This window comes from Actinomycetota bacterium, from assembly GCA_030684515.1.
In the GTDB taxonomy this organism is placed as follows: domain Bacteria; phylum Actinomycetota; class Actinomycetes; order S36-B12; family S36-B12; genus UBA11398.
In genome coordinates this window covers 230,687-286,992 of the sequence record JAUXVJ010000009.1, presented here as the reverse complement: position 1 = coordinate 286,992, position 56,306 = coordinate 230,687, and the positions used below count along the sequence as shown (strand labels likewise).

The 56,306-nt window shown below is 60.3% G+C and carries 58 protein-coding genes, 5 tRNA genes and 1 other RNA gene (2 of these 64 running past the window's edge); 31 read left to right on the top strand and 33 right to left on the bottom strand.

The annotated features are described in order from the left end of the window. Positions 1-176, top strand: the end of a protein-coding gene (locus tag Q8M73_03150; GenBank protein MDP2287544.1) for an ABC transporter ATP-binding protein. The gene continues 853 nt to the left of window position 1, outside the view; the window shows 176 of its 1,029 coding nt (coding positions 854-1,029); its start codon lies off the left edge, out of view; its stop codon occupies positions 174-176. 77 nt (positions 177-253) lie between these two features. Here Q8M73_03150 and Q8M73_03145 read toward each other — a convergent pair whose 3' ends face one another. Together Q8M73_03145 and Q8M73_03140 are read right to left on the bottom strand one after the other, a co-directional pair. Next, positions 254-1,303 carry an aspartate-semialdehyde dehydrogenase gene (locus tag Q8M73_03145; GenBank protein MDP2287543.1) on the bottom strand — a complete coding sequence of 350 codons (1,050 nt, stop codon included), beginning with the start codon at positions 1,301-1,303 and terminating at the stop codon, positions 254-256. Next, the gene (locus Q8M73_03140) at positions 1,300-2,586 is read right to left on the bottom strand and encodes an aspartate kinase (protein ID MDP2287542.1); all 1,287 of its coding nucleotides are present in this window, start codon (positions 2,584-2,586) and stop codon (positions 1,300-1,302) included. The genes Q8M73_03145 and Q8M73_03140 overlap by 4 nt, the downstream gene beginning before the upstream one ends. Before the next feature lie 120 nt (positions 2,587-2,706). On the opposite strand from Q8M73_03140, the gene Q8M73_03135 reads away from it, so the two are divergent. Next, positions 2,707-4,158, top strand: coding sequence for a serine protease (locus Q8M73_03135; protein ID MDP2287541.1), 1,452 nt, complete (start codon positions 2,707-2,709; stop codon positions 4,156-4,158). Between the two features lie 11 nt (positions 4,159-4,169). On the opposite strand, the gene recR is transcribed toward Q8M73_03135, so the two are convergent. From recR to ffs, 3 genes are all read right to left on the bottom strand, one after another. Next, positions 4,170-4,763: a recombination mediator RecR gene (recR, locus tag Q8M73_03130; protein ID MDP2287540.1), complete on the bottom strand. Its 594-nt coding sequence runs from the start codon at positions 4,761-4,763 to the stop codon at positions 4,170-4,172. Beyond that, positions 4,763-6,622, bottom strand: coding sequence for a DNA polymerase III subunit gamma and tau (locus Q8M73_03125; GenBank protein ID MDP2287539.1), 1,860 nt, complete (start codon positions 6,620-6,622; stop codon positions 4,763-4,765). The genes recR and Q8M73_03125 overlap by 1 nt, the downstream gene beginning before the upstream one ends. Before the next feature lie 27 nt (positions 6,623-6,649). Further along, positions 6,650-6,746, bottom strand: an RNA gene (gene ffs / locus Q8M73_03120) — signal recognition particle sRNA small type. 58 nt (positions 6,747-6,804) lie between these two features. Between ffs and Q8M73_03115 the strand changes: the two genes are divergently transcribed. The 6 genes from Q8M73_03115 (at position 6,805) to Q8M73_03090 (ending at position 11,748) form a co-directional block, all read left to right on the top strand. After that, positions 6,805-6,892, top strand: a tRNA-Ser gene (locus tag Q8M73_03115). A 53-nt stretch (positions 6,893-6,945) separates the two neighbouring features. Next, positions 6,946-7,035: transfer RNA gene (locus Q8M73_03110), tRNA-Ser, on the top strand. 76 nt (positions 7,036-7,111) lie between these two features. After that, positions 7,112-8,584: a glycosyltransferase family 2 protein gene (locus Q8M73_03105; protein MDP2287538.1), complete on the top strand. Its 1,473-nt coding sequence runs from the start codon at positions 7,112-7,114 to the stop codon at positions 8,582-8,584. Next, positions 8,581-9,843, top strand: coding sequence for a GGDEF domain-containing protein (locus Q8M73_03100; protein MDP2287537.1), 1,263 nt, complete (start codon positions 8,581-8,583; stop codon positions 9,841-9,843). Before Q8M73_03105 ends, Q8M73_03100 begins: the two co-directional genes overlap by 4 nt. Before the next feature lie 281 nt (positions 9,844-10,124). Then, complete coding sequence (efeU, locus tag Q8M73_03095; protein ID MDP2287536.1) at positions 10,125-10,976, top strand: iron uptake transporter permease EfeU; 852 nt, start codon at positions 10,125-10,127, stop codon at positions 10,974-10,976. A 58-nt stretch (positions 10,977-11,034) separates the two neighbouring features. Further along, entirely contained in the window at positions 11,035-11,748 is a 714-nt protein-coding gene (locus Q8M73_03090; GenBank protein ID MDP2287535.1) for a cupredoxin domain-containing protein, read from the top strand. Here Q8M73_03090 and Q8M73_03085 read toward each other — a convergent pair. Genes Q8M73_03085 through Q8M73_03070 form a run of 4 tightly spaced genes read right to left on the bottom strand, consistent with a single transcriptional unit; the run spans position 11,741 to position 13,712 of the window. Next, positions 11,741-12,352 carry a LytR C-terminal domain-containing protein gene (locus Q8M73_03085; protein MDP2287534.1) on the bottom strand — a complete coding sequence of 204 codons (612 nt, stop codon included), beginning with the start codon at positions 12,350-12,352 and terminating at the stop codon, positions 11,741-11,743. The two genes, Q8M73_03090 and Q8M73_03085, sit on opposite strands and share 8 nt — an antisense overlap. After that, positions 12,349-12,828 carry a nucleoside deaminase gene (locus Q8M73_03080; protein ID MDP2287533.1) on the bottom strand — a complete coding sequence of 160 codons (480 nt, stop codon included), beginning with the start codon at positions 12,826-12,828 and terminating at the stop codon, positions 12,349-12,351. The genes Q8M73_03085 and Q8M73_03080 overlap by 4 nt, the downstream gene beginning before the upstream one ends. A 28-nt stretch (positions 12,829-12,856) precedes the next feature. Continuing rightward, on the bottom strand, positions 12,857-13,525 hold the full coding sequence (locus tag Q8M73_03075) for a disulfide bond formation protein B (protein MDP2287532.1): 669 nt from the start codon (positions 13,523-13,525) through the stop codon (positions 12,857-12,859). A gap of 34 nt (positions 13,526-13,559) precedes the next feature. Beyond that, positions 13,560-13,712, bottom strand: a complete 153-nt coding sequence (locus Q8M73_03070; protein ID MDP2287531.1) for a hypothetical protein — start codon at positions 13,710-13,712, stop codon at positions 13,560-13,562. A gap of 151 nt (positions 13,713-13,863) precedes the next feature. On the opposite strand from Q8M73_03070, the gene Q8M73_03065 reads away from it, so the two are divergent. From Q8M73_03065 to Q8M73_03055, 3 genes are read left to right on the top strand one after another with little or no spacing between them, the layout of a single operon-like run. After that, positions 13,864-15,435, top strand: coding sequence for a circularly permuted type 2 ATP-grasp protein (locus tag Q8M73_03065; protein ID MDP2287530.1), 1,572 nt, complete (start codon positions 13,864-13,866; stop codon positions 15,433-15,435). Continuing rightward, on the top strand, positions 15,429-16,334 hold the full coding sequence (locus Q8M73_03060; GenBank protein ID MDP2287529.1) for an alpha-E domain-containing protein: 906 nt from the start codon (positions 15,429-15,431) through the stop codon (positions 16,332-16,334). Before Q8M73_03065 ends, Q8M73_03060 begins: the two co-directional genes overlap by 7 nt. Then, positions 16,334-17,218, top strand: a complete 885-nt coding sequence (locus Q8M73_03055) for a transglutaminase family protein (GenBank protein MDP2287528.1) — start codon at positions 16,334-16,336, stop codon at positions 17,216-17,218. The genes Q8M73_03060 and Q8M73_03055 overlap by 1 nt, the downstream gene beginning before the upstream one ends. Positions 17,219-17,227: 9 nt before the next feature. Here the strand turns inward: Q8M73_03055 and Q8M73_03050 are convergent, their stop codons facing one another. Genes Q8M73_03050 through Q8M73_03040 form a run of 3 tightly spaced genes read right to left on the bottom strand, consistent with a single transcriptional unit; the run spans position 17,228 to position 21,172 of the window. Next, the gene (locus Q8M73_03050) at positions 17,228-18,457 is read right to left on the bottom strand and encodes an NAD(P)/FAD-dependent oxidoreductase (protein MDP2287527.1); all 1,230 of its coding nucleotides are present in this window, start codon (positions 18,455-18,457) and stop codon (positions 17,228-17,230) included. 26 nt (positions 18,458-18,483) lie between these two features. Next, positions 18,484-19,374, bottom strand: a complete 891-nt coding sequence (locus Q8M73_03045) for an aldo/keto reductase (GenBank protein MDP2287526.1) — start codon at positions 19,372-19,374, stop codon at positions 18,484-18,486. Between the two features lie 28 nt (positions 19,375-19,402). Then, positions 19,403-21,172, bottom strand: a complete 1,770-nt coding sequence (locus Q8M73_03040) for an ABC-F family ATP-binding cassette domain-containing protein (GenBank protein MDP2287525.1) — start codon at positions 21,170-21,172, stop codon at positions 19,403-19,405. A 66-nt stretch (positions 21,173-21,238) separates the two neighbouring features. Between Q8M73_03040 and Q8M73_03035 the strand changes: the two genes are divergently transcribed. Next, a complete protein-coding gene (locus tag Q8M73_03035) occupies positions 21,239-22,288 on the top strand; it encodes an FkbM family methyltransferase (GenBank protein ID MDP2287524.1) in 1,050 nt (349 codons plus the stop codon). A gap of 75 nt (positions 22,289-22,363) precedes the next feature. After that, positions 22,364-22,702, top strand: coding sequence for a P-II family nitrogen regulator (locus tag Q8M73_03030; GenBank protein MDP2287523.1), 339 nt, complete (start codon positions 22,364-22,366; stop codon positions 22,700-22,702). Between the two features lie 54 nt (positions 22,703-22,756). On the opposite strand, the gene Q8M73_03025 is transcribed toward Q8M73_03030, so the two are convergent. Beyond that, complete coding sequence (locus Q8M73_03025) at positions 22,757-22,888, bottom strand: hypothetical protein (GenBank protein MDP2287522.1); 132 nt, start codon at positions 22,886-22,888, stop codon at positions 22,757-22,759. A 234-nt stretch (positions 22,889-23,122) separates the two neighbouring features. Beyond that, complete coding sequence (locus Q8M73_03020) at positions 23,123-23,521, bottom strand: hypothetical protein (protein ID MDP2287521.1); 399 nt, start codon at positions 23,519-23,521, stop codon at positions 23,123-23,125. Between the two features lie 161 nt (positions 23,522-23,682). Here Q8M73_03020 and Q8M73_03015 point away from each other — a divergent pair, with 161 nt between their 5' ends. The 4 genes from Q8M73_03015 (at position 23,683) to Q8M73_03000 (ending at position 28,029) form a co-directional block, all read left to right on the top strand. Then, complete coding sequence (locus Q8M73_03015; GenBank protein MDP2287520.1) at positions 23,683-24,366, top strand: response regulator transcription factor; 684 nt, start codon at positions 23,683-23,685, stop codon at positions 24,364-24,366. After that, positions 24,366-25,613, top strand: a complete 1,248-nt coding sequence (locus tag Q8M73_03010) for a histidine kinase dimerization/phospho-acceptor domain-containing protein (GenBank protein ID MDP2287519.1) — start codon at positions 24,366-24,368, stop codon at positions 25,611-25,613. The genes Q8M73_03015 and Q8M73_03010 overlap by 1 nt, the downstream gene beginning before the upstream one ends. A 59-nt stretch (positions 25,614-25,672) precedes the next feature. Next, positions 25,673-26,326: a calcium-binding protein gene (locus Q8M73_03005; GenBank protein ID MDP2287518.1), complete on the top strand. Its 654-nt coding sequence runs from the start codon at positions 25,673-25,675 to the stop codon at positions 26,324-26,326. Positions 26,327-26,553: 227 nt separating this feature from the next. Beyond that, entirely contained in the window at positions 26,554-28,029 is a 1,476-nt protein-coding gene (locus Q8M73_03000) for a hypothetical protein (protein ID MDP2287517.1), read from the top strand. A 74-nt stretch (positions 28,030-28,103) separates the two neighbouring features. Here Q8M73_03000 and Q8M73_02995 read toward each other — a convergent pair whose 3' ends face one another. The 3 genes from Q8M73_02995 to Q8M73_02985 all read right to left on the bottom strand — a co-directional run bounded on the left by Q8M73_02995 (position 28,104) and on the right by Q8M73_02985 (position 29,956). After that, on the bottom strand, positions 28,104-29,648 hold the full coding sequence (locus tag Q8M73_02995; protein ID MDP2287516.1) for a fused MFS/spermidine synthase: 1,545 nt from the start codon (positions 29,646-29,648) through the stop codon (positions 28,104-28,106). 37 nt (positions 29,649-29,685) lie between these two features. Further along, positions 29,686-29,758, bottom strand: a tRNA-Arg gene (locus tag Q8M73_02990). 104 nt (positions 29,759-29,862) lie between these two features. Next, positions 29,863-29,956: transfer RNA gene (locus tag Q8M73_02985), tRNA-Ser, on the bottom strand. A 44-nt stretch (positions 29,957-30,000) separates the two neighbouring features. On the opposite strand from Q8M73_02985, the gene Q8M73_02980 reads away from it, so the two are divergent. The 3 genes from Q8M73_02980 to Q8M73_02970 all read left to right on the top strand — a co-directional run bounded on the left by Q8M73_02980 (position 30,001) and on the right by Q8M73_02970 (position 32,674). Further along, on the top strand, positions 30,001-30,753 hold the full coding sequence (locus tag Q8M73_02980; GenBank protein MDP2287515.1) for an ROK family protein: 753 nt from the start codon (positions 30,001-30,003) through the stop codon (positions 30,751-30,753). A 26-nt stretch (positions 30,754-30,779) separates the two neighbouring features. Then, positions 30,780-31,544 (top strand): SDR family NAD(P)-dependent oxidoreductase, encoded by a 765-nt coding sequence (locus Q8M73_02975; GenBank protein MDP2287514.1) that lies wholly within the window; start codon positions 30,780-30,782, stop codon positions 31,542-31,544. 83 nt (positions 31,545-31,627) lie between these two features. Then, the gene (locus Q8M73_02970) at positions 31,628-32,674 is read left to right on the top strand and encodes an NAD(P)-dependent alcohol dehydrogenase (protein ID MDP2287513.1); all 1,047 of its coding nucleotides are present in this window, start codon (positions 31,628-31,630) and stop codon (positions 32,672-32,674) included. Between the two features lie 2 nt (positions 32,675-32,676). Here Q8M73_02970 and Q8M73_02965 read toward each other — a convergent pair whose 3' ends face one another. The 3 genes from Q8M73_02965 to Q8M73_02955 all read right to left on the bottom strand — a co-directional run bounded on the left by Q8M73_02965 (position 32,677) and on the right by Q8M73_02955 (position 34,365). Further along, positions 32,677-33,135, bottom strand: coding sequence for a hypothetical protein (locus Q8M73_02965; GenBank protein MDP2287512.1), 459 nt, complete (start codon positions 33,133-33,135; stop codon positions 32,677-32,679). 17 nt (positions 33,136-33,152) lie between these two features. Continuing rightward, a tRNA-Ser gene (locus Q8M73_02960) sits at positions 33,153-33,237 on the bottom strand. A gap of 33 nt (positions 33,238-33,270) precedes the next feature. Next, a complete protein-coding gene (locus Q8M73_02955; protein MDP2287511.1) occupies positions 33,271-34,365 on the bottom strand; it encodes a hypothetical protein in 1,095 nt (364 codons plus the stop codon). 49 nt (positions 34,366-34,414) lie between these two features. Here Q8M73_02955 and Q8M73_02950 point away from each other — a divergent pair, with 49 nt between their 5' ends. Next, positions 34,415-34,987 (top strand): nucleosidase, encoded by a 573-nt coding sequence (locus tag Q8M73_02950; GenBank protein MDP2287510.1) that lies wholly within the window; start codon positions 34,415-34,417, stop codon positions 34,985-34,987. A gap of 15 nt (positions 34,988-35,002) precedes the next feature. Here Q8M73_02950 and Q8M73_02945 read toward each other — a convergent pair whose 3' ends face one another. Further along, on the bottom strand, positions 35,003-36,235 hold the full coding sequence (locus tag Q8M73_02945) for a hypothetical protein (protein ID MDP2287509.1): 1,233 nt from the start codon (positions 36,233-36,235) through the stop codon (positions 35,003-35,005). 376 nt (positions 36,236-36,611) lie between these two features. Between Q8M73_02945 and Q8M73_02940 the strand changes: the two genes are divergently transcribed. Continuing rightward, entirely contained in the window at positions 36,612-37,190 is a 579-nt protein-coding gene (locus Q8M73_02940) for an NlpC/P60 family protein (GenBank protein MDP2287508.1), read from the top strand. A 106-nt stretch (positions 37,191-37,296) separates the two neighbouring features. Further along, entirely contained in the window at positions 37,297-38,169 is an 873-nt protein-coding gene (locus Q8M73_02935) for a glucosyl-3-phosphoglycerate synthase (GenBank protein ID MDP2287507.1), read from the top strand. Here the strand turns inward: Q8M73_02935 and lhgO are convergent. From lhgO to Q8M73_02920, 3 genes are read right to left on the bottom strand one after another with little or no spacing between them, the layout of a single operon-like run. Continuing rightward, positions 38,142-39,338: an L-2-hydroxyglutarate oxidase gene (lhgO, locus tag Q8M73_02930; GenBank protein MDP2287506.1), complete on the bottom strand. Its 1,197-nt coding sequence runs from the start codon at positions 39,336-39,338 to the stop codon at positions 38,142-38,144. The genes Q8M73_02935 and lhgO overlap by 28 nt on opposite strands. Before the next feature lie 9 nt (positions 39,339-39,347). Next, positions 39,348-40,700 carry an ATP-binding protein gene (locus Q8M73_02925; GenBank protein MDP2287505.1) on the bottom strand — a complete coding sequence of 451 codons (1,353 nt, stop codon included), beginning with the start codon at positions 40,698-40,700 and terminating at the stop codon, positions 39,348-39,350. Next, a complete protein-coding gene (locus Q8M73_02920) occupies positions 40,697-41,359 on the bottom strand; it encodes a response regulator transcription factor (protein MDP2287504.1) in 663 nt (220 codons plus the stop codon). Before Q8M73_02920 ends, Q8M73_02925 begins: the two co-directional genes overlap by 4 nt. Before the next feature lie 137 nt (positions 41,360-41,496). Here Q8M73_02920 and Q8M73_02915 point away from each other — a divergent pair, with 137 nt between their 5' ends. Further along, positions 41,497-42,120 carry a hypothetical protein gene (locus tag Q8M73_02915; GenBank protein ID MDP2287503.1) on the top strand — a complete coding sequence of 208 codons (624 nt, stop codon included), beginning with the start codon at positions 41,497-41,499 and terminating at the stop codon, positions 42,118-42,120. 58 nt (positions 42,121-42,178) lie between these two features. After that, complete coding sequence (locus tag Q8M73_02910; protein MDP2287502.1) at positions 42,179-43,384, top strand: hypothetical protein; 1,206 nt, start codon at positions 42,179-42,181, stop codon at positions 43,382-43,384. Here Q8M73_02910 and Q8M73_02905 read toward each other — a convergent pair. From Q8M73_02905 to Q8M73_02885, 5 genes are all read right to left on the bottom strand, one after another. Continuing rightward, positions 43,381-43,980 carry a ferric reductase-like transmembrane domain-containing protein gene (locus tag Q8M73_02905; GenBank protein MDP2287501.1) on the bottom strand — a complete coding sequence of 200 codons (600 nt, stop codon included), beginning with the start codon at positions 43,978-43,980 and terminating at the stop codon, positions 43,381-43,383. The two genes, Q8M73_02910 and Q8M73_02905, sit on opposite strands and share 4 nt — an antisense overlap. Continuing rightward, positions 43,973-44,914 carry an FAD:protein FMN transferase gene (locus tag Q8M73_02900; protein MDP2287500.1) on the bottom strand — a complete coding sequence of 314 codons (942 nt, stop codon included), beginning with the start codon at positions 44,912-44,914 and terminating at the stop codon, positions 43,973-43,975. Before Q8M73_02900 ends, Q8M73_02905 begins: the two co-directional genes overlap by 8 nt. After that, entirely contained in the window at positions 44,911-45,468 is a 558-nt protein-coding gene (locus Q8M73_02895) for a hypothetical protein (protein ID MDP2287499.1), read from the bottom strand. Before Q8M73_02895 ends, Q8M73_02900 begins: the two co-directional genes overlap by 4 nt. A 103-nt stretch (positions 45,469-45,571) precedes the next feature. Then, entirely contained in the window at positions 45,572-45,796 is a 225-nt protein-coding gene (locus Q8M73_02890) for a ferredoxin (protein MDP2287498.1), read from the bottom strand. Further along, a complete protein-coding gene (locus Q8M73_02885) occupies positions 45,793-47,124 on the bottom strand; it encodes an NADH-ubiquinone oxidoreductase-F iron-sulfur binding region domain-containing protein (protein ID MDP2287497.1) in 1,332 nt (443 codons plus the stop codon). Before Q8M73_02885 ends, Q8M73_02890 begins: the two co-directional genes overlap by 4 nt. Before the next feature lie 107 nt (positions 47,125-47,231). On the opposite strand from Q8M73_02885, the gene Q8M73_02880 reads away from it, so the two are divergent. The 6 genes from Q8M73_02880 (at position 47,232) to Q8M73_02855 (ending at position 53,308) form a co-directional block, all read left to right on the top strand. Continuing rightward, positions 47,232-48,155 carry a sulfite exporter TauE/SafE family protein gene (locus tag Q8M73_02880; GenBank protein ID MDP2287496.1) on the top strand — a complete coding sequence of 308 codons (924 nt, stop codon included), beginning with the start codon at positions 47,232-47,234 and terminating at the stop codon, positions 48,153-48,155. A gap of 7 nt (positions 48,156-48,162) precedes the next feature. Next, on the top strand, positions 48,163-49,155 hold the full coding sequence (locus tag Q8M73_02875) for an NAD(P)H-quinone oxidoreductase (protein MDP2287495.1): 993 nt from the start codon (positions 48,163-48,165) through the stop codon (positions 49,153-49,155). A 146-nt stretch (positions 49,156-49,301) separates the two neighbouring features. Then, positions 49,302-50,525 (top strand): glycoside hydrolase family 88 protein, encoded by a 1,224-nt coding sequence (locus Q8M73_02870; protein ID MDP2287494.1) that lies wholly within the window; start codon positions 49,302-49,304, stop codon positions 50,523-50,525. A gap of 101 nt (positions 50,526-50,626) precedes the next feature. After that, complete coding sequence (locus tag Q8M73_02865; GenBank protein MDP2287493.1) at positions 50,627-51,106, top strand: bacterial proteasome activator family protein; 480 nt, start codon at positions 50,627-50,629, stop codon at positions 51,104-51,106. A gap of 27 nt (positions 51,107-51,133) precedes the next feature. Next, complete coding sequence (gene serS, locus Q8M73_02860) at positions 51,134-52,450, top strand: serine--tRNA ligase (GenBank protein ID MDP2287492.1); 1,317 nt, start codon at positions 51,134-51,136, stop codon at positions 52,448-52,450. A gap of 12 nt (positions 52,451-52,462) precedes the next feature. Next, positions 52,463-53,308 carry an HAD family hydrolase gene (locus Q8M73_02855; protein ID MDP2287491.1) on the top strand — a complete coding sequence of 282 codons (846 nt, stop codon included), beginning with the start codon at positions 52,463-52,465 and terminating at the stop codon, positions 53,306-53,308. On the opposite strand, the gene rfbD is transcribed toward Q8M73_02855, so the two are convergent. The 4 genes in view from rfbD to Q8M73_02835 are tightly spaced (at most 1 nt apart) and all read right to left on the bottom strand, a layout consistent with a single transcriptional unit that may run on beyond the window. Further along, positions 53,298-54,155 carry a dTDP-4-dehydrorhamnose reductase gene (gene rfbD, locus Q8M73_02850; GenBank protein ID MDP2287490.1) on the bottom strand — a complete coding sequence of 286 codons (858 nt, stop codon included), beginning with the start codon at positions 54,153-54,155 and terminating at the stop codon, positions 53,298-53,300. The two genes, Q8M73_02855 and rfbD, sit on opposite strands and share 11 nt — an antisense overlap. Beyond that, a complete protein-coding gene (gene rfbB, locus Q8M73_02845; protein MDP2287489.1) occupies positions 54,155-55,135 on the bottom strand; it encodes a dTDP-glucose 4,6-dehydratase in 981 nt (326 codons plus the stop codon). Before rfbB ends, rfbD begins: the two co-directional genes overlap by 1 nt. Before the next feature lies 1 nt (position 55,136). Then, a complete protein-coding gene (gene pheA / locus Q8M73_02840) occupies positions 55,137-56,060 on the bottom strand; it encodes a prephenate dehydratase (GenBank protein ID MDP2287488.1) in 924 nt (307 codons plus the stop codon). Continuing rightward, positions 56,057-56,306: the 3' portion of a DUF4446 family protein gene (locus tag Q8M73_02835; protein MDP2287487.1), read on the bottom strand. Its footprint extends 242 nt past the window's final position; the window shows 250 of its 492 coding nt (coding positions 243-492); its start codon lies off the right edge, out of view; it ends in the stop codon at positions 56,057-56,059. The genes pheA and Q8M73_02835 overlap by 4 nt, the downstream gene beginning before the upstream one ends.

The window sequence follows — 56,306 nt, the reverse complement described above, 5'->3', positions numbered from 1 at the left end:
CGCCACCCAGTGGTTGTAGGTTCCGCACGCGCTGCCCCAAGGTGCAGGACAAGTGCGCCGCAGAGGAACCGATCATGCAAGAGGTATCGCCCGGACAATTCGTCGCATGCCACTTCCCGCTTCTGCCTAGCCCCAACTCGTTGGTCGAGATCGCGGCGCCCCAAGGTGACCTATAAGTGACAGACCGGCTTTCGTGCCTTACGTCATATGTGTCACCGATGACATCTCGGACCACTTTCACCGATGAGAGACGCTACTGCGAGAGACCTGCAGCAACCAGTTCAGCGATCTGAACAGCATTCAGCGCGGCTCCCTTGCGAAGATTGTCGTTGCTGACAAACATCACCAAGCCTCGACCGCCGGATACCGACTGGTCTTGGCGGATGCGACCGACCAGCGATGGATCGGTGCCCGCAGCTGCCAAGGGAGTCGGCACATCAACCACTGATACGCCAGGTGCACTGCTCAGCAATGCAGTTGCCTCATCGACAGTGATCGCTCGATCAAACTCGGCATTGATCGAAAGTGAGTGACCGGTGAACACTGGTACCCGCACGCATGTGCCTGCAACGAGCAACTCCGGAATGCCGAGAATCTTGCGACTCTCGTTGCGGAGCTTCTGCTCTTCATCGGTCTCATAGGAACCGTCTGCCACCAGACTGCCAGCGAAGGCAATGACGTCAAAGGCAATCGGCGCGACGTACTTCTGAGGGTCGGCAAACTTCACAGCGCCACCATCATGAGTCAGCCCTTCAAAATCCTGATCGACTGCGTCACGTACCTGCGAGGCGAGTTCTGCAACACCAGCAAGGCCACTGCCCGACACGGCTTGATAAGTGCTGACGACCAGACGTCGCAATCCTGCTGCCGCATGCAGCGGCTGCAACACTGGCATCGCGGCCATAGTGGTGCAGTTTGGGTTGGCGATGATGCCTTTACGCATCTCCTTGATTGCCTGCGGATTGACCTCGCTGACAACCAATGGCACGTCTGGATCCATCCGCCAGGCGGATGAGTTGTCAATGACAACCGCGCCGGCAGCGGCAAACTTCGGCGCCATCTCCTTGGAGGTTGATCCTCCGGCTGAGAACAGCGCGATGTCGATGCCGCTCAGATCAGCAGTCTGTGAGTCTTCCACCACAATCTCCTGGCCTCGCCAGAAAAGGGTGGTGCCGGCCGAACGCGCAGAAGACATGAATCGAATTCGATCGATGGGAAATTCGCGCTCCTCAATCAAACGGCGCATTACTGCGCCAACTTGGCCGGTGGCGCCAACCACAGCAACGTGCAGACCGCGACTCATCGCCCGGTCCCCCCGTACACCACTGCCTCGCCGTCAGCATCAAGACCGAATGCGGTGTGCAAGGCCTGCACTGCGCGAGTGGCATCCGCAACGGTGGTCACAACAGAGATGCGAATCTCGGAAGTGGAGATCATCTGTACGTTGATATTGGCATCGGCCAAGGCAGTGAAGAAGGTGGCAGAGACACCGGCGTTGGACCGCATGCCAGCACCCACAAGTGAGACCTTTGCAATCTGCTCGTCAACGAGCAGTTCTTCGTATCCGATGGACCCGCGCTGAGCTTCCAGTGCCTTCTTGGCCAACTCGGACGAACCTTGAGCGCACGTGAAGGTCACATCGGTACGACCGGTCGCGGCGGCGGAGACGTTCTGGACGATCATGTCCACGTTGACGCTTGCATCAGCAAGAGCGCGGAAGATTGCCGCGGCCTCGCCCGGCTTGTCCGGCACTCCGATCACTGTGATCTTCGCGTCGTTCACGTCTGCTGCGGCTCCGGAGATGATCGGCTGTTCCATGGCTCTTCCTTCTGCAATAGCGGTCGCGATAGCTTCTGGCGAAAGCACATAGGTGCCTTCATGGGAGGAGAATGACGAACGCACATGAATTGGCAGATTGCCTCGGCGCGCGTATTCAACACAGCGCACATGCAGCACTTTCGCACCCACTGCAGCGAGCTCAAGCATCTCTTCGTAGGTAATGAACGGCACCTTGCGAGCCGCTGGGACGATGCGAGGATCGGCGCTGAACACGCCGTCGACATCGGTATAGATCTCGCACACCGACGCATTCAACGCCACTGCCAAGGCGACTGCCGTGGTGTCGGAGCCTCCGCGACCAAGTGTGGTGACGTCCTTGGTGTCATGCGAGACACCTTGGAATCCGGCAACAATCGGAATGGCGCCATCGGCGATTGCCTCCTGAAGGCGCCCAGGCGTCACTCCAACGATTCGCGCCGCTCCATGCGCCGCATCAGTGATGAGCCCGGCCTGCGAGCCAGTGTAGGAGCGGGCATCGGCACCAAGATCGGCAATGGCCATGGCAAGGAGCGACATTGAGATGCGCTCACCAGCGGTCAGGAGCATGTCCAGTTCACGGCCGGGAGGGCCATCGGAGACTTGATTGGCCAGTTCCAGGAGTTCGTCAGTGGTATCGCCCATGGCCGAAACCACCACGACCACATCATTGCCAGCGCGCTTGGCATGCACGATGCGGCGAGCCACTCGCTTGATGCTTGCGGCATCAGCAACGCTCGAACCACCGAATTTCTGAACGATCAAGGACACGATGGGAAAGTCTACCGTCGCGCGAGCAGCCCCTTGGCCTTGGTGATTCTGGCTCCACCGGCGCTAGCAGCCACGGGTAGATTCACACGGGCCACCCTGGCGAGTCGTTGAAAGGTGCCGATGCCCAGTCGTCTCGTCCGAATCGTCATCGCCTTCATTTGCGCTGGCTTCACTTCGGTCGTCGTCGCTTCGGCTGCACCCATGGGCCTGGCTCAACAGCCTCGGATCATTCATGGGGATCCGGCAACGGGCGACTTCAGATTTCTCGTGGCCCTCCTGAGCTCTGATGCTCTGAACGGCGCACTGCCCTTTGACTCGCAGTTCTGCGGTGGCACATTGACCTCGCCCACCACTGTCGTCACGGCCGCCCACTGCGTAGTTGCAGAGGGAGCCCGAACAGCAGCGGGGCCCAGCGAACTGGTCATCGGCTTCGGCCGCGATCTCAAAGCGCCAATGCGCTTGGTGCGCGTGTCGGCCGTGGCGGTCAACCCCGCATATTTGAAGAACGATTCAGCAGCCGACGTTGCCGTGCTGACTCTTGCTGCGCCAATCACAGATGTGCCACCGCTCTTGGCGGTGTCCCCACTTGAAGCGGCGGCGCTCACCGCAGCAGGCATTCACGTGACCACTGCCGGCTGGGGAAATACCTCAGCCTCAGCAGACAAGTACCCAACCCTGCTGCGCCAAGCCGAGATGGTCGTCTTTCCGGTGTCCAACTGCGGAAATGGCTACAACTTCACCGTCTCTGGATTGACCTTCGAGGGCTGGGGCCGCCAGGACGTGGATCCCAAAGTGATGCTCTGCGCAGCAGGTGTATCCAGGGGCTTGCAGGTGGATACCTGCGAAGGTGATTCCGGCGGTCCACTGATCGCCGGAAATGGTGCCGCAGCGCGCTTGGTCGGCATCGTCTCGTGGGGCGCCGACTGCGACTCCGGCACATCCGGTGTGTACACCCGAGTTTCGGCGACGTACGACTTTCTGCTCGCGCACGGCGCGATTGCGCCGATAGCGCCGCCGACAGGCTCCCCAACAGTGTCTGTGGCTGCACTGAACAACGCCTTGCTCATTACATTCTCGGCAGGCTCGGTCTCGCTGCCGGTGACCGGAGCTGCGGCATCTGTCATCAATCCTGCGACCGGACAGGCGGTGAGTTGTGTCGCACCAGTTGCCACTCTGCAATGTCGTGTGGAGGGGTTGAGCAACGGCACCAAGTACAACGTCACGGCCGTGGCAGGCACTCTCGGGGGAAATTCGGCAGTGTCATCGCCAATCACGGCATCGCCCCTCTCTGTACCTGATCCGGGCACGGTCGTGCGAGCAGTGCAAGTGGATTCGCACGAGGTCTATTTCCGCGTTTCAGCAGCACACGGAAACGGACCTGCAGTCACGCAGTGGAATGTGGTCTGCATTTCTCCAGCCGGCACTTCGTACGCAGGTGGGATCGAGATTGCGGGCGTGGGAGGTGATGCGTGGGTTGAGGAGTTGCCCCGCGGCACCTACAGATGCGCTGCATCAGCAACCACGGCAGTTGGCACAGGCACCTCGCTGTCAGTGCCAGTACGAGTGAAGTAGAACAGGTGTGACTAGACGCGGCGGCGGCCTTCAAAGGCCCGCCCAAGAGTGACTTCATCGGCGTACTCAAGATCGCCACCTACGGGCAGTCCGCTGGCAAGCCTGGAGACCGCCACCCCAAGAGGGGCGATGAGCCGAGCCAAATAAGTAGCCGTGGCTTCGCCTTCAAGATTGGGGTCAGTGGCAAGAATGACTTCGACGATGGCTCCGTCAGCAAGACGGATCATCAGCTCGCGAATGCGCAGATCATCTGGTCCGATGCCATCGATTGGGCTGATGGCTCCGCCGAGCACGTGATAACGACCCTTGAACTCGCGAGTCTTCTCGATCGCCACGACATCCTTGGGCTCCTCGACCACGCACAAGGCGGTGTGATCACGTCGAGGATCGCGACAGATACGGCACTCAGTCTCTTCGGCCACGTTGCCACAGATTGAGCAGAAGCGAACCTTCTCTTTGACTTCGCGCAGTGCATCGGCCAAGCGAAAGACGTCAGTGGGCTCAGCAGCCAGGATATGAAAGGCGATGCGCTGAGCACTCTTGGGGCCAACACCGGGCAACCGACCTAGTTCGTCGATGAGATCTTGAATGATTCCCTCGTACATCAGTGCTCAATCTCTCCGATTTGTGTGGCACCCAAAGCGCGAATGGCCAAGTCGACACCTGTCTCCTCGGTTTGATTCTCGTCATCCATGCTCGGGCTGTCAGGCTCGGCGGGTTTTGCTGGGCTTGCTTCGTTGGCCTTGCCAGTTGGCGCAACTGCATTGGGATCCAGCACGACATCGATGCGGACATCAACACGCATGACATCCAAGATGGCCTGCCGCATGCGCTCGTCATGTCCGCTGGCTCTCGCGTTGTTCACCTGCCCGGCATTGGTAACGCCGATAGCCAGGGTTCCATCACTGATGGACAAGGGCTGCGAAGCACTGAAGAGCATCCAGGCAACTCGTGAATACGACTTCGTCGCGTCAAGGACTGCGGGCCACATCGTGGCGAAGTCGGCAATCGACGGCATATCCCCCGCTGCGCTTTCAACTGGCGCTTCGACTGGTGCTGTCGGCTTGGTGGCTCCGGCAGGCTTTGCCTGCGGCACTGCTCGCGGTGGACGCGTGGCTGTGGGTGCGGCGGCTTTGGACTCAGGTATAGAAGCTTCAGGACTTGGCTCCGGAGTCTTGTCCGCCACAACCTCATCTACCTCTGCGGCTTCTGCGGTAGACGGAGCGATGTCAGACAGTCGACGCGCGGCCGGAGGCCCGGTGGGGGCGGCAGTCGCCTTGATCTGAACTGCCGCAGCATCAGCCGGAGCACTTGCGAGCCGGCGCTCGAGTTGATCAAGACGCGTTGCAAGTCCTCGCTCATCAGCATCGATGGCCGGAAGCAGAAGCCGAGCACACATCAGCTCCAATTGCAGTCGAGGCGCGGTGGCCCCCTTCAACTCACTCAAGGCCTCATTGACAACATCGGCAGCCCGTGAAAGCTCAGTCGGACCAATGATCTTCGACTGCTCAATCTCCCGAGCAATCTGCTGATCAGGTCCATCGATCAAGGCCGTTTCCGCGGCATCGGGCACATGCTGCAAGACGATGAGATCGCGCAAGCGTTCGAGTAGATCACTGACGAAACGACGTGGCTCATGTCCGGCGTCCATCACGCGTTCAATGACACCGAAGAGTTGCGCACCATCACGCGCGATCAAGGCGTCAACAGTCTCGTCGAGCAGAGTCATGTCAGTCATACCCAGCTGCATCACTGTGTCGGCGTACGTCACTCCGTCATCGCCGGCCCCCGCAATGACCTGACCCAAGATGGACAGACTGTCGCGAACACTGCCTGCACCTGCACGCGCAATCAACGCCAATGCATTGGCATCAGCGGACACCCCTTCAGTCGCACAGATTTTCGCCAAGTGGGTCTGCAGTTCGCGCGTGGACACCAAACGAAATGTGTAGTTGTGCGTGCGCGAACGAATAGTCGGCAGCACTTTGTCGACCTCAGTCGTGGCGAAGATGAAGCGAACATGCGGTGGCGGTTCTTCGACAAGTTTCAACAGGGCATTGAAACCAGCAGACGTGACCATGTGGGCCTCGTCGATGATGTAGACCTTGTAGCGCGAAGAGGCTGGCGCGAACATCGCGCGCTCGCGCAGATCGCGAGTGTCCTCCACTCCACCATGACTCGCCGCATCCAACTCGATCACATCGATGGATCCCGGTCCGTTGGGAGCAAGATCCATACAGCTGTTGCAGACCCCGCACGGATCAGGCGTGGGACCCTGCTCGCAGTTCAAGGAACGAGCCATGATCCGAGCCGTTGATGTCTTGCCGCAGCCACGAGGGCCAGCGAACAGATAGGCGTGGTGGGTGCGATTGTGCTCAAGGGCCCGGCGCAAGGGGCCGGTCACATGCTCTTGCCCGACTACCTCATCCAGGCTGGCCGGACGGTAGGTGCGATACAGGGCCATGGACACGCTGGCCACCCTAATGTGCGCACAAGGGACCCCTCGCACACCCGATAGAGCCCACCTGCCCTTGCTGCCTTCCGGCCCTGGGGGGGTTAAGCGGGATACCGCCGCACGAGGGGTCGCACCAACTCTAGAGGCAGGTGGCGGCTTCGGCGAATGTGGTGGCAAGTACGCTCGCCCGCGGAGGATTCGCCTAGTGGCCTATGGCGCTCGCTTGGAAAGCGGGTTGGGGGAAACCCCTCAGGGGTTCAAATCCCCTATCCTCCGCCACTTGAAAGAGGGCACGTTTCTGTGCCCTCTTTTGTGCTTGTACCCTCGTCCGCGGTGGCGTGTCCGAGCGGCCAAAGGAGCACGCCTCGAAAGCGTGTGTGGGGGTAACCTCACCGTGGGTTCAAATCCCACCGCCACCGCCATCTTCTTTTCAAGCAGTCATGTCATGCAGGACTCCCAGATTTCTAGCGCTGCTATGCGATCATCTCGAAGGTGAGCGTGAGCCCGGAGGCTGGAAAGACATTCGTCAATACGCCGTTGCCGCAGCTTCAGGCCAGCAATAACGCCACCTTCTACGGACGAGTCGTCGTCCTGCTCGTGTTCGCCTCGATCCTCATCGTTTCCGCAATCGCCATCGCCGTCGGCAGGTACTTCGACGGGCAGCAGGCCTACCTGCCGCCGGAGGAGCGCACTGTCGGCAACCGCGAGATCCTCGTCTCGCAGCAACTGCCTCCCAGTGGGCTGGTGATCGTCGCACTCGTGGCGATCGCCGTCATCGCGATCGTGGCCGTCAGCTTCGAGGTCATTGCAGCACTCATGAGCGTCAGCCCGAGGCGCCGAGTACTGAACGAGCTCCGCGGGCAGGACCTGATGACTGCGGAGGCCGGAGCCCGAGTGCGCGTCACGGTGCTCGTGCCCGCCCACAACGAGGAGTTCTCACTGCCGACGACATTGGCGGCGCTGGCCAAGCAGACCAGACCACCGGATCGGGTCATCGTCGTCGCGGACAACTGCACCGACAGAACGGTGGCGATCGCGAACGAGATGGGCCACGAGGCCTTCGAGAGCGTGAACAACGTGCATAAGAAGGGCGGCGCCCTCAACCAGGTGCTCGCCGCAGTGCTCCCGGTCGCGGGGCCGCAGGACGTCATCCTCGTGATGGATGCCGACACCAGCCTCGGGCCGCGCTATCTCGAAGTGGCAACGCAGTGGATGGAGGCAGACCCCGAACTGGCAGCCGTGGGAGGCGTCTTCTTCGGCGAGGAGGGGCACGGGCTGATCGGGCAGTTCCAGCGCAATGAGTACACGCGCTACAGCCTGCAGATCAAGTCGCGTCGTGGCCGTGTCTTCGTGCTCACGGGTACAGCGACGATGTTCCGGGCGTCCGCGCTCATCGACGTGGCCGCCGCGCGCGGCGTGTTCATCCCCGGCGAGCCCGGCAACGTGTACGACACGGCGGCGCTCACCGAGGACAACGAGCTGACCATCGCGCTGAAGTCCCTCGGCGCCACGATGGTGTCGCCACCTGAGTGCTACGTCATCACCGAGCTCATGCCGGCGTGGAGGAACCTGTGGGTCCAGCGCCAACGATGGCAGCGCGGCGCCCTGGAGAACCTCGCCGCGTACGGCATGACACGCGCGACCATCCGCTACTGGGGCCAGCAACTGGGCATCGGCTACGGCACTGTCGCCCTCAATGCATCGTTGCTGCTCCTGTTCATCACAATCATCTCCCTCGACCGATGGATCTGGTTCCCGTTCTGGATCATCATCGGTGGCATCTTCTGGCTCGAGCGGGTTATCACTGCCTGGCGGGGTGGTTGGCGTGCCCGGCTGCTCGCCGCGGCGCTGCTGCCCGAGCTCGGCTACGACGTCTACCTCCAGGCTGTCTTCGCCTCGTGCCTGTTCGACATCAGTGTCGGTCGTCAGGCGACCTGGGGACATGTGCAGCATCCGGCGGGGTCGACATGATCGGTATCCAAGCGGGGCTCCTCCTCCCGCAGAGCACGCTCAGCCAGCCCTGGTTTCTGGTGTTCGCACTCGTCGTGGGCTTCAACACGCTCATCTACTTGGGGCTGACCGTCTCCAAGCTCGTGCCATGGCCGCCACAGATCCACCCGAGCCGTGTCCGCGCGATCCTTCCATTCGCCTCAGCACAGGAGCCAGCCGTGACCAGGAAGACCAGGGCGTCGCTGCATGAGCTGCACGAGCCATTCGTCCAGCTGCGCCACGATGCCGCACGCCAGACGATCCCGCAGGCCATGGTGCTCATAGGTGCACTGATGCTGGTGATCGCACTGCTGAATCTCCTTGCCTACGACGAGCCCTCGCCGCGGAACAGCATCGGCGCGATGGTCACCGCATTCGTGCTGATCGCGACCTCACAGGTGCTCGTGCGAACCAGCATCTCGGCATCGGGAATTATCGCCGTGTGGACAGTGATGATCACCGTGGTCATCATCGAGGTCTCCTACTTCGCGGCTGTGAGAAACGAGCCCGTTGTCCTTGTCAATGCTGTCGTCCTGCTGGTGATGCTCCCGCCGATGTCGATGTCCTGGCGCGCCGGGCTCGTCGGCGGTGCGCTGAGTGCCACAGCGGTGCTGGTGTCCGGCTCGGTCATCGACTCCCTTGCGACCCTGCCATGGGTGGTCGCAAGCCTTGCCGCTCTTGTGGCCGGACTCGTGCTCCTGCAGATACGCATGACGATCATCGACCGGCTCAGCCTGTCCCAGATGCGGGCGAATGCCCTGGCCAGCACAGACCCCCTCACCGGGCTGTTCTCTCGGACCGGCCTGCTTGCCCTCGCCGAGACCATCGCGAGCACCGCAGCAGCAAACGGCCAGCAGGTGCATGTGCTCCTGTGCGACATCCGCGGCCTGGACGCCATCAACCGCGCCTACGGCATCGAGTTCGGTGACGAAGTGGTCCAGGTGACTGGGCGGGCGGTCAAGGCCACGCTCCCCGCCGCAGACCTCGTCTCGCGATGGGACGGCAACTCGTTCCTCACCTTGGGCGTCGGCGCCATCGGCGACCCTGCCGAACTGCGTGCGCAGATCGAGCAGGCCATCGCGCGCAGCGGCGTGATGCTGGGCAAGCGTGCGATCGCCGTGACCCTCGGCAGTGCCGTCGCCTCGCCCGGTCAGTCGACCTTCGAGGAACTGGTCGAGACCGCAACTCAGGAAATAACCGCGCACCGAGCTGCCCTGAGCCAGCCGGTGGATCCCGAGTAGCGAGGGGTCAGCGCAGTACGCGCCAGCTGCGGCTCCAGTCCTTTGGCTACACAGCTCACGTGGCGTGTAGCCAAAGGACTGGAGCGGTTGTTGCCTGCGGGACGAATTCGACCGAGGGGCTCTTGGATCTGGCTCAGTATCTCGGGGCGTCTGCTTGGCCCGAATACGTGAAGGCACGAGCGGCGATAGCGTGAGAACTCACGGCAGGCACCACGAGATGGCACGGATGACTTGCCACGAAGATTAGGTAACCCTAACCTTGCCCCGACAAGGGAGGCTTGATGTTCGCCAACTACCTCATCGGGTTGAGGGAAGGTATTGAGGCTGCCCTCGTCGTGAGCATCCTGATCGCCTATCTCGTCAAGACCGAACGGCGCGATGCCCTCACGCCAGTGTGGATCGGCGTTGGCCTGGCCTTGGCCCTGAGCCTGGGCTTTGGAGCTGCTCTCACCTTCAGCTCGGCCAATATGTCCTTCAAGATGCAGGAGGCCTTTGGCGGCTTCATGAGCATCATCGCGGTCGGTTTCGTCACGTGGATGGTCTTTTGGATGAAGAAGACCGCCCGCAATATCCGCGGCGAACTTCACGGTCGACTGGACAACGCTCTGAGCATCGGCCCCTATGCGATCGCTGTCGTTGCCTTCATCGCAGTCGCGCGCGAGGGCTTGGAAACGTCCCTGTTCATCTGGGCCGCTGTGCAGTCAACGGGATCTGGTTTCTCCCCGATCGTCGGCGCGACTCTGGGCCTGGCCACGGCTGTGGTCCTTGGCTATCTGTTCTACCGCGGGGCCTTGAAGATCAACCTGGCTAAGTTCTTCACCTACACCGGCGCCGCCTTGGTTGTGGTGGCGGCAGGTGTCCTTGCCTACGCCGTGCACGATCTCCAGGAAGCAGGCATCCTGCCTGGACTGGACAACTTGGCCTTCGACGCCACGGGGGCGCTGCCGCCAGCGAGCTGGTACGGAACCTTGGTCAAGGGAATCTTCAATCTGTCTGCCGCACCATCTGTGCTTGAGCTTGTCGCATGGTTCGCCTACTTGATCCCGGTGATGTACCTGTTCTTTCGCAAGCCTCGAATCAAGCCGGGGGCCGCGCCTCAGATCGCCTCGGCGTCGGCGGCCGCTGGCCGCTGACCGCCCAGCACAACTGGCAATTCAATCGGACCCACCCACGATCACGCCCGGAGGAAGAATGCTCGTCAGCTGGAAGTCCACTGCAATTCTTGCTCTCGCCGCTCCAGCTCTGCTCCTGGCCGCATGCAGCTCCAGTAGTGAAGAGGGTTCAACCTCTGCTGCCGTCACGACCATCGCAGTGAACGCAACAGATACCGAGTGCACCCTCGATCAGGCAACGATTGCTTCCGGGCCGGTCAATTTTGCAGTCACCAATTCCGGGAGTCAGGTCACTGAGGTGTACGTCTACGGCCAGAGTGGCGATGCATTCACCACAGTGGTCTCGGAGGTCGAGAACATCGGACCGGGCATCCGGCGAGATATGAGTGTCGAACTGGCTCCTGGAACGTATGAGATCGCATGCAAGCCCGGGCAGACTGGTGACGGAATCCGCGCCTCACTCACGGTGACAGGTAATGCGAGCCAGAATCCGGCGGCCTCCACCGCAGCACTGCGAGCCATAGCACTCGGCATCAACGACGCCGACACCCTTACCGGACTGCAGGGTCAATCAGCGAACATCGAAGAGAAGATCGAGTTTGAAGTGACGAACTCAGCAGTCGCCCAGCGGATCTTCGAGGTCAAGCGTCCAGATGGTTCAGTGGCAGGAGAGATTGAGATTGAGTCCGGAAAGACTGGCGATCTCACTTTGGACCTTGATGTGGCCGGAACGTGGAGTCTGATTGTCGAAGGCGGAGCAACGGAGACGGCAGCAGACTTCTCGGTCAGCTAGTCGCCGCGGGAGTCGTTGCCCGCACGGGGGCGCAGCCTGGTCCCGATGGGCTCGGGGTTGGCGAAGCCTTTGTGGCTGCAACGGTCGCATCGTCCAGAACTGCTGTGAACTGCTCTCCGAGCAGGACGTCGACTACTCGCTTGCTTCGGCCATCGGGAATCAGCGTTACTCCGGGAAAGTAGTAGGCCAGCAATTCTGCAGAGGGTTTGCCCTTGGGCCCGTAACGGATCTCACCGATGCTGGCTACCTGCCGCTTGCCGACCGCATTGCCGACATCACGCACTGTGAAGCCACGTGCACGCAGCACCTCAGCAGTGCCGCCGGCCAAGCCGGGTGTCTGAGTGGCGTTGTAGACATTGACGCGCACTCGTGAGACGGCGGGCAGCGACTCAGCGGGCGACACCATCACCGTGACACAAGGCGATGGGTTGGGTGTGGCTGCCGCGTCTGGCTCTGAGCTTCCGCTGAACATTTGGACGATCAGGAAGAGCAGGGCCAGGATCACCAGCGCAGCGAGCACGAACCCAGCGACGATCTGCCAGAGAGGTCGACGGCGACGGCGACGGGGTGCAATCCGAATCGCACCCTCACGCATTCCGCTCATGAATCCTCCTGGATTCGAATCTCCGCCATGAAATCGCGCACCAGATTGCCACATTCGGTGGCGAGTACTCCACTGACCACTTCTGGACGGTGGTTCAGGCGACGATCTCTGGGCAGATCCCAGTGCGAACCGCACGCGCCATATTCCTCATTCCAGGCTCCAAAGACGATGCGATCCACTCGAGAGAGCACTGCCGCGCCTGCACACATCGGGCACGGCTCCAAGGTGACCACCAGCGTGCAGCCATCCAGATGCCAGTCGCCCCTGCCTTGTGCTGCCGCCCGCAAGGCGAGAACTTCGGCATGGGCGGTGGGATCGGCCGTTGCCTCCCGCTGATTGCCGGCTCGGGAGATGACAGCACCTGAGGCGTCCAGCACCACCGCCCCGATGGGCAAGTCACCCGAAATCGTCGCCTGCTTGGCCTCGGCAATCGCCAACTCCATCGACTCGCGGTAGCGCTCCTGCCTGTGGTCCACGCTAGGAGGATAGGACCAGCCGCGCCCGTCAGGCCGGCGAAGGCCGCCGCCGGTCCAGCAGCACGGCAGCGGCAAGAGAGAGCAGGCCCATGCCTGCGATGAGCACCCAGCCGGCGGCGTCGCCTAGCCCGGAGATGTTCGCAGGGTCGTCCGGGCACATGCCAAGTCCACACTCGGGAATCACTGAAACTGCGATCAGGACTGCGTCCAATATCACCCACACGATGGCCGTGTAGGCCGCGATCCGCATCACGCCCGGCGTGCCGCGCAGCCCGAGATCACCGCTGGTCAGTGGCGTCTCCCACAGCAGCAAGATCGCACAGCCCACAATGCCGACCGCGAAGGTTACGAAGGCCCAGGTATAGAGGTGGAGACCCAGGAATTCTGGGCCATAGCCCGGGTTAGTGGCATCGGCGATGTGCAAGAAGATCTGTCGGACACTGCCGGCTGCGCCCACGGCAGCAGCCAGGATGCTCAACGCGTAGTGGCGGGCGCGGATGCCCCACAGCAGGTTCATCATCGGCCCCACGGCCAATCCGATCATCCCCGAACGCTGGATCAGGCACAGCGGGCACGGCTGCTCGCCAACGCCCAACTGCAGGTGCAAAGAGCCAGCGAGCACGCCAATGAGTGCGAAGAGTGCTGCGATGTTGACGAGCCGGGCCAACTCGATCTGGCGCTGGGCAGACAAACTCATGAGTTCCGTTCTCAGATCGGCTTGAGCGTGGGCGCTAGAAGTTCAGTGGGATCGGGTCGTTGATATGCATCCTCAGTAGCACGGCGGTCAGGATCAGCGTCAGGATGACCAGTCCGGGCGTCCAACGCCACCGGAGCACGATCCCAGCGAAGACGATCAGCCACAGCACAAACATCGAGAGCATCACGGGAGCACGCTAGCGAAAGACGATCATCTGGCTGTACAAGAGCGGAAACATTCCCGTAGCGAACGAAGCAACCTTGCTGAAACACCGGTCACCTAGTGTGTTGGGTGAACCCGGCGCGACCGGGCTCGAGGCGTGAGCGGCGGGAGGTGTGATGTCAGTGGCAACAGTCTCGGCCCCATTCGACGAGATGCTCGAGGGTGGAAAACCGCGCTCAACTCACCGAGCACTGTTCAACACCCTGGAGGAACTCGGACCGCAGGGGCTGGCAGAACGTGCCCGTCAGCGCGACTCCTATCTGGACCGCCACGGCATCACCTTCACTTTGGGCGAGCGCGAGCGACCACTGCCCATGGACCTGGTGCCCCGCATCATCACGCCGACCGAATGGCAAAGCATCGAGGCCGGAGTCATCCAACGGCTGCGCACCCTCGAGCTCTTCCTAGCCGACGTCTACGGCGAGGGCCAGGTTCTCCACGACCACGTCATTCCCCGGACCTTGGTCACCAGCTCAAACCACTTTCACCGGCAGGCATGGGGCGTCAAGCCAGCAAACAATGTGCGCATCCATGTCTCGGGCATTGACCTCATCCGCGATGAGCACGGCATCTTCCGAGTGCTTGAGGACAATCTGCGCAACCCCTCAGGCGTGTCGTACGTGCTTGAGAACCGACGCACCTTGGCGCACGTGCTGCCAGAAGTCTTTGCCAAGCATCGGGTGCGTTCGATCAATGAATACCCCGAGCGGCTGCTCGAAGCACTCCGCGCCTCCGCGCATGAAGATGTCATTGATCCCAACGTCGTGGTGTTGACACCCGGTGTGCACAACTCTGCGCATTACGAGCACGCATTCCTTGCTCGACACATGGGTGTGGAACTTGTTGAAGGACGGGATCTCTACTGCCGCGATGGTCGCGTCTGGATGCGCACAACTGCTGGTCCGCAGGTCGTTGACGTGGTGTACCGCCGTATCGACGACGACTACCTGGACCCAGTTCACCTTCGACCTGACAGCGTGTTGGGTGTGCCGGGACTCATCAACGTTGCCCGCGCGGGACATGTCGGCATCGCCAACGCGATCGGCAATGGCGTCGCTGATGACAAGGCCGTGTATCCATACGTCCCAGCGCTGATGCGCTACTACTTGAACGAAGAACCCATCCTTCCCAACGTCGACACCTACGACCTCAGTGATCCTGATCAACGCGAGCACGTCATCCACAACATCGAGAGCATGGTCGTGAAGCCGGCGGACGGCTCCGGGGGCTACGGACTCGTCATGGGCCCGTCCGCAACGGAGAAAGAACTCGTGGGCGCTATTGCGGCCATCAAGGAGGATCCGCGTTCATGGATCGCGCAGCCAGTGGTGCGTTTCTCCACGTATCCCACTGTTGTTGAGGATGGCGTGATCAAGCCACGTCACGTTGACCTGCGTCCGTTTGCTGTCAACGACGGGACCAACGTCTACGTACTGCCCGGAGGGTTGAGCCGCGTTGCGCTGCCTGAAGGAAGCCTTGTTGTGAACTCCAGCCAAGGCGGAGGATCCAAGGACACGTGGGTGCTCGAAGACACGCAGACTGTCGATCGACCTATCCCTCGTGAAGTGCCGCGCGCTGCAATGGTCGACATGGACATTCCGGATCGCGTTGATGCTCCCGTGGCGCATGACGAGCGAATGCTGCAGCAGGAACGTCAGCAACAGCAGCAAGGAGGCCAACCATGCTGAGCCGCATCGCCGAATCCTTCTTCTGGCTTGGCCGCTACATCGAACGAGCCGAAGGCACAACGCGCATTCTGAGTGAGCACTACCAACTCATTGTTGAGGACCAGTCAGTCTCTGAGCCGATGGCCTGCGCGATCCTGCTCGATGCGCTGTCCATGCCACATATCGGTGTCGAGGACGGCCTGCTTCTGGTGCGCAGCGTCGTGGGTGAGACCGGACTACCCGCGACCATCACCGGCGCAGTCAGTGCCGGACGCGACAATGCCAGAGCCATTCGCGATTCGCTTTCTGCCGACACTTTCGAAGCCCTCAACGCAGCACACCTGTTCTTATCGCGCGGACTCACGCATTCGTCGAGTCCCGGCGTTGGCCTTCACCGCGTGCTGGAACGCTTGTTCGTCGTCAACGGCGTCATCGATTGGACGATGTCACGCGATGAGGCCTACTACTTCATGATGCTTGGTCGTCAGATTGAGCGAATCGACATGATGGGACGCCTGTTGGCTATGCGCCACGAGCAGTTGTGGCCGAACTCGGGTCCTGTTGCAGTGTTAAGAGCAGCTGGAGCCCTGTCCGCCTTCCTGCGGACTCGCGCGCCGCTGCAGGGCACCGATGTTCGCAAGTTTCTCGTACTCGATGAAGCCTTCCCGCGTTCGATGCGAGTCTGTGCGGGCGATGCCGAGCTCGCAGTGCGCGAACTCGAACGACGAGGAGTGGGCGACGGCGGCACCTTGCTGCGCGAAGTAGGCATGCTGCGCTCAGCCTTGGAGTACACGACCAGTGATGACCCCAAGGAGATCGACCGCCTCATTTCCGAATCTCGACAAGCAGCAGTACGCGCATCCGATCAGGTCAATCGCGCCTTCTTCCGGCAGCACGGCACACTCGTCTGGAGCCACTAATGACTGCTGAGCCAATCGTCGCGAACTCTCGCGTTGGCCGACGTCTGCAGATCTCCCACCACACGGGGTACCAGTACTCAGCGCCGGTCGAAGCGTCGTTCAACGAAGTGCGCATGACGCCGATCACCGAGGGTGGACAGGTACTTCTCAGCCATAGCCTCCTGGTCGAGCCGGCCGCGAACATCCAGACCTACACCGACTACTGGGGGGCGCTTGTCGAGAACTTCGATGTGCACACCCCGCATCGCATGCTGCAGATCACTTCGCTGAGCACTGTTGACATTCCACCGATGAAAGAGCCAAAAGAGGGTGGCTCCTGGCACAGCGTGCAAAGCATGGAAACCCAGGAGCGCTGGGCAGAATTTCTGACAAATACCACCTTCGTCGACTCACCCGAAGAAGATCCTTCGCGCTCGGCGATCGTGCGCGAACTGCGGCACGTCGGCAGCCCGGCAATTGCAGTGCGCGGAGCCATGGAAGCAGTGCGCAATCAGATCGTGTACACGCCCGGGGCAACCAATGTGTCCACGACTGCAAGTCAGGCCTGGGCCACAGGGCGCGGTGTCTGTCAGGACTTCACGCACGCGATGCTCTCAATTCTGCGAGCGCTGCAAATACCAGCTCGATATGTCAGTGGTTACCTGCACACCGAGGAAGCTGCCCTTGGCATGACCGTCGTCGGAGAATCACATGCGTGGGTGGAGTACTGGGATCAGGGCTGGCACGCCGTTGACCCCACGAACAACCGAAGTGTCGGTGCAGCACATGTAGTGGTTGCTCGCGGACGCGACTACGGCGATCTGCCACCTCTCAAGGGCATCTACGCAGGTGGACGCAGCGGTGCGCTGGGCGTCACGGTGGAGATCACTCAGATCGCAAAGTAGTGCGGCGCGTCATTCAATAACGACAGGTCGCGCTCCCACGCCCCACACGACGTAGTTCCACATCCAGTTGGCAACCACGCTGATGCGGTTGCGACCACCTGCCAGATAGAACACGTGCAGACCTAGCCAGGCCAACCAGGCCACTGTGCCGTGCAAGCGCAGACCTTTGGCCTCAACAACTGCCCGACGTCGGCCGATCGTGGCCATCTGGCCCTTGTCCTTGTACTTGAAATCGGTCAAGGGCTCGCCGGCAATTTGCGCTTTGATCTGCTTGGCCACGTGTCGTCCCATCTGCATGGCCACAGGGGCGATCATTGGCAGGGGGCGACCCTCAGGGCCGTCAAGACAGGCTGCGTCACCAATGATCCACACATGGTCAACCAACTCAAGAGTGGGTTTCACCCGCAGACGATTCATGCGATCCGTGAGACCAAGTGATGCCCATTGTTCATGTGCAGCCACGCCCGCGGCCCACACGATCGTGCCAGCAGTCAGAACTTCGCCCGACTTCAAGTGGACGTCATTTGGATACATCCGGTCAACAGCAGCATCAACCATCACCCGAGCTCCGAGATCCTCAAGTTCTGATTTCGCGTGCGCGCTGGACTTCTCGGTGAATGGAGGCAGTAGCCGAGGGCCCGCTTCAACCAGAGTCACGCTCGCCGCATCTGCAAGATCCGGGAACTCGCGCTTGATCGAGCGCTGAAGCTCAGCCACTGCGCCAGTTACTTCAACGCCGGTAGGCCCGCCCCCAACGACAACGACGCGCAGGTGCTCCTTGGGTCGATGACCATTCTCGACTTCCTCATAAATAGACAGCAGCTGATTTCGAATGGCTCGTGCCTGATTCATCGTCTTCATCTGCAGTGCGTGTTCAGCTACGCCGGCAACGCCAAAGGTGGTGCCCGTGCTGCCGGTTGCAAGCACCAGGTCGTCAAAGGGCAGCACGGTGCCATCGTCAAGGCGAATGCTCTTGCGTTCGATATCGATGCGTACAACATCGCCTCGGCGAAAATCCACACCCGGGATGGCTCCACGAACTGAGTAGGCGATGTCGTCTTCAGACAGACCACCCGTTGCCACCTGATACAGCAGAGGTGCAAAGAGTTGATAGGGATTGCGATCAATCAGGGTGACGTGCACGTCGCGCGATTTACTGAGCTCGCGCGCGCACCGAAGACCGCCGAAGCCAGAACCGATGATCAGTACATTGCGAGGGCCGCCGGCGTTTGCACTCATGCCACTGCCCTTGGATTCAGAGGCCACTAGGCAGGCGTGGTCGTATCAAGGCGAGCTTGCTGCGCAGCGGACAGTTCAACTGTCGCGGACTTCACGATTGAATCAACGGTCGCGGGCCTGGTGGCACCTGGAATGGGGATCACTACAGGCGACATTGCCAAGAGCCAGGCCAAGGTGACCTCTTGCGCCGTAGCACCCACCTCTTGGCCGACTTCGGCAAAGTCCTTGTACTTGGATCCAACCTCACTGGCCTCATTGGATCCACCAAGAGGGGACCAGGGCAAGTAGGCGATACCCAGATCCGAGCAGTGGTCCAGGGCATCACGATGACGGCGGAATCGCGGGGAGTACTGATTCTGAACCGACACCACACCGTTGTCCTGTGGGCCACCGAGAATCCCGATGGCGATGTCGATCTGCTCCTTGCTTGCGTTGGAAAGGCCAATGCGAGCAACCAGCCCTGCATCCTTCAATGACAGGAGCGTGCGCATCTGATCTGCATAGTCGAGCTCAGGATCGGGGCGGTGGTGCTGGTAGAGCTGAATCTGCGAAACACCCAAGCACACCAAGCTCTTTTCGCAGGCCGCCCGCAGACCATCGGGGCTGGAATCCGAGCCGAACACTCCGCCGGATTCGCGCGTGATGCCTCCCTTGGAAGCCACCAGCACGGCGTTGAGATCGGCGGGGCCGGTGTAGGTGCGAAGCGCTTCAGCAACCAGCATCTCGTTGTGCCCGATGTCCTTGGCCGACGGGGCATAGATATTGGCCGTATCGATCAAGGTGACACCCAGATCAAGCGCCCGATGAAGAGTCGCGATGGTCTGCTCACGCTTGTCGACATTGCCCGGGAAGGACATTGGCATGCCGCCAACCCCGACGGAGGAGACAAGCAGGTCACCGATAGCGCGCTGAGGCAAAGTCACAGCCGGAGTCTAGCGGCGGTGATCAGTTCAACGCCTCGGCCGCGATGATCCACTCGGCTTCAAGTGAGTCACGCTTGGTGCTCATCTGCTGCAGTTTTCGATTCAGATCATCAAGTTGCTGATGATTGGTAGAGGTCTCGGCCATCTGCCCGTGGATGGTGGCTTCGTCGGTGTCCAAGCGAGCCAGTGAGCGCTCAATTCGGGCTAGGTCCTTCTCAAGAATTCGGCGCTCGGCCGCATTGGACTGAGCCTTCTTGGGCTGCGCCTGCTCTCCTTGACCCCGGGTAGCTCGGCGGCGCTCGATGAATTCATCGACACCACCGACCAAATGCGCCAGCGCGTGGTCGCCCAGCAGCGCGAAGGTGTCATCACATACTCGCTCAAGGAAGTAGCGGTCATGGGAGATCACGATCAGCGTGCCACCGAAGCTGTCAAGCAGATCTTCAAGCGCAGTAAGGGTTTCCACGTCGAAATCGTTCGTCGGTTCGTCGAGCACCAGCACATTTGGGCCACCCATGAGCAAGCGCGTGAGCTGTAGGCGACGACGTTCGCCGCCTGACAGATCACCCACTGGCGTCCACTGACCGTCGGCGCCAAAGCCGAGCCGTTCACACAACTGAGAGGCCGTCAGTTCGCGGCCCTTGCCGATCTCTACGCGGTTGGCCACCTTCTCGACGGCCTCCAGTACTCGCCAGGTCGGATTGAGTTCCTCCAGATGCTGAGAGAGGTAGGCGGGCTTCACGGTTACGCCTGTCACCAGCTTGCCCTTGACTGGCGGCAACTCGCCCAACAGCAGTCTGATGAGCGAAGTCTTGCCGGCACCATTGGCCCCGAGCAGCCCGATGCGGTCGCCAGGACCGATGTTCCACGTGACATGTTCAAGCAGAGTGCGGCCAGCCACATCCATGGTCACATCACGAATCTCAAACACCGACTTGCCCAGCCGAGCGCCCGCAAATGCCAGCAACTCAGTCGTATTGCGCGGTGGTGGCTCACCCTCGATCAGCTCGTTGGCGGCATCGATTCGAAACTTGGGCTTGGAAGTGCGGGCGGGTGCACCTCTGCGCAACCATGCCAACTCCTTGCGCAGCAGGTTCTGACGACGAGCCTCCGATGATGAGGCCTGGCGATCGCGTTCGGCCTTTGCCAGCACGTACGCCGAGTATCCGCCGTCATACTCCTCGACCTTGCCTTGCACAACTTCCCACGTGCGTTCGCACACTGCATCCAAGAACCAGCGATCATGAGTGACGACGACGACGGCGAGCTTGGGTCGAGACTTCAGATGATCAACGAGCCATGCAATGACATCGACATCAAGATGGTTGGTGGGTTCGTCCAGGAGCAGGAGATCGCATTCGGTGATCAGTGCTCGGGCCAGTTGCACTCGACGACGTTCGCCACCGGACATCGTGGCGATGCGCGCCTGCAGCAGTTCATCACTGAATCCTCCAAGCAGGCCATTGAGCACCTCGCGCACTCTGGCATCCGATGCCCACTCGTGCACCGGACGTCCGGGCACCACAACGCTTGCCACCGTGGCGTCCGGATCAGGAGAGTCCACCTGCAGGACCATCTCAACGTGCACATCTGACCCAACTGTCACACGACCGTCATCAACTGGCTCAAGACCGGTGAGGACGTGCAGAAGAGTGCTCTTGCCAGCTCCATTGCGCCCGACGACAGCGATCCGCTCGCCAGCGCTGACGCCAAGGGAGACCCCATCAAGTAGTGGGCGTTCTCCGAATGATTTGGCTACTGCTTCAATATTGACAAGATTGCGAGTGGCCACGAATCACATTCTCGCAAAGGTGCGTATTCACCATCACATCGCACATCAATCCACTAGCGTTCCGCCGTGCGCTGGCCGCGAGCCCAAGCAAAACCCCAGGAATTGGCGTCAGATCCGACGTCGATATCTCAAGTCATGCTTGGAAACGGGCTCCACGTGCCGATCCGTCCGGAATGGGTAGTTCCGATCCTGCAGAGACTCCGCGCGCACGACAAGCCAGAACACGAGCAGGACTTTCGCGTGGATTGGGCGGGAATCCGAACCCGCATCACGATGCTGCCGTGGGCGCCTTCGGATCTTGCGGGTACCACAAGTGATCGACTGCCAGTACCCACTGACGGCTACCGGTCAGAAGCTGAGGAATACGTGGGCCTTGCGCTGTCATTGACGAACGAGCGCGATAGCTATCGCGTTGTCGAAGTCGGTGCGGGTTGGGCACCTTGGGCTGTCATGGGTGTGACCTTGGCCAAGCGGCAGGGCAAAAGGGCAGTCGGTGTCGCGGTCGAGGCCGATGCCACCCGCGCGGGCTGGGCGATGCAACACGCGCTCGACAATGACATTCGGCCAGCTCTCATTGACGGCACCAGCACTGAGATTGCTGAGCGACTCGCGTTGAGTGATGCAGAGATCACCGTGGTCCAAGCCGCATGTTGGTTTGAGGAGACAACCCTGCGCTTCCCCGTGCTTACCGAAGATGACATGGGTGGGGCAGTAAGCACCGATGAGCAGGCCAATATGGACTACCGCGGTGCCTTCTTCGATCATGTCGAGGTCCCAACTGTGACTCTCCAGAGTCTGATCGGTGGCGACGAGCCCACCGATCTCCTGCACATCGATCTGCAGGGCCGTGAACTCGATGTGATTCTGCCCAATCTTGAACTGATCGCTCAGAAGGTCCGTTTCCTGGCAGTAGGCACCCACAACCGCTATGTCGAAGGCATCTTGCAAGACGAGCTCCTGAAGCGCGAGTGGGCCCTGCTGATGGAATCACCCTGCACCACATTCTTTGATGGAGTGCGGCCAAGCCTCACTGGATTCACGATCCAAGATGGCAACCAACTCTGGGCGAACTCACGTTTTCGCGACGCAGACCCCATCATCATCCGCGCTCGCTGAATCCACTTCTACTCTAGCGACGCAGCGACAATGTGCCCACGACTGCTGTCGATCGATCTGCAATGAGGAGATTCCATGAAACTCATCACCGCCATCGTCAAGCCATTTCGACTTGAAGAGGTCAAAGCGGATCTCAACAAGCTCGGCGTCAATGGCATGACCGTGTCTGAGGCAAGTGGGCACGGGCGTCAGCGCGGACATGTTGAGGTGTACCGGGGAGCCGAGTACCAAGTCGATCTCATTCCCAAAGTGCGCATCGAAGTGATCGTGGACGACGCCGACTCGGATCGAGTTGTCGACGTGATTGTGAAGGCTGCGCGAACGGACAACATCGGTGATGGCAAGGTCTGGGTCTCGCACCTGGACACAGTCGTACGTGTGCGCACGGGCGAGCGCGGCTCCGATGCGGTCTGAAGAATCTCAAGCAAAGAAGTAGCGGCCTGATTCTGCGGCAGGCCGCCACCACAACTACTTCTTGGTCGGGATAACCGTGATTGGGTTGTCGCCAGCCGCATGCGCGCGCTTGTCTGCACGCTTTTCCTTGATTGATTTGCCTGCTGGCTTTTGCTTCTCACTCTTCTGACGGGACTTGTCTCCCATGGGGATTCCCTTATTCGCAAAGTCCGAACGACTCCGTTCTTTCAACCCTACTCCCGAACGGCTGCGCAGAGAACAGGCTTGCCCTGCAAATGAATGAACCCCGGTCCGCAGCAGACCGGGGTTCATTCATTTAATTACGGGGTTCAGGCGCAGAACCCCTTGGAGGAAGCACTACCGCGTTGCAGTCGACTCGGCAGTTTGAAACATTTGTGGGTGAGGTGATCAGTCATGGCGCTATCGCTTCGTCCTATCTGGCTTGGCATTGCCCGCAGCTTGCGATGCCTTTTCAAGTGCAGTCAACGCGTTCTGGCGCGCAACAATGGCCGATGAAACTGAGAATCGACGTGCGGCCAAGGCAGTCGCCTTCGCCTCCGCGGTGGTGGCGATCTTCATCACGGCGTCGAACTCTGTCTTGGCTTTGAGCACGGCATCTTGAAAGGTCTGGTTGATGACGCGGCGGGCTTCAAGATCACGCGCGGCGGCGGCAAGGGCGACCAGTTCGGCCTTGCTCGCACTCACGCTGCTGCCTTGACCAGAGTTCTGGCCCGAATCGGCTGCGGACGCCCCGGTTGCCCCGCTGAATACGAGGGCTGAGCCCAGAACGGCGGCGGCAAAGGCGGCTGCTCGCTTCATGCGAAAACCTCCCTGCGCCTAGGACATTCCATTGACTTCCCTCAGGATCAGCCACCTTTCTGTGAATTTCCTGTGAGAAGCATGGAATTCCTGCAATTTCCCTGGCTTGGGCGGGAAATGGGAACCGGCGGGGACGAGATAGGTTCACGCTGGAGGTATTAGTGACTCAACCAACGATTCTCATCGTGGATGACGAAGCCGGAGTACGTGAGCTCTTGGCAGATGCTCTTGGCATGTCCGGCTACACCACTGTCGAAGCGGCCGATGGCATCGAGGCCCTGACCATTTTGCATAGGCAGACGGTCGATCTCCTGTTGATCGACATCAACATGCCCAAGATGGATGGCTTTCAACTTCTGGAGAAGCACCGGCACGATGGGCATCAGACTCCGGCGATCCTGCTCAGCGCTCGCGGAGATCGGTCCGATATCACCACCGGCCTCAAACTCGGAGCCGACGACTACGTCACCAAGCCCTTTGGCCTGGAAGAACTTGTGCTTCGGATAGCCGCGGTGCTGCGTCGCACAATGCCCACTCAGCAAACCGAGCGAGTTCTGCAATGTGGGCCCGTCTCCCTGGATCAAGCCCGACATGTGGTACGTGTTGAAGATGATGTCGTCGACCTCACCCAGACCGAGTTTCGACTCCTTGAAGAACTCATGCTGCGCGCCGGCTTTGTTGTAACCAAGGAAACGCTGTTGCGCGCGGTGTGGGACATCGAGTTCGACAGCAACACAACCGTGGTCGATACCTACATCTCGTACTTGCGCAAGAAGCTCCACAGAGAGGGATACGCCGGCATCAAGACCATTCGTGGAGCCGGCTTTCAACTCCTGGCGAAGTAGTGAAGCTCCGTACTCGGCTCACTATTGCCGTCACGTTCATCATCGCGTTCGTGGCTCTGGCCATCGGTGGATTTGCAATTGTGCGCGCGGAGTCCGTTGAACTGGAGCGCATTGATGCTGTGCTCAACGACGATGCTCTGCAACTTGCCACCACTGATGATGATCCGCTCATGCTGTCGCAATTTCTCGCGGAGGAAAGCTCGATTCCCGTCACCATCACCTATGTCGATGCTGAGGGCGGCGTCAGCCAATTGACGGAGAGTCCTGGTGGACTTGTCGACATTCCGCCGTCAGATGTGCTCGCCGAATCCCTTTCGAGCTCAATCTCCATCGACTCTCCGGATCCAGTTCGGCTGCGTTCCGTTGCACTTCCTGACGATGACTACCTGTTGATCTCCACCTCCTTGATGCCGGTCGTCGATGCCCGCGGGGATCAGATCAAGCTTCTGTCCGCCTTCACTCTCGTCACGATGCTGCTTGGCTTCCTCGTCACCTACGTCTTCTTCCGGCGCGACACCGAACTCAGCAATCTGGTCTCGTCCCTTGAGCAGCGTCAACAACTCATGCAGGAGTTTCTCGGTGACGCCTCGCATGAACTACGCACTCCACTGACCGTAATCAAGGGCTACGTCGAGCTCGTCACCCAACGGCGCAGCCTTGAACCAGAACAACTCGATCGCTACTACGCCCGGCTTGCCATCGAGATTGAGCGCATGGAGTCCCTCATCAACGATCTCCTGCTTATCGCCGAGCTTTCCGAGAACACCCCGCGCGAACGTGTAGACGTGGACATGACCAGCGCCGTTCGCCGATACGCCAGCGACCTAGTGCAACTGCAACCTCAACGCTCCGTCACTACCGACATCCCAGACCACATTGCCGTGATCTGCGTCCCCGAACACCTCGATCAACTGCTCGCCAACATATTCTCCAATATTCAGCGCCATACACCCGATGACTCTGCGGTTTCGGTTGGTCTACGCACCAAGGGTGAGGCCGTCATTTTGAACGTCGCTGATGCCGGACCGGGCATCCCCGACAGTGCACTGCGCGAAGGCATCCAGTTCTTCAAGCGATTTGACCCTTCACGCTCACGCACCTCGGGCGGATCAGGCTTGGGCATGAGCATCATGCAGGGCATCGCAGATAACTCAGACGGAAGCATTTCCTTGCGCAAGAGCCCGCTCGGCGGCCTGGAAATGATCATCACCTTGCCACGGGGAAGATTCAGATCTGAAGATCTGTAGCGACCGTGTATCCAAAGAAGTCACGACTCATCCGAAGCATCTGCGCACTGGCGACATTCATGCTGGTCACTTTGCAACTTGGCACAGCCTCTGCACTGACGCCCCGCATCGACGAGAACTTCACCGGCCACCCCGCAGGCAAGACTTTGGACGACAGTGAGAAATTCGGGCATTGGCGGGTGGTGTTCGACGGCGTCACCAATGGTCATGGCGTGCGCATCAGCAAAGCCGGCTTGCTGCTGACTCCACAAGCCGCCACCCAGCCGGACGCGACGAACTCGACTCTTGTCGTATCCCGCCGAAAGTTCACCGACAAGCCACTTCATGTGAGTGCGACGTGGACTACCCAGCGAACCACTCGGCTGGGCACCGCAAACCCGTGGGAAACCGGATGGCTGATTTGGGACTACCTCGACGCAGCCCACTTCACGTACTTGATTCTGAAGCCCAATGGTTGGGAGGTCGGGCGACGCGACCCAAGCATGCCCGGCGGGCAGCGCTTCATCGCGGACGGACAGTTGCCGGCAACGCCGATCAGAATGCAACGCACGGCCACCATCGATCGCATCAACGGTCAGACAAGCATTCGAATCGATGGGGCTGCTCTCACAAGTTTCACGCTCCCAGCAGGTGAAAGCCGTGGCAGCGTTGGCATGTATTCCGAAGATGCCATCGTGCTGTGGAGCCGAATATCTGTCGCGAGCGGCAACTGACCGCTCAGGCGTCAAGAACCACTCGGCTGCAAACGCTTGTTCCTGCCACCAGGGCTCAGTGTCGATCTCTGGACCTGCTTGCCAGGAGTGGCGTGAATGCCAGCCGTCAGACCTCTCGATAATGACACTGAGTCCGGTAATTGAGAATCCGTTGCCACAGAGCAAGCCAACCGGTGATGAGTGGTGCGGTGTTCTGCTCGCGGCCAAATCACAGGTACCTTGCACAAATGCCCAGAACCCGCATATCGCTTCTTCGTTCAATTGCCCTTGCCACTGTCGCACTGGCTTCAGCGACGGCTCTTGTCGCGGGCTCTATTCCTGCGCAGGCAGCACGCGTGACGCAGTCCGTTCCGGCAGCACTCAACACATGCCAGCCTCCGTCGAAGGCTTTCGTCTCGCTCGAAGTCGCTCCCGAGCTCACGGGCGCGGTGCCTGTACGCGCCGGCTACCACCGACTGTGGGACATGGCCGTGGCATGGAAGGACATCAACCCGTCCAACGGAGTCTTCAATTGGACCGTTCTGGATCAACGCGTTGCGCAGGCCGAGGCCTCTGGTGCAGTGCCGATGCTGGTCTTGGGACTCACCCCGCAATGGGCTGCAACTGACCCAAGCGCCGGGGATCCGCGCTGGGGACTTGGAAGCGCGAGCCCACCATCTGATTTCAACACCTACCGCACGTATGTCGATGCTGTGGTCTCGCGTTATGGCGGCCGCATCGGCGCCTACGAGGTCTGGAATGAAGCCAACCTCGTGACCTTCTGGACGGGAACAACCGACCAAATGGCCCAGATCACCAAGATCGCTTCCGACACCATCAAGGCCAAGAATCCCAGCGCGATCATCACCGCCGCCTCTGTCACCACACGTCTGCGCAGTCCGATGGCGCGGTTCGTCACTCCCTATGTCCAGGCGCTGAAGACCCTGGGCTACCCGTTTGATGCCTGGGCCATCCACACCTACCCGGCCGGCGACAAAGGCCCAGAGCAGCGCAAGTCAGATATTCAGAACTGGCAGCAGGTCGTTTCAGATGCAGCCGGTCCTGGCTCCCCAGCACTGAACAAGCAGGTGTGGGACACCGAGGTGAACTACGGTCTCGCTGGACCTGGTGCAACACCGCACACCGACTACTCCGACGCACAGGGCGCCGATCTGGTCACGCAGACCTTTGCGGATTCCCTGGCCCTAGGCATCGACGCAACCTTCTGGTACTTGTACACAGCAGCGCCGTTTTCGCTGCTGGGAGTGCAGTTCTGGTCGGGAACACCGCTGACGACCGCAGCTTGGGTCGCAGCGCGCGCGAAGTACAGCGCCGGAGCCAATCTGTGCGCGAGTAGCGCCTCCCCTGGCAGCAGCGGATCATCAAGCAGTCCAACACCAAACAGCAGTGCCGTACCAGTAGCCAAGTCGATCACGATCGTGGCGACCTGCGCTGTGAAGGGCAGACTGACGATTGCGGGTTCAAGCACAGGTCTGGCTGGCAGCCCACTGGCAATTTCGAGAAGAACTCCAAAAAAGACGAGTTACGTCGGCCGGCTGTGGAAGCCGGTCTCAAGAACAACCCTCGCGATCGCAGGAGATGGGTCAATCAATTTCGGCGCTGCTCAGAAGTCGCCCGCTTGCGGGAAGGCAGGCTTCACCTTCAAGGTGAAGGCCGCGGCTGACGACATCACCTCCAACGTGGTCACGGTCACGACGAAGTAGAGCATCCCCCTAAGCACTAGAGGACCCGGGACATCAATCACCGATGTCTCGGGTCTTCGCATGAGTGCGCAGGCTCAGTCGAAGGGAATCGTCAGCTGCTGGTCAGCCGGGGCAAAGTCGTCGCGCAACGGCTCAGCGCTGCCTGCAAAGTTCACGACTTCGCCACGATCCAAGGTGATCTCGCCAAAGTCTCCTGAACTAACAGCTGGCGCAAGTGGCCGATCAGAGGCGAGCAGGACCCCGTTGCCACCGGCCGGATTCAGTTCACCGTCGGGCATCGTGACCAGCCGCACGTCGTCAAATACCCCAAGCAGGGTCGCCGATTGCGAGCGAAGCAGCTCAAGAGGCGGAAAATCAATCACATTCAGCGCGTAGAGGCCCCCAGGCCGCAGGACCCGCTTGACCTCCTGTGCCCACTCAGTCGTGGCCAAGTGCCAAGGCACGGCGTAGGTGCCAAAGGCATCGCCCACGATGACGTCGGCTGAGTCAGTGGGCAGATTGCGCAAAGTGGTGCGCGCATCCCCGACGGTCACCGTCAAACCTGCTTTGTCGCGCAGACCTAGTTTCTCGCGGACAACCTCAATGAGATCTTCATCGACCTCCAGCACCTTGGCTGTTGAGCCCGGACGTGTGGCCTGTAGCCAGCGAGGCAGTGTGAATCCACCACCGCCCACGAATACGACGTCGAGCGCCTGCGCAGCGGGGTTTGATCCGTCGATGCCGTCGGCTATCCACTGCGTGTACGCGTATTCCAAGTGACTGGGATCTTCGAGATCAACGTAGGAATGCAGCACATCATCGAGAAGCAGTGTGCGCCCGCTCGCCACCATGGGATCCACCTCGACGTTCACGCAGTGATAGTCGGTCTCACGGTCGCACGGAGTTGGGATTATGGCCGTCGCTGTGCCGAGCGCGAGAGTCCCAACGACGACCACTACGCCCGTTGTGGCGCCGAACTTCGCGATTCGCATTGCCAGCAAGGCCCCGATGAGCGCCAGCACGACACCGATGCCGACAACTGATGCCGAGATCGGCACGAGCGGCACCAGCACAAAGCCGGTGCCAAAGGTGCCCACGAGCGCACCAGCCGTAGCCCAGGCAGAGATTCCGCCGACGATAGAACCGGTATTGCCCAGATTGTGCAAGCGAAGACGCGCAACCGTTGGAGTAACGGCGCTCAGCACAGCCGCGGGAGGAACAAGGGTGATCAGCGTGACACCAAGAGCAGCAATGTCCCCGCCGTCGCGAGCACCTGGTCCCAGCATCCGAACGAGCGGAACGATCAACAACGCACTCAGCCCAGCGACGATGAACAGGACAGCCAGGAGTTTGCGCTCATCAGTGCGATCGGCCAACCAGCCACCCGCTGCAGCTCCTACGGCGATGCCTGCAAGTGCCGCACCAATGATCGAAGTGGTGGTTTCAAGAGTCAGCCCGACATATGGTGCGAGGAGTCGAACAGCCAAGATCTCCAGCACCAGCACTGCGCCGGAGGCAACAAAGACCAGTGCCGCCGCCAGAGGCGCCGAGAGAGTGTGGGTTGTCGCGGTTGGTCCATCCTTCGCCCCTGCACCGGCAGGCGACGAACGAGAATTCTTGCGAAACAACTTGGCAACCATGCCGCTTACCGTAAGTGAACGGCGGCCTCACAAAAAGTGCGCCCGAAGGGATTCGAACCCCTAACCTTCTGATCCGTAGTCAGATGCTCTATCCGTTGAGCTACGGGCGCGATCGAAGAACAGCGGTGAAGTCTAGCCTGCTTTCAGCTCATGGCTGCACAGGGTTGCAGCACGTGGAATGCGAATCGGCCCCAACCGAAGTCGGGGCCGATTGTGGCGGAGGCGGGGGGATTTGAACCCCCGATGGGCTTTAAGACCCAAACCGCATTAGCAGTGCGGCGCCATAGACCGGACTAGGCGACGCCTCCATGCCAGGTAAGCCGGGAAATCGTATCGGGCAGACTTCGACCTTGTGACCACCACATTGGCTATCGACTGCGGAGGCGGCGGAATCAAGGCCTGCGTCCTTGATGAAGCCGGCACCATGCGCGCTCAGCCGGTGCGCGTTGCCACGCCATATCCGCTGAGCACCGCGCTGTTCGTGGACACTTTGACGCTGCTTGCGCGTGGGCTCCCCGATGCAGATCGGGCAACGGTGGGCTTGCCCGGAATGATCCGGCACGGCGTGGTGATCAACACTCCGCACTACGTCACCAAATCCGGACCTCGAAGTCGGGTGCTGCCTGAATTGGTCAAGCAGTGGACCGGCTTCGACGCGCGAGCCTCTTTGGCGCTCGCCCTTGGTATGCCAGTGCGAGTGCTGAATGACGCTGAAGTGCACGCCGCGGGCGTCGTCACTGGTCAAGGTTTGGAGGTGTTGCTGACCCTGGGCACTGGCTTGGGTTGCGCCGTGTTCGATGGCGGGCAATTGGCTCCGCATATGGAGCTCTCACAGATGCCCGTCAAGTCTGAAGTGGTCTATGACAACTACATCGGTGAACCCGAGCGACGACGCCTGGGCGATGCACTGTGGTCTCGACGGGTGGTGCGTATGGTCGACGGATTCCGCCCAGTCTTTCATTGGGATCGCTTGTATATCGGCGGTGGGAATTCGCGTCATCTCACACCAGTCTCGGCAAAGCGACTCGGTGACGACTGCGTGATCGTGCCAAACGATGCAGCGCTCATTGGCGGTTCCCGGATCTGGCTCTTGGATTCCCGCTAGCCTCGATCAGTCGAAAGGTATTGCGCATGACCACAACCAGACTTGATGGCCGTCGGATCATCATCACGGGCGGAGCAAGCGGCATGGGTGAGGGGCTTGTGAAGGCCTTCCCAGCGCTCGGCGCACAGGTAGTCTCCATGGATCTCAATCCCGAAGCCGGCCAAGCCGTAGCCCAAGCATCAGGTGCACAGTTTCTCAGCGTGGATGTGTCGGACAAGGAGTCAGTGGATTCCAGTTTCGCCGAAGCTGTTGCCCTACTGGGTGGACTTGACGTGCTGATCCACGCCGCCGGCATCGCGCCGTCATCAGCAGCAGAGAGCAACACTGTTGAGCTCTGGAATCGAGTGCTCAGCGTCAACGCACTTGGCACGATGCTGACCAACCAGGCGGCCTTCACACACATGCAGGCGCACGGTGGCCAGATCCTCAACTTCGGATCTGCGGCAGGCATCATCGGTCAGCCAAACAAGTCGGTGTACTCCGCGAGCAAGGGCGCAGTCACCGCATGGAGTCGCACAGCTGCAAAGGAATGGGCGAGTAAGAACATCACCATCAACATCATCGCGCCAGTCATCTGGACGCCGATGTACGACAAGACACGCTCAGAGATGACGCCAGAGGTGCTGGCAGCCCACGATGCGGCGATGAAGATCAACGTTCCGATCGGTGGCAAGTTGGGCGACGTCGAGAAGCATTTCGTGCCAGTGATGGCCTTCTACTCCTCGCCAGGTGCCGGTTTCATCACGGGGCAGGTCATCTCAATCGACGGCGGCACCTTGATGGTGCGCTGAGGAGTTCGCTCTCAGTACACCGCGTAAGTAGGCACTGCAAACATTGGCTAGGGTTTGCCCACCGCCGATCAAAGGAATGTGTCATGGACGTCCGCGCTTTTGCCCTCCCGACCGCGAATGCACCTCTCGCTCCGACCACCATCACTCGGCGCGAGCTCGGGCCTGACGACATCACCATCGCGATCAAGTTCGCGGGCATCTGCCACTCCGACATCCATCAAGGCCGCGAAGAGTGGGGCCAGGGCATCTTCCCGATGGTTCCCGGGCATGAGATTGCCGGCGTTGTGTCTGAGGTTGGTTCCAATGTCACCAAGTTCAAGGTCGGCGATCACGCTGGCGTGGGCTGCTTCGTGGATTCCTGTCGCGAGTGTGCGAACTGCAAGTCCGGCAACGACCACTACTGCCTTGGGCACAGCACTGCGACATACAACGGACTCGAGAAGGACCTCGTCACCCCGACTTACGGCGGCTACTCAACGCACATCGTGATCGACGAGAACTACGCCTTGCACATCCCCGAGAACTTGAGCCTGGCCGAGGCCGCACCGCTGTTGTGCGCTGGCATCACCACATACTCCCCACTGAAGCGATGGAATGTCGGACCTGGCAGCAGAGTTGGCATTGTCGGACTCGGCGGTCTGGGACACATGGGCGTCAAGCTTGCCCATGCGATGGGCGCCGAGGTCACGCTGATCAGCCACTCCCCTGGCAAGGAGCAGGACGCCCTGCGTCTGGGAGCCGACCACTTCCTGCTGTCCACTGACAAGGAAGCCTGGAAAAAGGCGCGCTACTCCTTCGACTTCATCCTCAACACAGTTTCCGTGAATCTGAACGTCGATCAGTACCTGAGCCTGCTCGGGCTCTACGGAACTCTGTGCATGGTCGGCGTTCCGACCGATCCGCTGACAGTCAACTCCGGCTCACTGCTGGGAAGCCAAAAGAGTCTTGCTGGCTCGGGCATCGGCAGCATCCGTGAAACTCAGGAGATGCTCGACTTCTGCGGCGAGCACAACTTCGGCGCCGACGTCGAAGTGATCAAGATTCAAGATGTCAACGAGGCCTGGGATCGCGTGGTCGCCAGCGATATTCGATACCGCTTCGTCATCGATATCGATTCCCTGAACGAGTAGCGCTACTGCAAGCGCGTGCGCAGCTTCAATAGACGTATGCGGTTGTACCGAAGGATGATGATGAATCCTGAATTCACCGCAATTGCGGCCAGCAAGAACAACAGTGCTTGCCACCATGGGTTGAAGAAGAACAGCGGAATCGCTGCGAGGCACGACATCTGATGCACCCACTCGCCGCGGCGCACTTCCATCAAGTAGCGGTTCAAGCTCATGGAGTCTGAACCGAACAGGCGCTTCTTGGAATGGCCGCCAAAGGTGTTGCCGGCCTCGGGCAACCGGCGCACCAGAGCGGTAACCCACAAACCTCTATAGAACTCAATGCTTTCCCAGCGATACAGGCGCAATGGAAAAGGGTCCCGCTGCAGCCATGCGTCCGGCCAGTAGCTCGCCCAGAAGCCAGCGGCCACCGAGACGAAGAACAAGAACCAGACATCGATGGCGATGAGCACCAACTCGCTCATCGCCATCTCCGTCTCTGCGGCGAGGGAGGGATTTGAACCCCCGGTGAGTTTCCCCACGGGCGCTTTCAAGGCGCCTGCAATCGGCCGCTCTGCCACCTCGCCATGCATGAATGCGAAAGTGAAGGCTACCCCTGATTAGGGGACTGCGATTGCCGGGTTGGGCACATCAGCGGCCGGGACCATGTCGCGCACATCAATGTAGGCATTGGTCACAGCGAGCAAAGTCCATTTTCGGTCGTCGCTGGTGGTGATGACGTACGACGGCAGGATCAGCAAACTGCCATCAGGCTGCCAGAATTGAGCCAAGCCGAGTTCAGCGCGATTGGCTGTCAGTACCAGAACCCCGGCTACCAGCGCCGGCTTGCCCTTCACCGTCGGCACGGGGCCAGGGACAGCCACGTCAATGCCAGCGCCCGAGCCTGTCCAAGGAGTTGGTCCAGCGAACTGCCAACCCGGCTTCAGCGCACGATTGAGAGCATCAGTGGCACCAAGCACTGGGTAACCGGGCACAGGCACCAGCGTTGCTGCAAAGCCATCCGCCCACACCACCTCACCATCGGGTGCCACGACCACTGTCCAACCAAGCTCGGTGCGCAGGCCCTTAAGCACCAGCCACGCATGGACTACTACCCGATTCTGGTCGCGCAGGATCTCCCACTCGACTTCGTCAACGGGCACGCCAAGCGGAGAAAGCAGAGTGATCGCGATCTGCTTTGCTCGATCCTGATCTACGGCCGGCCCGGCAGTCAGCTGCTCATCGGTGAACATCCAGCGAACAAGCGGATCGTTGTAGACATTGATCACTGGGTCCAAGTCAGACGTGCCGCCGACCTTCCAGCCACCCTCGTCCGTTCTGGCTGCACTGCCCAGCACGCCGAACTGCTGTGCAATCACAGCGGCCAACTGCTGGGGCTTCAGCTTGCCAGTTGCAATGCGGTAGCCAACTGCGACTGAAGAAGCGTTCGGGAGGTCGTCAGCGGCCTGGAAGGTCGTTGAGCTGACCTGCCCTTGACTAATAGCCGACACGTCAGGCGAAAGCGGAGTTGGCGTTGCGACAGTCGGGTCAGGCACGGGGGAAGCGGTGGAGTTTGCATCGCCCCCCACCGGAATCGCGTCTGGAGAGGAGGGGGTGGTGGCGCGAGCAAGCAGGAAGCCTGCGGCGCCGACGGCGAGCACCAGCAGCACGATCACTACCTTTCGCACCGCTGAGGTCATCCTCAGAGTGGGCATGCGCATGGACCGCCTCCTGATGTTGAAGCCTCACGTTAGCGTGAGGCCCGTGCGACTGCATCGGACGATTTCAAGTGACCGCCCTCTGCTTGTTGTCGCCCTGGAGGAGGAGGCAGCGCACCTTCATGTGAGCGAGTTGCCGATACTCGTCACGGGCGCGGGCAAGGTGAACGCGGCTGTGGCAGTCGCCACGATTCTGGGTCAGAGCTCACCAAGTGAAGTCATCAACCTCGGCACGGCGGGCGCCCTTGCAGAGGATCTCATCGGCACGCATGTGATCAGTCGGGTCACCCAGCATGATCTCGATGATGAGTCGCTGTTTGACCTCGTTGGCCTGCACTTTGGCCTGCCGGTTGATCTTGGGGGCGCTGGACTGACCTTGACGACTGGTGATGCCTTTATTGCTGATCCAGCAGTCCGCGCACTTCTGTCAGAGCACTCAGACTTGGTCGACATGGAGGGCTACGCCGTGGCTCGGGCCGCATTGGCGGCGGACATTCCAGTCCGCATCGTCAAACGTGTCAGCGACGAGGCTGGTGCTGGGGCAGCCAGTAGCTGGAGAGAGTCAGTCGACGACTGCGCAGAGCACCTAGGCGTCTGGGTTCGCCAGTTTCTGCTCTGAGCACTTGAGCTGGAACTACTCAGCAGCCTCAATAGGAACCATGTGCATGCCCTTTGGTGTTGTGCGCCGATCCATGAGCAAGCCCACGGCAGTCAGGACCAGTGAGACCACGACCACCGTCGACACAATCTGCTCTACAGAGTCGTGGAACCACAAGGAGACACTCAGCACGAGCACGACCAGCGCGGCCCACACCAGCAGCACCGCACGCCTGTCCTGCGCAGCAAGACGGGCATAGAGCAGCACCTGGACAAGCGCGAAAGCCGAACCTTCAAGCGCAAAGCGCCAAGCGCTCTCGCCAAGACCTAGGTCGATGTACTGCGCCCCGCCGAGCACCCGGATAACAAAGGGGCCAAAGAACAGGCTGAACAGAGTGATGACGGCGCCAAGAATCGCCGTCAATCCGGTAGCGATGAAAACCGCACGCCGGTTGTCGCCCGAGGTCATCTTCGGGAACAGCACGATGATGATGGCATTGGGCAAGAAGAAGGCGATCTTGGCAAGCAGAACACCGACGGAGTATTCGCCTGATTCGGACTCAGTCAGAAAGACGCGGGCGAGCAGGACATCGACGTTGGTCAGCGTGAAGAGCACGACGAGTGCGTGGGCAACATGGCCAAACTCCGGCAGCGATCCAGTGGAGATTGACGAGCCCCAGGTCCCAGGGCAAATGATGCGGTAACTCACCAGCGCACCGAATGCGCAACCAATCATGATGCCCAGCGCAGCGGCTTCAATGCTGCCGAAGATGACCAAGAAGGCGATACCGAAGATGGCCCGGCTCGCGCCATTGGCAATGAAGCCCGAACTGAACCGCAGGTGCTCCTCACGGCCTTGGGCGATACCCAAGGACGCAGTGCCAAGCACGACGAAGGCGAGTGAGCCCAAACCGATGACCATTGCGGAATATGGAATCGCCAGCAGCCCACTGACGGGCCAAGCGGCAAGAATCCCGATGATCAAGATCGCAGCAGCGATGTACACCGCCAAGCGAACCGACTGCCCCTCGACCTCAGCTCGATCCGTCGTGGCAACCGCCACTCGGCGAGCGGTGACAGTCTGCAGAGCGATCGACAGGGTTGAAACGATGATCAGGACACCCATGAGGGCCCCAAAGGCCCCGAATTGGGCCGGATCCAGAACACGCGCCGCGGTCATCGACAGCGCGTACGCGGCGCCGTTGCCGACCAAGGTCGCAATACCTACGAAGACCAGGCCTTTGGCGAGGGCTGTGCGCGGCTGATCCACCGGGCAAGAGTACGGGTCCAAGCTGGGCGCGGAACGCTGGACGGCTGGCAAGCCCCGATCCAGTTGTCCGCCCAATTCGGCATGTCCGTGGTGTCTGATTTGCGCAAGTGACAGGTGTGACTGACGTTGCGAATAGGCCTTTGGTCCTGTGATCCATCCCACACGACGCCAAGGGACCGTCCGAAATGCGGGCACGGGGGAGGTGCTTCTCATTCTTGTCGCCATAGCGTCTCGAATTCGTGGAACGGTCAGGGCCGCCAAAAAAGCTTGGCTGCCCGTCCGATCTCGACCTCACCACCGAAGGAACCCGGCCTCCCGCCGCCAGACCAAAGGGGTACGACACGTGTCAGTCCGAACAGCTCGATCGAATCGAGTCATGACAGGCGCCGTTACTGGCGCCTTGCTTGTGGCCACGATGGGATTCGGCGACAGCAGCGCTTCGGCTGCCCCTACTGAGCTCTCCCCCGTGACAGGTGCCGGGACGCCAAGCAATGGCATTGGTGCGCTCAAGACGAGCATGCGCTCTGGGGTTGTCGCGGCAAAGACCTCCCCCACCCTGCTGGCACGGGCTCGAATGATGATGACGCGCTCTCGCATCGTGAAGATTGCTCGCGCCCAGATCGGTGACAAGTACTCTGCCGGTCAGGTAGGACCCAACTCCTTCGACTGTTCCGGTCTGACCAGTTACGTCTACCGCATGGCAGCCGGCAAGAACATCACGCGCACATCATTTACTCAGTACCGAACCGCAACCAAGATCTCTGGGAAAAGTGTGATGCCAGGGGATCTGGTCTTCTTCTTCAAGCGTGGCGTCCACCATGTTGGCGTGTATATCGGCGCCGGAAAGATGGTGCATTCACCCCGTGCTGGCGAGCGCGTCAAGGTCTCCGGCATCTACGACGACTGGTATGCAAAGCACCTCTCAGGATTTGGTCGCGTCCTTCCTGCCGTGTAGTCACAGTTCGCTTGCCCGGTCTGCTCCCAAGTAGCCATCAGCTCGCATATGAGACTCTTGGTGCCGCGACACAACGCGATTCTTCAACGGCCCGGAAGGAGCGAGCATGGCGTCCGTACGCCCTCTGCGATTGATCTCTGATCTCGCCGTTGCTGAACTCGTTGCCAGCAAAGGCGATCGCCGCATCAGTGTGTGCATTCCGGCCCGCAATGAGGCCGCAACTATCGCTCCAATCTTGTTGCGCATCAAGCGCGAACTCATGGATGCCCAGCCGCTGGTCGACGAGCTCATCGTGATGGACCACGAGTCCTCCGATCAGACCGCCGAGGTTGCCACCGAATGCGGTGCAACAGTCATCAAAGCGAGTTCAGTGCTCCCTGAGTTTGGTTCGGCGCTCGGCAAGGGCGACGTGCTGTGGCGCTCAGTTGAAGCGTCCACCGGCGACTTCATCGTCTGGCTTGACGCAGATCTTGGCTCGTTCACTCCGGAGTACGTCACTGGCCTGCTTGAGCCGCTCTTGCTGCACGAAGAGCTTGCTCTCGTTCGCTCCACCTATCGGCGCACCTTTCACGGTGAAGGTGACGAGGGTGGGCGGGTGACAGAGCTGACAGCGCGTCCCTTGCTCAAACTCCTCTACCCAGAGCTCGCTCACATCCGCCAACCACTGGGTGGGGAATACGCGATTCGGCGCGATGTTGCGTTGGCAACGCAGTTCGAAGTGGACTACGGCGTTGAAATGGGCTTGCTCATCGACATCTCGCGCGCGTACGGAGTCGAGAGCATCGCTCAGGTCGATCTCGGCGCGCGTACGCATCGCAATCGACCCTTGTCTGAACTGCACGAGCAAGCGATCCAAGTGATGCGCGCCGCGCTGTCCCGTACGCCTGCTTTGGCCGTTGCTGCCGGCGCCTTCACGAGACCGACTTTGAACGATGTAGCCGATGGACTAGCTCAGTCCATCACTGCGTCAATGACATAACCGGCGAACGCAAGGGCACTCGTCCAACCGGGCGACACTGCATTCAGAATGTGCGTCGACGCTTCACCCCGCTCAACAACAAAATCCATTTCGAGCTTCTTCGTTGGCAGATGGAAGAGTTGTGCTCTGACCCCCACTCGACCCTTCTCGGTGAAGTCCTCGACACGGACGGAGGGCACAAGTGCCGACGCCTGCCGCACGAGATGCTTGCGGGAGTACTTTGGAAGCTCCGAGCGGATGAGCCCAGGCACGTCGTGATCTTTGCTGGTGAAGAACCGGGGATACGTTCGCGCGATCTCCAGGCTCTCCGATGCTTTGAGCCCGTGCACACCTCCGTAATCCTCACGCCATAGGGCCGGGATCGCCGTGGGACCGATCTTGGCTCGCCCGTCGACGGTCACCGTCAGGTGGACGCCGAGGAAGGGATTGCGGGCATCTGGTACCGGATAGACATGGCGCTGCAGACGGCCTGGCTCCCAGGAGCCGTACCAATACAGGCCCTTGAACGGCAGCATGCGGTAGTCCGTCCCAACGTCAAACCAATGAGCCACCACATCGGCATACAAGCCAGCCGCATTGACGATGTGGCCGGCACCGATCTCGCCAAGATCTGCGGTTCGGACCCAGCCCGGACCGGCGCCCAGCACTGTGGAACCCATGAGAAGTTGACCACCCTGTGCCTTCACCCGAGCAGCGAGCGCCTCAACGACTGCAACCGGATTGGCGACGGCCGTAGTGGGAGACCACAAGGCCTTCAGGTGCGTACGGGCAAGAGGCTCCAGTTCGCGCAGCTGCTCCTCGTCGACGAGCTCCACATCGACACCATTGGCAACAGCCCGCCTGTGCAATTCCTGCAGGGCGGGAAGCTCAGCCTCAGATTGGGCGACTACGACCTTGCCGGTCTCGCGAATGGGGACGCCAGCCTCACGGCAGAACTCCCGCAAGAGTGCGTTGCCCTGGCGAGTCAGCCGAGCTTTCAGCGAATCAGGTGCGTAGTAGAAGCCTGCATGCAGCACGCCGCTATTGCGCCCCGAGGCATGTGCCGCAAGTGCTGGCTCTTTCTCCAGCACGATGACCGAGCTCTTGGGATTGCGCAGCAGCCATGCATCGGCTACTGCCAGACCCACGATGCCGCCACCAATGACAACCAGATCGGCGCCCACACGCATGCGTGGAGCCTATTCGGCGTCAGCAAGCGGCCAAGTCGTCACGACTGCCAGTCCACCAAGAGTGGAGGTGCGCGCCTTTGCATCTCCACCACAAGCGCGAGCGGTCTCTCGTACCAATGCCAAGCCCAAACCACTGCCTCCCGATGCAGCAGACGCGCCACGCACAAATCGATTGAACACCACATCCTCTTCATTGGGTCCCAAGCCAGCGCCATCGTCCTCGACTATGAGCAACGCCTGTGATGCTTCGACAATGAGCGACACGCGAACCCGAGTTTTGGCGTGCGCGAACGCATTTCCCAGTAACTCGTCGATGACGCGCGCAAGTGGAGCAGCGGACACCTGAACTTGGACTCCGGCATCCAAGAAGGACTCCAAGGTGAGCGATCGTTCATCAGCAATGACTGAGGCCTCGGCCAGACGATCGCCAACAACGGCAGTGGCATCCGCCTTCCCACGCAAACTGGCCCCCGTATCGCTACGGGCAAGTGCAAGGACCTGATCAATTCGGTGCGTGAGGCGGTCAACTTCTGCTGTGGCGCGCTCGGCCTGCACACGAATGTCGTCCTGAGTACTGAGATCCTCTATGGCTTCCAATCGCAGACGCAGACCGGTCAGGGGCGTCTTGAGGTGGTGTGAAGCATCGGCCGCCACTGCCTGCGTTCGCTCGAGAATTCCAGTGAGGCGGGCGGCTGTCTGATTCAAAGCCCGCGCCACCGCACGGACCTCATGCGGGCCATCACCTTCAGATGCTCGAAGAGTCAAGTCATCAGGAAGGCGCTCGGCGACGTCTGCCAGCTGAGAGAGCGGCGCGGCAATTGAGCGGGAGATGACCCACGCAAGAAACGCGGCAATCAGCATTACCACCAAGACAAAGAAGCCCAACCAGAACTGCGACTTCCGTAGTTGATTCGTCACCTCCGATTCAGGCAGCGACAGGCGCACGGCAGCGACGATGTTCTCCCCTTTGACAACCGGAGCCGCTACGTAGCGAAGATCGGTACCCAGCGTGTTTGAAGGTCGGACACTGGAAGTGAGAATTCCCGAAAGAGCCTGGAGAATCTCTGGGCGGTCGAATGATCTGTCGACTGCCGTTGCATCGCTGTCCGCAACAAGTGATTGATTTGCATCAACTACAACGACACGTGCGCCAGTTCGCGCAGCGACGCTGTTCACTGTTGTAGGCCACAGCGAGACTGGTCGAAGTGCAAGCGTGGTTGACGCGGCGAGCGTGTCCACCTCAAGCTTGGAGATGAAAGCCGACCGCATATCGGCCGACAGGACGATCCCCATAGGTACCGCCAAGGCGATCGCAACTCCAGCGGCAAGCACTGTCATAACGAGAACGAGGCGCTTTGTCACGAGGACTGATCAGCCAGCCGATAGCCCACTCCGCGAACAGTTTCTACAAGCGAGGGGTCGCCCAGCTTCTTTCGCAGCGAGGCAATGTGGACGTCGAGGGTCTTTCCGGTACCCACCCACACCGGATCCCAGACTCGGGAGAAGAGCTCCTGCCTGGGCACAGCCCGCCCTGGCTCTTCGGCGAGTACTGCGAGCAGGTCAAACTCCTTGGCTGTCAATTCAACGTTGCCTCCGTCAACAGCTACCGACCGCCTTGCGCGATTGACAACGACTCGACCCGATTCAGAGGTTGCCTCTATGCGTCGACGCCTGCCCACTGCGCGAATGCGCGCCGCCAGTTCACGCACACTGAACGGCTTGACCACATAGTCGTCAGCTCCGAGTTCCAAACCGACGATGCGATCAGTCTCATCCCCCCGAGCGGTCGCAATGATCACGGGCACGTCACTGTGTCGTCGAAGCTCGCGCAGCACCTGCAGCCCATCACCGTCGGGAAGTCCAAGATCAAGGAGCACTACATCGACTCCAAGGCCTGACGTCACGGCCGGCAGCACTTGCACTGCATATGCGACATGCTCGATTTCGAAGCCATTTCTGCGCAGGCCCTCGATGAGCGGTTCCGCCACTGATTGATCGTCTTCAACAACGAGAACTCGCATTGGCCCATGGTGACATGGATCCTGAGCACAATCCTTCCGGGCTCTCAATGTCCTTACCCACACTTAACCCTGGCTTGGAAAAGGCTTGGCACAGCGCGAAGTACGTTCAATGCCAGGACACAGATAGAGGAGAAATCATGACTCGTGGAACGATGATTGCCATTACAGCCGCTGCCGCAGGCATCTTTGTCGCAGGTACCGCTGCCGCTGTGGCTGTCGTTGGCGCGTCGCAGACCTCCGCCGCCTCCGAGACTATTTCTCTGGTTTCAACGACATCTACGGAAGCCCTGGATGCGATGAGCTTCTCCCCCCAGACCTTGCCCGCAATCGACCCGGCATACCCGAGCTCTTCGCCTTCTTCGACCCTGCGCACCACGTCATCTACCCCAATTCTGACCAGAGACGCCGCTAAGGCAAAGGTCCTCCGTGAGGTCCAAGGCTCCTTCGTGTCGATTCTGGATCTTCGCCATAAGGGCTTCAATGCCTTCGCAGTGAAAGTGCACGCAACGGACGGCAGCACAGTGGTGGGCTATGTCGACAAAGCCTCGGGCGTGATTTTCGATTGGGGGTACGTGTCGGCCATTACTACTGAGCGCGCGCCCGCACCGACATCGACTGCTCCAAGTGCGAGGCCATCCGCGACAAGCAGTCCACGCCCTCACGAATCAGAAGATGATGACGATCATCGCAACGATGAATCTCGCGCGCCCTCCCCTAAAGCACCAAACACGTCGCGAGAACATGACGATGACGACGACTAAGCATCAAGCGCGCAGAGTTTCCCAACTGATCATTGGTCAGTCGTAGAGTTTGACCAACATGACTACCTCAAGACCGTCCAGCATGCTGACGTGGCACCAAGCCCGCTCTGTGGCAATGACCTCAGGGCGGGCTTTGCCTTCTATCTCGGCGCTCATTTCAGAAGCAGGCGGCGCAATCTTGGCTCGCGATCTCCTGCGATTGCAGGACGATCCACCATCTGACTGCGCAACAAATGAGGGTTTTGCCATTTGCGGGCCTGGGCCGTGGTTTGAAGCAACATCAGACCGCTTGCAGCCCGGAGCCTTTCAAGAACTTCTCAAGGGAGACCCCCTTCCACAGCACACAGACGCCGTGCTGGCAGCGCACAGGTCCGAACTGCGAACGGCCAACGATGGGACGCGCGTCCTTATTGCCACAGATGAACTCACAGGTGTAATTGACGAGGATGTTCGCCCGGCACTTGGTTCAGGTATCACGCGACAAGCAGCGCATGCTCGCATCGGCTCCGTTCTCGTTCCCGCCGGGAGAATGGTTGGACCAGGCATTCTGGCTTTGGCTGCAGCGCTTGGGCATGACACTTTGCCCGTTGTTCAGCCTCCGAGGGTTGGAACGTTCGTTCTGGGACACAGTCTGCTTGCGCATGGACTCCCCCGAGCTGGACGGAGGCGGGATGCACTCGGAGACTCGGTGGCATATTTCGCCGGACTCCACGGTGCGCGTTCTCACCCTCCGGTGCGGGCACCGGACTCAACGCATCAACTTATGGAAAGCATCGACGACGCGCAGGTCGATGTGCTCATCATCATCGGTGAATACTCGGATACACACATCAATTCGCTTCGCCAAGTCATCAGTGACCTCGGAGCGCGTTGGCTTCTCGACGGGGTCGCTATGAGTCCTGGCGAACACACGCTTCTGGCAAAATTACCTGACGGCCGATTCATCGTTGGGCTGTCCGGCTACGCAGAAGCAGCCATTGCTGGGCTTGTCACAATTGTCGAGCCACTACTTCGGAGCTTGGCAGGTTCAGTTCCACGCAATCCCATCCAAGCAGTGCTCGTCGACGATATCCCCGCAGATCCTCACGTTGGTCTCACGCGCCTGATTCCTGTGCTCTTGGAAACTTCAGGGCAGCACGTGATCGCGCGAGGGCTGCCCAAGGAAATGCGGAATCTTCACGCGATTGCAAACGCAGACGGTGCGGCTGTCCTGTCACCCGACATCCATGGCAGTGGTCAGTCAGTCCCAGTCCTGGCGATCTAACTTCTGGGCTGTTCGAACTCTGGACGGACAATCACCGAACCTGCGGCCCGAGTAGGTCCGGGCGCAGGGATGAATCCCCTGGCGAGCAGGCCCATCACGAGCAGGCCTGAGCCCGCGATGAGGAGGCCAATAGACCAGTCGGCCAGCGCGTCGGTCCCGGCCATTACATAGTGCGCGGTCGCAAATGGCCATGCCGCGTAAGCCAACCAATGGCTGCGCTGAAACCATTTCGCTCCGCTGTCTGCAAGTCGCGGACGCAGGCGTCCAATCACCGACACCGGGATGATCAGCCAAAAGGCAATGACTCCCAATGAAACCGCCAAGGGTTCAAAAGGCGCGATTCCCGGAACGATGAGCTGAAGAAAGGAGAACGTAAGGAATGTGTCGACAAGCAAGAGCAACATGTGAATCGCCAGAAATGCAAGGGCACTTGCGCCGAGCCAGCGATGAAGGTCCAGCAGGCGCATGGGGGAAGCCGCTCGGCCAAGGAGTCGTGTGCGCAGCAATATTCCCCACAACACCACGGCAGTCAGCAGACCCCAAGCGGTGACTCCACTCGCTCGAATGGCAATCCAGGTCCAAGCAATGTCAGACACGTTCAGCTCCAAGAAGAGAACTGGACACAGTTGTGCTCGTCATTAAGGCATACCCCAGTTCGTGTCGGTCCAGCCACAAGCGGGCTTGGTCGGCTTTCATCAGCAACGCGGCTGTAGCGCTGATCTCTGCGAGCCAACCTGCCGCACACCACACTGTGGCCTGCACAAGTTCTGGATCGGCAATTTGGCCAGTTCGAGGATCGAGCACGTGATGTCGAGTCCCACCAGCCCAACGGCGATAGAGAGTCGACGAAGTCGCGATTGCGGCAATTTCGCCAGCTGGAAATCGCACGAGCATCGGATCGCGGTCGCTGTTCTCGGGGTCACGCTCATCTTCGATCGCAATAACCCAAGCCTCTTCTGAGCCCGGCCGACCGCCGGCAACGATGTCGCCTCCCAAGTCAACAAGGACGCCCGTCGCGCCAGCGGCAAGCAGCTCACTGACCACGATGTCGGCTGCCAGTCCCTTGCCAATAGCACCCGGATCTAGTCCCACAGCGCTAGGCAAGCTGACAGTCGAGGCCTCGAGATCCATCTCGACGTCTTGCATCCCACTCGAACGATGGGGAGCGCTCCAACTCCGCACGTCCTCCAGCGCGCTTCGTGCAATGACGGTTGCGAAGTCAGCGTCGTACCCCGCTGCCCGAATCTCCGCCAGAAGAGTTGGGTCAAACAATCCATCCGAAATCTCCCAAGCACGACGCATGTGCCAAAGCAGCGCAAGGAGATCGGCACTGACTTGGACTGCACCTTGCCCCGCTCGCGCATTCAGCCGATTGAGCTCGCTGTTCTCGCGAAAACGAGACCAGGACTGCTCGAGTAACTCGACTCGGTGAACTCCGAGTCCTACCAACTCCTCGGCGTTCTGTTGGGCAAACACGGTGATACTGCAGGCAGCACCCATCGCCCGAAATCCATGAGCGCTGGACGTCATCCTTTGCTCGCTCGAGTCTTGCCAGCATTAGGGGCGGGAGCAGCAGGGGCCGGGGCCTGAACCATGGGAGCCTGAACCGCCGGAGGCGCAGCCGGAGCCGGGGCCTGAACCACGGGAGCCTGAACCGCCGGAGGCGCAGCCGGAGCCGGCGCATTCACAACTGAGCCCTTGGCGATGGAGGGCGCTTTGGGGGCAGTCGGTATTGCCTGAGGTGCACGCGACTTCTTGGGGCCAGCAGGAATTGTGGACACAACGCCGCTGCGTCCGTTGAGGGCATTCGCGGCCGCCACCAGTTGAAGTCGATACGCGTCCAAACGCTGGCGCTCGGCGGCGAGCGCTGCTGCGTAGATGTCCAATTGCGCCTGAGTCACACCTGTTGAATTACTCGAATCGACAGGAACACTCTGGCCAGTCGATTCCGTCGCCGAAGCCTCTTGGACGTTGCGAACCGCAATCACACCAACCAGTCCTATGCAGGTTGCCGATGCCAATCCGAGTGCCGTGATCTTCTGCCCAACCGTGGTCACCTGAAACTGACTGCTCTGCTTGCTCATCGCGGACTCCCTTGATCTGTAGTCACAAAACTAAGCCTGGACTGAACAAGACAGGCTTCAGCAATGGTTAAGCAGGGATAAGAGAATGAGTCTGGCAAGGGGCTCAACGTTGGTGCTTCGTGAGTTTGAGCGCGCTCACCGGACAGGCCCCTGCAGCCTTGCGAGCTGCAGATATGAGGTGTTCGGGAATCGCCACGGTCAGCGTTCCCGTGACAAACAGGGGGTAGCCCCACTCGTCCAGGGTGGCGAGCTCAGGCAGCAGTTCGACGCAGAATCCATGGGCATCGCAGGTCGTGGGATTCAGATTCAGTTGCGTGTACTCGCTCATTTGAAATCCCTTCCTGGAAATGGCACAGGAGTGCTGCGACCCGCGGGAATCGGCAAGGACGTGGCCACCGATGTAGCGCTGCAGTGCCCACGCAGGTGATGCGCCACCTCCTCCTGAAAGACATGCAGCCCTGTTGAGACAAAGCGCGCAACACCATCGGGGTGCTTGCACCCACCGCGTTGCGTCACCAACGGCAAGCGTCCGTTCAGTCGTTGGAGATCGCCGACAGCAGCTGACTGTCCGCCCAGCGCATCGAGGTCACTGGCAATGGCGGGCAGCCCGAAACGACATGGCCCGCATTGACCCGCACTCTCGCCTGCCATCCATGAGGCAACGCGCTCAAGTTCGCGGATAGGGCAGTTGCGCGAATCAAGCGCCCACAGGATGCCAGCTCCGATGACACCCCCCGCCAAGGAGACCGACTCCGGCGACCAATCTGCGCTTTCAAGCGCATGGGTTGCCACCCAGGAACCACCGTAACCACCAGTCAGGAATCCGGAGACTTCGCCTGAAAAGCCATTGCAGCGCTTGATGATTTCGGCAACCGGCAACCCAGTGGCGACTTCAATCACTCCCGGTGTCGTGACAGCGCCTCCAACACTCACCAGCGCAGTTCCAGGTGCCGATGGTGTGCCTATCTCAGCAAACCAATCTCCACCAAAGCGCGCGATGAGTCCTATATGGGCGAGGGTTTCAACATTGTGAACGGCGGTCGGGCGGCCACTGACTCCACGCATGAATGGCCGATCGCCCGACACGGGCGTGGCGATGCCATCCCCAGCCCAGTGCGCCAGTGCGCTTTCCTCACTGGCCACATAGCGCGAAGGCGGCTGAATCAGTTCGATTGCGATGCGATCGCTTCGCTCAGCTAGCGCGCGTTCTACAAGCGACACGACTGCGGAGTTGCGGTGAACGGCAATGAAGGCCTGATCTGCGCCAATCATCAGCGCCAACGCCTGAATTCCGTCGAGCACCAGATGAGGAGAGGTCTGCAGCAGGACTGCGTCCTTGCGACTGGCTGGCTCCCCCTCCATCGCGTTGGCCACGACAACAGGGCGGCGCCCGTTGGACCAAGCCCGTCGGGCAGCTGCGCTCTCCACCACCGCATGGGCCTTGCGGGCAGTAGGAAACCAGCCACCGCCTCGCCCGCGCAATCCGGACTTTTCAAGTTCATGGATCAAGGGACCTGGGTGGCCTGCCTTCGGCGGGGCGACGGGAGGCAGCGCGCCAAAGTGCTGGATGAAGGCCGGGTACGAGCGCAAGTCCAACAGCGCTCCTGCGGGCCCAACTGGCAGAAGGCGAGCTGGTCCTGATGGGGCCTTGGTCACCTCACGATCCTCTCCTGCCAATGTGAGGTGCACATGTGATGAACCCAAAGAGGAGGTAAAGGCCGTAGGCAGATTCCCTATCCCCCTACTAGGGATAGGCTGCCGCAGTGACATTTGCCGACATCGATTTCGCGCTTTCCCTTGGGGGACTGATTGCAGGAGTCATCGTTGGACTGACGGGCATGGGTGGCGCGGCACTCGTCACCCCGATGCTCGTCCTGGTTTTTGGCGTCAACCCAGCCACCGCCGTGTCGAGCGATGTGGTCGCGGCGGCCATCATGAAACCTGTGGGCTCATGGGTGCACATTCGCAACAAGACGGTGCACTGGGGATTGGTTGCCTGGCTCTCCGCTGGGTCGATCCCGGGCGTGCTCATCGGAAGTCTCATCTTCAACGCGGTGCTACAGACCTCAGATGCCAGCGACACCATAAAAATCTGGCTGGGTGCCGTGCTGCTTGTTGCCGTCGCCGCCATGGTCGCCAAGACCTTTATTGCTGCGCGGGCCTTCCGTAAGTACGGCGCACAGGAACAACAAGGCACCAAGATGCCAGTGAAGCCAATCCCGACGCTCATTCTTGGCGCAGCTGTCGGCTTGATTGTCGGTATGACCAGCGTTGGCTCCGGCTCTCTGGTGATCACGGTCCTGCTGTTGCTCTACCCCTTGCTTCGTCCCAGCGTGCTCGTTGGCACTGACCTCACTCAGGCCGTGCCGATGCTCGTCGCTGGGGCAATCGCGCACGCAGGTCTTGGAGAAATCGATATCGCAGTCGTGGTCTCACTGCTCATCGGACAGATCCCAGGCGTCTTGGTCGGCTCTCGCTTGTCGACACGTTACGACGGACATCTCCTGCGCTACCTCTTGATGGTGATCTTGGCAGTTACCGCCCTGAAGCTGCTTGGCGTCGCAAGCAGCTTGTTTGCTGGCGTCGTTGCCATCATCGCAACAGTGGTCATTGGTGGTCTGATGATTCGTGAAGGCGCGCAGAAGCGGGCGACGTCACACGAGGAACAGCCAACAGAAGTGAGATAGTCAGGGCATGCTCGCGATTACTCAACCGAGTGGTCCGGGTGGACCAGAGAGTCTTGAACTGACTCAAGTTCCCGATCCTGAGCTGGGTCCAGGTGAGGTTCGCCTTGCCGTTGCTGCTGCCGGTGTGAACCGAGCAGATCTGCTTCAGCGTCAGGGCATGTACGACCCTCCGCCTGGCACCAGCGCGATCATCGGCCTGGAGTGCTCAGGTGTCATCAGTGAGCTTGGCCCCGGTGTCACTCGATTCACCGTGGGCGACGAAGTGGTGGCTCTATTAGCCGGTGGCGGATACGCAGAACAAGTGATCGTTCCCGTTGGCCAAGTACTCCCGCTGCCGCCAGGTGTCACCCTGATGGAGGGCGCCGGACTTCCAGAAGTCGCCTGCACTGTGTGGAGCAATGTGTTCATGACTGCCGGACTGCAGCAAGGCCAATGGCTGCTGATTCACGGTGGTGGATCTGGCATCGGAACGATGGCCATCCAATTGGCCAAGGCCTTCGGTGCCCGCATCGCCGTCACGGCAGGGAGTCAGGACAAGCTCGAAGCCTGTGCCGATCTCGGTGCTGATCTCATGATCAACTACAAGGAGCAGGATTTTCTGGAAGCGATTCGCGCCGAGATCGGCGGAGTCGACGTCATCCTTGACCTCATGGGCGCGAAGTATCTCGCCTCAAATGTCAGAGCACTCAACCGCAACGGACGCCTGGCAATCATTGGACTGCAGGGCGGTGTGAAGGCTGAACTGAATCTCAGTGAAGTCCTCCGCAAGAATGCGACGATTCACGCCACAAGCCTGCGCGGACGCCCATTGAACGAGAAGACAGGCATCTGCGAGCAGGTCGGGGCGGTCGTGTGGCCATGGATCCATGCTGGGCTGGTGAAGCCCGTCATTGGCGCTCAACTGCACATAAGCCAAGCAGCCCAGGCCCATCGCATGCTCGAAGCCGGCGAAGTCACCGGCAAGATCGTGCTGGCCATTGATGGGGCAGCCGCAGAATGAGACGCGTTCGCCTTCCCTCCTTGCTTCTGCTTTGCCTGCTCCCGCTCACCGTGTCGTCAGCGACATGGGCTGAAACGGCCGAGCCGTCAACAAGCGGGAGCCCGACTCCGACGCTTTCGTTGAGTCCACCTGCCCCAAGTGGTCCGGTGAAGGGAACCAGCGTTGCCTGCCCGGCTTTGGTCAGTGAGCTCACCGCAGTGCAGGCAACCAACGCCTACGCCCTTGCTGGCAGGAAATTGGCAGCCGCAGCCAAGTCATCCCAGCGATATCCCTTCGGCGCACTCACAGATCAGACTCGCTATGCCCGCACCGGACCCACGGCATGGACCAGTGGCTTCTTCCCTGGCGAACTGTGGACCATGTACGAGTGGACAGGCGACACGCAATGGTTGCGTCGCGCACGCAGTTTCACAGCTCCGCTGATTCGGGTCGCCAACGATCGCGGCACACACGATCTTGGATTCATGATCGGCGTGCCGATGCAGCTGGCGGCCAGTTTGGATCCAAGCCCTGCCCGCCAACGCGCGTACCTCAATGCCGAGATCACTGCGGCAAAGTCGCTCGCTCGTCGTTGGAGTGGACGTGTGCAGGCAGTCAAGTCAGCTGACTACAACGGCAGATGGGGAGTGATCATCGACTCGGCGATGAACGCGCCGCTGATGATCAAGGTCGGACAACTGCTCGGACCTGAAGGCGATGCACTGGTGTATTTCGGTGAGCAGCACATGCTGACTCTTGCCAAGCACTTCATCCGCGACAACGGCTCGACATTTCATCGCATGTCCTTCAATCCCAACACGGGTGCGCTGATCGGCCCGATCGCCGGACAGGGCCTCGCCAGCACATCAAGCACCTGGGCTCGCGGTCAGGCATGGGCGATCAGTGGCTTTGCGCGCGCCTATGAGCTCACGGGGAACCCAGAATTTCTGAAGGCGGCCGAAGCCACCGCCAACTACTGGATGAGTCGCGTGCCGCCCGGTTGCGTGCCAGCCTGGGATTTGGATGTCAGCGGCAATCGTGCGCCTCGAGATTCATCTGCTGCAGCAATCGCAGCCAGCGGCATGCTCACGCTCGCCGCGCAAGAGCCCAACGCCGAGAGTGCTCGTACCTACGCCGACTACGCCAAGCTCACGGCCGGAACCCTGGCCAGTGCCGGATGGCTGAACACCGATACCCGCAATCCCGGGATTCTGCTGCAGCAGAGCCTCAATGTGCCTGCTGATCCTCGTACGGGCAGCTACGTGTGGGGTGACTTCTACCTTCTGACCGCGATCAGACAGATCCTCTCTGAGCAAACACCTGTCCCAACAAGTACTCCGACTCCTACGACGAGCGCAGACTCTTCACCATCGGCTTCCCCAAGTAACTAGTCATCTGGCCTACTGCTGCGAGGCGCCAACAGAAATGGGAGCATTGCCCAATGTCGATCTCCCCTGAGCAATCTGATAACAGCGATGCTGCCGTGCTTGCGATGACCATTGTTGGTCCAAATGGCGAGCCGATCGACTCTACGGATGACAATCAAGACACAGAAGTTGAATCGCTCGTGCAGTCCCCTGCCAAGGTCATGCGTATCGGATCGATGATCAAGCAGCTGCTCGATGAGGTGAAGAGCGCGCCGCTGGATGAGTCAGCCCGCGTGCGTCTGCGTCAGATCCATCTTCAATCGATCAAGGAACTCGAGGACGCCCTGGCCCCGGAGCTGGTGGAAGAACTTGAGCGACTCAGTCAGCCGTTCAATGACCCTGCCCCCAGCGAATCTGAACTGCGCATCGCCCAAGCCCAGTTGGTGGGCTGGCTGGAAGGGCTCTTCCATGGGATTCAGGCCGCTCTCTACGCCCAGCAGATGACAGCCAAGGCCCAGTTCGAGGAGATGCGACGACAGGCCATGGCCCAGGGCCAGTTGCCACCCGGTCCTGGTGGCAGTTCCAGCGCAGGTCAATATCTGTAATTGCGCAGCTCCGACTAGGGTCTTGCCGTGATTGATCCGACCATCCTGCGCACTGATCCAGATCGCATTCGCGAGTCACAGCGCCGGCGTGGCGAGGACGTCGAGCTCGTTGATCAGCTCATCGCCGCTGACGAAGCCAAGCGAGCCGCCCAACAGCGTTTCGATGAATTGCGCAATCAGCAGAAGACACTTGGCAAGCAGATGGGTCCCCTCCAAGGGGCGCTGAAGAAGGCGTCTGATGCCGGTCGCGCAGGCCTCCAAGCAGAGATCGATCAACTCATGGTGCAGGCATCTGCCTTGGCCGACGAGGTCAAGGCGGCCGATCTTGAATCCGACGCGGCAGGCGCGCGAGCGGACTCCCTGTGGTTGCAGATCAGCAACCTGGTCAACTTGGACTCACCAGTTGGTGGTGAAGCAGACTTCAAGGTGCTCGAACTCGTCGGCCAGCCGCGCGACTTTGCCAGCGAGGGCTTTGCACCCAAGGACCACCTCGATCTGGGTGAGAGCCTTGATGCGATCGACACTGTTCGTGGTGCCAAGGTTTCCGGTTCGCGCTTCTTCTACCTCAAAGGTCAAGGTGCTCTGCTGGAGTTCGCACTGCTGAACCTTGCGATGCAACAAGCCGTGAGTCACGGCTTCATCCCCATGATCACGCCAGCAATCGTTCTGCCCGAGGCGATGGAGGGCACCGGCTTTCTCGGTCAAGCTGCAGAGAACGTCTATCGACTAGAACAAGACGACCTCTACCTAGTGGGCACAAGTGAAGTACCGCTTGCGGCCTATCACTCCGACGAGATTCTTGATCAAGCACAGTTGCCTTTGCGCTACGCCGGTTGGAGCAGTTGCTTCCGTCGTGAGGCTGGCTCCTATGGCAAGGACACTCGCGGCATCATCCGTGTGCATCAGTTCGACAAGGTCGAGATGTTCGTGTTCACCACACCAGAGGACGCCGAGGCCGAGCATGCTCGCCTGCTGGCGTGGGAACGGGAGTTCATTGATGCCTTGGAGCTTCCATACCGGGTCATTGACGTTGCCACCGGAGACCTTGGTTCCAGCGCTACCCGGAAATTCGACATCGAGGCTTGGATCCCAACGCAGGGTACATATCGCGAAGTCACCAGCACCTCAAACACCACTGAATTTCAAGCACGCCGGCTGAAGATCCGGATGCGCGATGGCAAGATTCAACGCCCCGTGGCAACGCTGAATGGGACCTTATGCGCAATGCCGCGCATCATTGTGGCGCTGCTCGAGAATCATCAACAGGCCGACGGCTCTGTGCGAATCCCCAAAGCCTTGCAAGCTTTCCTTGGTGGACAGACTTCGTTCACTCCACGCGCGTAATATCGCAGGACCATGTCACTTTCGCAATCACCACCGCTCGTGCACTTCGACCCGACCGCTCTGGAATCGATCGAATTTCCTCAGCTCATTGGCATCGACGTGGATGGCACCCTGGTCCCCGCTGACGGGGTCGTGCGCAATCGCGTGATCCAAGCGATCGCCGATTGCGAATCAGCTGGGGTTCGCGTCGTGCTGGCAACCGGCCGTTCTCTTTCTACGACTACTCCGATCGCCCGGGCTGCCCGCATGGACGGGTGGATGGTGTGCTCAAACGGTTCGATCCTTGCCACGGCAACTCCCGAGGCCATCATCGAAGCACGCACTTTCGATCCGGCGCCATTTCTTGATCGCATGATCCCGCTGCTTCCAGGTGCGATCTTCACCGTTGAAGATGCCTGGGGAGTCATGAATACCAATGTCGCCTTTCGTGGCGGTCCCTTGGGCATGGCTGTGCGCGAGATGCCACTTGAGGACATCCGCGAGATCGCGGCAGTGCGTCTGGTCATTCGCAGCGAGGAGCACATGGAAGAGGGCTTGGGCCATCTTGTGGCCGAGCTCGATCTGCACGAGGTGCAGTTCGGCATCGCGAAAGTCGCATGGCTGGATGTCGGTCCCCTTGAGGTCAGCAAGGCATCGATGCTGGAGTCCTTGTGCCGCCGTCTTGACCTTGATCCAGCTCGCACCATCACCATTGGTGATGGCGGCAATGACCTTCGCATGCTCGAATGGGCTGGTCTTGGTGTTGCGATGGGATCAGCCTCTGACGAGGTCAAGAGCTACGCCAATGCGGTGACCAATGCTGAAGCCAGCGACGGCGTTGCCGAAGTGCTGGAAGCGGTCGTAGCGGCTAAGCGCTGAGCCCGTCTTCAAAAGCAGCTTGCAAGGCCTCTCGCCAATCGCGCATCGGCTCCAAACCCACTTCAGCCCAAGCATCATGCCCGAGCACCGAGTACGCAGGGCGCGGAGCGGGGCGCACGAAGGCTGCTGAATCGGTCGGAAGTACGCGAAGCGGATCTGCGCCCGCCCCCTGAAACACAGCCTGGGCAAATGCAAACCAGCTGTCAGCTCCAGCATTTGTGCCGTGAAAGGTTCCGGCGGCAGGATGCGTGTCGATGAGCGCAATCAACTGATGCGCGAGATCGCGCGCATAGGTCGGCTGGCCAATCTGATCCGTCACGACGGCAACGGTGTCGCGTTCTTTCTCAAGTTTGAGCATGGTCCGCGCAAAATTGTTGCCATTGAGCCCATACAGCCATGCTGTGCGCACGATCCAGTGTGAGTCCGGCAGCACAGCCTTGACCGCGTGCTCCCCCGCCAGTTTGGTTCGCCCATAGGCCGTGAGCGGGTAGGTAGGCGCCCACTCTGCGTAGGGCTCTGAAGCGTCACCAGCAAACACATAGTCGGTGGAGACCTGCAGCATCCAAGCGCCTGATGTCGCGCACGCTTGAGCCAGCAGTTCAGGGCCCACTCCGTTCGCCAGTAGTGCAGCCTCTTCATTTGTTTCGGCATCGTCGACCGCTGTCCATGCAGCGCAATTGATGACCACTGTTGGTTCGAACAATCCGAATGCAGTCGCAATGGAGCCAGCCTGCGTAATGTCGATACCCGGGCGATCGACCCCCATCACGATGGTGCCGCGCTCACCAAGGATGCGGACGAGCTCCGAACCCAGCTGGCCCTTTGAGCCAGTGACAAGTACGCGCATTACTTGATCGCTGCTTTTGACTTCAGCGGGCGCCACCAGGCTTCGTTCGCGCGATACCACGCAACTGTCTCGGCAAGCCCATCTTCGAACTTGTGCTGCGGCGTGTAGCCAAGAGCACGAATGCGCGAATCATCAACTGAGTAGCGTCGATCGTGCCCCTTGCGATCTTCAACCTGCTGCACACTTGACCAGTCGGCACCCAGGGCTGCAAGGACTTGTTCGGTCAGTTCGCGATTGCTCAGTTCGAGTCCACCGCCTATGTTGTAACTCTGACCAGGCTCACCTTTGTCGATGGTGATCGCAATGCCACGGCAGTGGTCATCCACGTGCAGCCAATCGCGCACATTCAAGCCATCGCCGTACAGGGGCACCTTGCCGCCATCTATCAAATTCGTGACAAAGAGCGGAATGACTTTCTCAGGAAACTGAAATGGCCCGTAATTGTTCGAGCAGCGGGTCGAAGAAATGTTCAAGCCATAGGTCACGTGGTAGGCCCGGACCAGCATTTCGGCGGCAGCTTTTGCAGCTGAATAAGGGGAGTTGGGCAGCAAGGGCTCGCGTTCAGTCCACGAGCCGCTGTCAATTGATCCGTACACCTCGTCCGTGCCGATGTGCACTGTGCGAGCGATCTCGTGACGAAGGCAGGCATCAAACAAGGTCTGGGCGCCCACAACATTGGTGACAAGGAATGCCTGTGGGCCGTGAATGGAACGATCAACGTGCGTCTCGGCCGCGAAGTTCACCACGATGTCGTGACCGGGGAGAACGGAATCCAACAAGTCGCCATCGCAGATGTCACCTTGCACGAATGAGTACCGAGGATCGTCCGCCACGGAGGCAAGGTTCTCCAGATTACCGGCATAGGTGAGTTTGTCGTAGACCGTTACCCCTGTGACATCGGGGCCATAACTGCCCTTGAGCAGCTCGCGGACAAAATGCGAGCCGATGAATCCGGCAGCACCAGTGACGAAATAGCGCATGTCAGATCCCTTTCAACTTGCGCAGCCAATCCTGCGCTTCGGCGAAGTCTGCATCAGTTACCCCAACGCGCAAGACCGGCTCACGTCCGTCATGCCGTGGGTATGAGCCGAGGTAGCGGACGTCCAGACACACGCGATGCAGGCCCATCATTGCTTCGGCAACGCGGGCATCAGAGACATGTCCTTCGACGTCAACGCTGAAGTAGTAGTCACCAAGAGCCTTCCGCGTGGGTCGCGATTCAATTCGGGTCATGTTGACCCCGCGCACTGCAAACTCCGTAAGGATTGCGAGCAGTGCGCCAGGCTGATCCTGATGGATGTAGAGGGCCAGCGTGGTCTTGTCGGCTCCCGTCGGCTCTGGGACGACGCCAGGTCGCTGCACAAGAACGAATCGAGTGTGGGCATCCTCGGTATCGCCAATATTGCTCGCGAGAATGTCGAGTCCGTAGATCTCCGCTGTGATCGCAGGTGCGATGGCCGCGTCGTACATACGTGGAAGATCGTTGAGCCCCGCTGCCGCACCTGCGGTGGAGAGCGCGGGCAGTACCACTATCCCTGGCAGATTGGCATCCAGCCAACCGCGGACCTGCGCGTGCGCATGCGGGTGGGTGGCGATCCGCGTGATGTCTGCCAGACCCATGCCTGCAGGCGCTACCAAAGTCATCGTTACCGGCAGCACCACTTCATCGATGATGACCAGCCCAGTGCTCGAGGACGACAATTCGTCCAGGGTGAGCGGTACCGAGCCTTCAACGGAGTTCTCCATCGGCACCAATGCCATGTCAACTGCGCCGGAGCGAGCCAGATCCAAGGCTGCATGCACTGATGCAGCCGGCACAAGTTCAGCATCGGCTGCTGCATCAAGTCGGCGAAGAGCGGCCTCGGCGAAGGTTCCTCGCGGTCCCAGAAATGCGATGCGCGTCATGAACCACTCCTCTTTGCCAACTTCAGTGCCTCATTCTCTTCAGGTGAGAGCTCAATGTCGGCAATGCCGCCACTCAGTCCCTTGAGGTAGGTACGAGTTTCGGAGCGGCCATGAATCGAGGTCAACACCAGCCCGTCACCTGAGTCATCGAGCATTGCGGCCGAGAATGAGAATCGACCGCCAAGATCGCCAAAAGCGTCGTACCGCACGACAGACACGTGGCGCAGCGCCTGTGCAAGCTCGCGG

Excerpts from the sequence above, each read along its gene's own strand:
- Q8M73_03145 (MDP2287543.1), bottom strand. The coding sequence starts at position 1,303 with ATGAGTCGCGGTCTGCACGTTGCTGTGGTTGGCGCCACCGGCCAAGTT.
- Q8M73_03135 (MDP2287541.1), top strand. The coding sequence starts at position 2,707 with ATGCCCAGTCGTCTCGTCCGAATCGTCATCGCCTTCATTTGCGCTGGC.
- recR (MDP2287540.1), bottom strand. The coding sequence starts at position 4,763 with ATGTACGAGGGAATCATTCAAGATCTCATCGACGAACTAGGTCGGTTG.
- Q8M73_03125 (MDP2287539.1), bottom strand. The coding sequence starts at position 6,622 with ATGGCCCTGTATCGCACCTACCGTCCGGCCAGCCTGGATGAGGTAGTC.
- Q8M73_03100 (MDP2287537.1), top strand. The coding sequence starts at position 8,581 with ATGATCGGTATCCAAGCGGGGCTCCTCCTCCCGCAGAGCACGCTCAGC.
- efeU (MDP2287536.1), top strand. The coding sequence starts at position 10,125 with ATGTTCGCCAACTACCTCATCGGGTTGAGGGAAGGTATTGAGGCTGCC.
- Q8M73_03090 (MDP2287535.1), top strand. The coding sequence starts at position 11,035 with ATGCTCGTCAGCTGGAAGTCCACTGCAATTCTTGCTCTCGCCGCTCCA.
- Q8M73_03085 (MDP2287534.1), bottom strand. The coding sequence starts at position 12,352 with ATGAGCGGAATGCGTGAGGGTGCGATTCGGATTGCACCCCGTCGCCGT.
- Q8M73_03075 (MDP2287532.1), bottom strand. The coding sequence starts at position 13,525 with ATGAGTTTGTCTGCCCAGCGCCAGATCGAGTTGGCCCGGCTCGTCAAC.
- Q8M73_03065 (MDP2287530.1), top strand. The coding sequence starts at position 13,864 with ATGTCAGTGGCAACAGTCTCGGCCCCATTCGACGAGATGCTCGAGGGT.
- Q8M73_03060 (MDP2287529.1), top strand. The coding sequence starts at position 15,429 with ATGCTGAGCCGCATCGCCGAATCCTTCTTCTGGCTTGGCCGCTACATC.
- Q8M73_03055 (MDP2287528.1), top strand. The coding sequence starts at position 16,334 with ATGACTGCTGAGCCAATCGTCGCGAACTCTCGCGTTGGCCGACGTCTG.
- Q8M73_03050 (MDP2287527.1), bottom strand. The coding sequence starts at position 18,457 with ATGAGTGCAAACGCCGGCGGCCCTCGCAATGTACTGATCATCGGTTCT.
- Q8M73_03030 (MDP2287523.1), top strand. The coding sequence starts at position 22,364 with ATGAAACTCATCACCGCCATCGTCAAGCCATTTCGACTTGAAGAGGTC.
- Q8M73_03025 (MDP2287522.1), bottom strand. The coding sequence starts at position 22,888 with ATGGGAGACAAGTCCCGTCAGAAGAGTGAGAAGCAAAAGCCAGCAGGC.
- Q8M73_03020 (MDP2287521.1), bottom strand. The coding sequence starts at position 23,521 with ATGAAGCGAGCAGCCGCCTTTGCCGCCGCCGTTCTGGGCTCAGCCCTC.
- Q8M73_03005 (MDP2287518.1), top strand. The coding sequence starts at position 25,673 with ATGCTGGTCACTTTGCAACTTGGCACAGCCTCTGCACTGACGCCCCGC.
- Q8M73_03000 (MDP2287517.1), top strand. The coding sequence starts at position 26,554 with ATGCCCAGAACCCGCATATCGCTTCTTCGTTCAATTGCCCTTGCCACT.
- Q8M73_02995 (MDP2287516.1), bottom strand. The coding sequence starts at position 29,648 with ATGGTTGCCAAGTTGTTTCGCAAGAATTCTCGTTCGTCGCCTGCCGGT.
- Q8M73_02975 (MDP2287514.1), top strand. The coding sequence starts at position 30,780 with ATGACCACAACCAGACTTGATGGCCGTCGGATCATCATCACGGGCGGA.
- Q8M73_02970 (MDP2287513.1), top strand. The coding sequence starts at position 31,628 with ATGGACGTCCGCGCTTTTGCCCTCCCGACCGCGAATGCACCTCTCGCT.
- Q8M73_02965 (MDP2287512.1), bottom strand. The coding sequence starts at position 33,135 with ATGAGCGAGTTGGTGCTCATCGCCATCGATGTCTGGTTCTTGTTCTTC.
- Q8M73_02955 (MDP2287511.1), bottom strand. The coding sequence starts at position 34,365 with ATGCCCACTCTGAGGATGACCTCAGCGGTGCGAAAGGTAGTGATCGTG.
- Q8M73_02940 (MDP2287508.1), top strand. The coding sequence starts at position 36,612 with ATGACAGGCGCCGTTACTGGCGCCTTGCTTGTGGCCACGATGGGATTC.
- Q8M73_02935 (MDP2287507.1), top strand. The coding sequence starts at position 37,297 with ATGGCGTCCGTACGCCCTCTGCGATTGATCTCTGATCTCGCCGTTGCT.
- lhgO (MDP2287506.1), bottom strand. The coding sequence starts at position 39,338 with ATGCGTGTGGGCGCCGATCTGGTTGTCATTGGTGGCGGCATCGTGGGT.
- Q8M73_02920 (MDP2287504.1), bottom strand. The coding sequence starts at position 41,359 with ATGCGAGTTCTCGTTGTTGAAGACGATCAATCAGTGGCGGAACCGCTC.
- Q8M73_02915 (MDP2287503.1), top strand. The coding sequence starts at position 41,497 with ATGACTCGTGGAACGATGATTGCCATTACAGCCGCTGCCGCAGGCATC.
- Q8M73_02910 (MDP2287502.1), top strand. The coding sequence starts at position 42,179 with ATGACTACCTCAAGACCGTCCAGCATGCTGACGTGGCACCAAGCCCGC.
- Q8M73_02900 (MDP2287500.1), bottom strand. The coding sequence starts at position 44,914 with ATGACGTCCAGCGCTCATGGATTTCGGGCGATGGGTGCTGCCTGCAGT.
- Q8M73_02895 (MDP2287499.1), bottom strand. The coding sequence starts at position 45,468 with ATGAGCAAGCAGAGCAGTCAGTTTCAGGTGACCACGGTTGGGCAGAAG.
- Q8M73_02890 (MDP2287498.1), bottom strand. The coding sequence starts at position 45,796 with ATGAGCGAGTACACGCAACTGAATCTGAATCCCACGACCTGCGATGCC.
- Q8M73_02875 (MDP2287495.1), top strand. The coding sequence starts at position 48,163 with ATGCTCGCGATTACTCAACCGAGTGGTCCGGGTGGACCAGAGAGTCTT.
- Q8M73_02865 (MDP2287493.1), top strand. The coding sequence starts at position 50,627 with ATGACCATTGTTGGTCCAAATGGCGAGCCGATCGACTCTACGGATGAC.
- Q8M73_02855 (MDP2287491.1), top strand. The coding sequence starts at position 52,463 with ATGTCACTTTCGCAATCACCACCGCTCGTGCACTTCGACCCGACCGCT.
- rfbD (MDP2287490.1), bottom strand. The coding sequence starts at position 54,155 with ATGCGCGTACTTGTCACTGGCTCAAAGGGCCAGCTGGGTTCGGAGCTC.
- rfbB (MDP2287489.1), bottom strand. The coding sequence starts at position 55,135 with ATGCGCTATTTCGTCACTGGTGCTGCCGGATTCATCGGCTCGCATTTT.
- pheA (MDP2287488.1), bottom strand. The coding sequence starts at position 56,060 with ATGACGCGCATCGCATTTCTGGGACCGCGAGGAACCTTCGCCGAGGCC.